Raw genomic sequence first — 55,722 nt, forward strand, 5'->3', positions numbered from 1 at the left:
TAATACTTTACCAGCTAAAATGTTATTTCTTTGTGCATCTCTACCGACAGACCTGTTAGTACCTTCAGGTAAAATAAAAATTGGTTGTCCTTGTGCCATTAATAATCACCTTTTTTTAATTTATAAATAATTAGATCAGTTTATATAATCAACATGAAAAATAAATTAGTTATAGTGTTGACTAAACCTTTCTACATAATACATGAGTTTAAGGTTATATAAATACTTTATGGTATAAAGTAAATAAAAGTAAGAAAAAGATATCCTGGCAAAAACTGCTAATTTTTGAAAGGCCGAAATATTGAAAAAGCAATCCATTATATTAACATAGACTCAGCAACTACCCAAATAATAAATCATCAAAGTAAATAAATTAAATGTTAATGTAAAAAAATAAGTTAATTATCACAACAGATAGATGGAACTAAAGAAAAAGTAAAATTTTAAAAAAAAAGTAGAAAAAAGAGTTAAAAAACTCCTAAATTAGAAATCCAACCCCAATAAAAGGAATTCTAATTACCTACGTTGTTGTTTTTTCTCTAATCTGAAAGGAGGTGTCCTTTCGATAGTATCATAAGCTTCTTGTTCTTCCTGAAGTTCATTGAAGAAAGTATTGATTTCTTCCAATCTTTTGATTTTATCATTTTTTCTGTTAAGTTCATTTTTAAGATTGAGGAAATCTTCACGAGGAACAGTCTGCTGTTTTAGATATTTGAGCTCATTATCCCTTGAGTTAATATCAGTCTGATACTGAGTTTGAAGAGAAATGAATTCTTCACGAGGAACAGTCTGTTCTTTAAGATACTTAAGCTCATTGTTCTTGTTGGCAAGTTCATTTTCGAATTTGCTTTGAACAGAAATAAATTCTTCACGAGGAACGGTTTTTTCTTTAAGATACTCAATCTGATTATCTTTTGATGCCAATTCATTTTCCAATTTGGTCTGAACGGAAACGAACTCTTCACGAGGAACAGTTTTTTCTTTAAGATACTCAATCTGATTATCTTTTGATGCCAATTCATTTTCCAATTTGGTCTGAACGGAAATAAACTCTTCACGAGGAATAGTCTGCTCTTTTAGATATTCAATCTGATTATCTTTTGAAACCAGTTCATTTTCAAATTTATTTTGAAGATTGACATACTCTTCTTTAGGAACTGTGCTCTCTTTAAGGACATTGATTTGATTATCCAGATTATTGATTTCAGTTTCGAAATGAGACTGGAGATCAGTATAGTCTTTTTTAGGGATAGTATTTTCTTTTAAGTTATTAATCTCATCAGTCATTTCACCAATCTTGGAATCAAACTGGTTTTGTAAATCAATATATTCTTGTTTAGGAATGGTCTGCTCTTTCAAGATGCCTAACTGATCATCTTTTTTAGACAGTTCATCTTCTTTATGAAGAATTTCACTGTTTTTAAGCTCAAGCTCTTTTTCAAGTTCCATAATCTGAGTTTTGGACTCAACATTATTTTCCAGTTTGATGACTTTAATCTTATATTCATCAATGGTTCTGGAAAGAGAATTAATCTGAGCTTCTTTTTCAGCTACACTTTTAAAAGATTCATTTAATCTTTCATTAACGTCAGCTAATTCTTTTTTCTTGTATTCTCTTAACTGTTCAGCGAAATATTCTTTGATTTCATCAAGAGAATTATTTACATAATCAAGCTCATATATTCTGTCCTCCTGATTTTTAATTAAAGAATCTTTTTCTTCAAGTTGTTTTTTCAAGAGGTTAATTTCGTCTTCAGCTTTAAATTTAATTACAGAAACTTCTTTTTCTTTTTCTACAATATCTTTTTCGAGTTCTTTTATCCTTTGAGGAGTAGTATCGTTTGCTTTCTCCACTTCAAGTTTAGTTAAGTCTAATTTTAACTTATTAAGCTCCAATAGGCAAGACCGAATTAAAGATTGTAGTGTATCTTTTTCAGCATCAATTCCTATTTCCATTCTATCCCTTAGTTTAAATTTTATCCCAATATCGATTTCAAATTAGTGTATATTAATGAATTTGAAAATTCCGATATTTCATACAATATAATTCCTTGCTATAAAATATTTATTTTATACTATTTAAATTAAACCCTTACAATAACTTAAAATTGAAAATAAAAACAATTAGAAAAATAATAGAAAAAACAAAAAATATTAAAAAAAATAGAAAAAATAAATTGATAAAATTAGAGTATTTTATCATTAATTAACTCAGCATTCAATATTGATGCACCAGCTGCACCACGAATAGTATTATGTCCAACAAGAACATATTTAAAACTATTATCAAATACTGCATCTTTTCTTAATCTACCAACAGTTACAGCCATACCATTGCCGGCATTTCTGTCCATTCTTGGTTGCGGTCTGTTTTCTTCTTCTTTGACAACAACAGGATTTTCCGGAGCGGAGAATAAATTAAGTTCTTGTGGCAATGCTTTGAAGTTTGCCATTTTACTTTTTACATCAGCAATGTCAAAGTCATCTTCCAACTCAATGAATACCGCTTCAGTATGACCATCAATAACAGGCACCCTATGACAAGATGCACTTAATTTGAAATCTGCATTGATTACATCCTTACCATCATAAGAACCCAACAGATAGAGGGATTCGCTTTCCATTTTTTCTTCTTCCCCACCAATGAAAGGAACGAGATTATCGACAATAGCCATTGATGGAACCCCATTATAACCTGCACCAGATACAGCCTGCATGGTTGATACCCTAACAGCTTTAACGTTGAAATTATCAACAATAGGTTTTAGGGATAATGCTAAAGCAATAGTGGAACAGTTTGGATTGGTAACAATGAATCCGTCCCAGTCATTTTCCTTTTGCTGAGCATCTATCATGTCTAAGCATTCAGGATTGACTTCAGGAATTACTAATGGAATATTTTTCTTCATCCTGTGTGCACTTGCATTACTTGCAACAACATAGTCTTTTGCAAAATCCTTTTCAACTTTTGCTGCAAATTCAGTTGGCAAAGATGAAAATACAATATCCACATCATTATCCATTTGAGCAGGATCAGTTTCAACAACTTTAATGTCTTTAACAGAATCAGGCATTTCATTATCTAAATACCATGTAGTAGCATCCTCATATCTTTTACCTGCAGAACGTGAAGATGCAGCTAAAGCTGTTACTTCAAAATCAGGGTGATTTTCCAATAATTGAATAAATCTTTGGCCAACCATCCCGGTTGCACCCAATACACCAACATTAACCATATTTTCACCTAGTCTAAACCTAAAACATCATTCATGCTGCTGATAATTCCTTTTTCAGCTTCAGGAATGTATCTGATAGCTCTTATTACACCGGCAATGAATACTTCTCTTGTATGAGCCTGATGTTTAACTTCAATTCTTTCACCTTCACCGACAAACATTACAGTGTGGTCTCCTACAATGTCTCCACCACGGATTGCATGAACACCGATTTCTTCTGGAGTTCTTTTGCCGACAAGACCTTTTCTACCAAATACTCCAACTTCTTCAGTGTCACGTCCAAGCTCTTCAGCTATAACTTCAAATGCGGTCATAGCTGTTCCTGATGGAGCATCCTGTTTTTGATTGTGGTGTGCTTCTATAATTTCAATGTCATAATCATATAAAAGTGGTGCCAGTTTCTTTAATGTATTGAAAAATACGTTAACTCCAATGGACATGTTTGTTGAAATTACAGCAGGAACATTGTTCTTTTTGATGTTTTCAGCATTATTCTGCATTTGCTCATCTGTAAAACCAGTTGTTCCAACAACAACACCAACTCCACATGCGGAAGCTGTTTCGATTGCTTTTTCAGCTGCAGGAGCAATAGTGAAGTCAACCAATACATCAGCGCCTGAAGATTTTAATGCTTCTTCAAGATTTTCAGCTCCAACTATTTCAACGCCAAGTTCATCAATACCTGCCTGAATACCTATATCTTTACCTGCAAGAGGAGAGTTTGGTATTTCAATAGCTGCAACTACTTCCATGTCTTCTTGTTCAGTTATTTTTCTTACAATACCGGAGCCCATTCTACCTGCAGCTCCAGTAACTGCTACTTTAATCATAATAATACCTGCTTAAATTAAATCTGATTCTTTTAATGCTTTTTTAAGAATTTCTAAATTATCTTCTTTCATTTCACATAACGGCTGTCTGAAAGGTCCTGCAGGAAGTCCCATCAAATTCATTGCAGTTTTGACAGGAACAGGATTGCTTTCAATGAAAAGAGCCCTTATTAAATCCACCATTTCATAGTGAAGTTCCATTGCTCTTGTATAATCATCATTCAGGATACTGTTGACCATCAGCACCATTCTTCTGGCATCAATATTTGCAGACGCACTGATAACACCTGTTGCACCCACTGCCATGAGAGGCAATGTGAGGGAATCTTCACCTGAAAGAATGTTAAAGTCATCTTCAAGTCCTTCACGGGAAAGTGCTCTGTAGATATCTGAAACTTTATCCACACTACCGCTTGCTTCTTTAATAGCTTCAATACCCTCAACTTTAGCCAGTTCCACTGCAGTTTCTACAGCAATGTCACTTCCAGTACGTGACGGAACATTATATGCGATGATTGGAATGTCACAAGCCGCCGCAATAGTGGAGTAATGGTCTACAAGTGCATGCTGCTGCGGTTTGTTATAGTATGGAGTAATTAACAATGCCCCGTCTGCACCTGCATCAGCTGCAAACTTTGTTAATGACAATGCTTCTGATGTAGCATTACTTCCAGTTCCGGCAATTGCCTCAACTCTTCCGTCAACCTCATCAACCAGAATTTCAATAACTTTCTGATGTTCTTCATGGTTAAGTGTAGCTGATTCACCAGTAGTTCCTGCACCAACCAGACCGTCGACACCCTGATCAATCAGATAGTTGATGTTTGATCTAAAACCTTCTTCGTCAATTTGTTTATTTTCATCGAAAGGAGTTACCATTGCAACATATGTTCCTTCAAATTTCATCCTAAAACCTCGTTAACAAGTTTGTATGCTCTTTCACCATCGTTCCAATCAACAAACAATACTACTGCAGTTTGAGAGGAAGTGATTTCAACAATATTAATATGATTTTTCCTGAGCGGTTCTGTAATATTAGAAATAATACCAGGGGTTTCAATAATGTCCGGACTGACTAAAGTAATCATAGCAGTATCTCTTCCAAGTGAAAGAGAACTTAAGACATCATCTTCAACAACAAGATTGTGTAAAATATGATAAGCCTGCTCTGAATCTTTTTTACTTACAAAAGATGTGATTGAATTCTGACCTGCTGAAATTCCAAAAATATTTATTCCGCTATTAGCAAGACATGTTGTAATCTCTGCTAAAAGTCCCACTTTTCTAAGCATAGCCTCACCTACGAGAACTATGAGTGAAATAGGTTCATGATAAAGTGATACGGATTTTAAAATATCTCCTTCAAAAGGTCCTGTAATACGAGTACCTTTCGCATTCAAATCACCTTCATCAAAATTGATAATCTTTGCACTTATTAATGGATCTTTATATTTTAATGCATGAGGATGCAATACTTGCGCACCATGAGTTGCCAAGTCCCTCATTTCTTCTACGCTGATTTCTTCAAGAAGTTCAGCTTCTTCAATTTTATTTGGGTCTGTTGACATTACTCCGTCTACATCAGTGACAATTACAACTTCATTTGCATTCAAGCAGTGGCCGATTAAAAATGCTGAAATGTCACTTCCACCTCTTCCGAGGGTGGTGATTTCACCGCTAGGCCCTTTGCCTAAAAATCCACAAATGACAGGAATAATACCTTGATTGATAAGATTTTCAATACCTACTATTTTTTTATTTGTGGTACCGAAATCTATTTTAGCTTCAAGAGAATTGGAATCTGTCATTATTGGCCATAATTCATTATAAGGATCAATAAATTCAGACTTTACGCCTAAAGATTCAATAGTTGCAGAAAATACCCTAGCACTAGTTAATTCACCCATAGCCATAATTTCTGCCTTCTGTCTGTCAGTCAGACCTTCACCGATTGCTTCATTGGAAAGACCAATTAAATCATCAGTTGTCTTATTTACTGCAGAAACAACAACTACAACGTGATTACCTTTCATATACTCATTTACTACGGACTGAGCCGCTTTTTTAATTCTGGAACCGTTACCTACCGAAGTTCCTCCGAATTTTGCTACTATTAAATCCATTAAATTCACCTATTTCTTATAGATATTTCATTTTATATTTTTGACATTACAAAAATATTCATATATATTTTTATATAACCATATTAATAAACTTTTAATTAAAATTTTATTGAAAATTTAACAGTATTATGAGATTTAAAATTAAAAAAATTATACAAAATTCAAAAAAAATAGTTGAATAAAATAAAAAGTATTAAAAAAAGTGGTAAAAAAAATATGAAAAAAGCTTAGTCTCTGGTTTGTTCTAACCTTACAAGCCTTGTAACATATCCTGCGATTTTATTTCTTAAATGTTTAGTACTTACAGTAGAGTATTCCTGTACTAATTTTTTGTTTTCTTCAAAATCAGTAGTAAAAACTCCTTTGTGAGTTTCGATAAGTTCTTTTGCTAAACGTTTAACAAATGAAGTTCTAATATTGCCCATTAACATTCCTCCCTTAAAATTTTTTCCTGCTCATTTTTATTTAAAATAGTTAGCATGTCTACTATTTGATCGATTATTTCAACATCTAAATCAAATTCTTCACAAAGTTCATCAATTTTTTCATGAATTGCATCTTCCCTGCTTTTATCATATATTGGCATCCCAAGATAATTCTTGGAAAGTGCAATATCCTTTGCAATAGATGTCCTTTGAGAAATTAAACTAAATAACTCATTATCTATTTCATCAATGCGATTTCGTGACTTTTTGAGAAGGTTTTCTGCTTCTTCTTTACTTTTAAAAGATTTAATTTCGTATTCGCTTTTCAAAAAATCACCAAATTGATAATAATGATAATAATATAATTTATTATAATCCTACTATATAAACTATATGTTTAAATTTGAAAAATCTCTGAAAATTTTGTAAAATTACAATAATTGACAACCATCATTATCAACAAAAGTCTCTATGACTCTGCCGTCGTATTTCTCCCATGTGCTTTTAACATCATCAATTGAATCCTGTCTGACAACAGCTACAAAAGAAGAACCTGTACCAGACAGTCCGGATGCAATAGCTCCGGCTTCAAGAGCATCAATAGCAATTGAAGAGTTAAAACCCAATGTTGCAGAATAGATTAAACCGTTCAGATTCAAAGCCTTGAAATAATCCTTTTGTTTTGCAAAACCGAAAGCGGTTTCAACTAATGGCGCCAGCAGTTTCATCCTTTCAGGATTTGAATCTCCGGATTTTGAATAGAAATTCGGCATGTAAACCAGAATAGGCGATTCTGACATTTTTTCCCTGATGATAAATTCCCTATTTTTATTGTCTGTAACGACGACTCCGCCAAAATATGAAGCTGTTGCATCATCAAATGAACCTGTAATTGTAACGCCAGCATCAAGGGATGCGTCAATTGCCATATTGATAATTTCCAAATCATCTAAAGGTTTCAAATCAAATTCTTCACTGACAATAGCAGATATTACTTTAACGATTGCATTTGAAGAAGCACTGCTGCTTGAAAGACCTGATGCCATAGGAAGAGTTGATTTGGTTTTCAAATCTATACCGAATTCTTCATCATTAATGTTATAGTGGTCAAAAACCTTTTTTACGCACAACTCCATAAGAGTATTGTCTGCACCGACATCATTTGAACAAGTTATTGAGTTACTGGTTGATTTGGCTTCACACACAATATCCAATCCGATACCGAATGCTGAACCGAAACCTGTTGCTATTGCATTGATAATTGTTGCTGAACCTGGAGACCTTACTGTTTTTTTCATTATTTAACCTCATCATAAGGAATATCTATTTCGGAAAATTTCAAAGACCTGTTTCTTGCATTAGATGCTAGATTCAATCTGAATTCATCATCATTCACTACTTTATCAATTGCACCTGCAATGGATGATACCTTATTCGGATTGACAAGAAGTCCTACATCTTTGGTGATAATTTCAGTTATTCCACCAACGTTACTGCCGATAACGGGTTTGCCGCAGGCTAAAGCTTCAATTAAAACCAGACCGAAACTTTCAGAAAATGAAGGTAAAACTAAAACGTCACAGCTTGGAATAATGTTTTCCACATCATCCCTTGAGCCTGTAAAGATTACATCACGGATATTTTCATCCTCAACTTTCTTTTTAAGTTTTTTAAATAGCGGTCCGTTACCTACTATGACAAGATAATAATCGCTGTTTGCAATTTTTTTAGCTTCAATCAGGGATTCGACATTTTTCCTTTTAATGATATTTCCAACAAACATTACAACCGGCTTATCATCAAGGCCAAGTTCATTTCTAAATGACATGTTTACCTCGGATGAGAACTTGTCAATGTCGACAGAGTTCCAGGACAGTCTGGTTTTCTGGGAAATTCCGGCAACTCCTGTAGCGATAACTTCATGTCTTAAGGCATTGCTTACTGCAAGAACGCAATCTGCACGTTTCAATACATTTTTTATGGTTGAACGCATTAATGCCTGTTTTTTATAAACTTCAAACATGTCTGATCCGTGTGCGGTAACATAAGTTTTTATTCCATGAGCATTACCTACTTCAACAGCGGCAGCTCCTGCAGGAAAGAGATAATGGCCATGAATGATATCAATCTTTTCTTTTTTCAAAAGATTTTCCAATGCCTTTTTTGCATTCTTTTTAAACATCAATCCTCTAACGCCAGGAATATTGAGTCCTTTTGTTCCGATTACATGAATTCCATCAATATCCTTAATGTCTTTGTGAGGATATGTGATTACATAAACCTCATGACCCTGCCTGACCAGCTCTTTTGATAAAGTATGAATATGAACACCTACACCTCCCACATGAGGCGGAAATTGACCTACCATAGCTATTTTCATAAAAAATTAACTCCATAACTTATATTAATATATAATTAAGTTATTGTTTAAATAATTAAGTTAACTGTGTTAAAAACTAAAATCATTTATTCAAAAAAAAGTATGGAAAGATTATTTCCCATAGGATTCCATGTTATTATTTAAATAATTTCCTTCCATATCAACCAGAATCACATTCAAATCCAAATCAAAACGCTGCAGGCATCTTTCATGGATTGCAGAAGCAATGCTGTTTGAAACTTCAACTGAAAGATTAATTTCATTTAGAATATCCATCATGTCATCGGTTGTTTTTGATTCAAATAATTTTTGAAGAGAATCCCTGCCGGCTCCGCAGAGTGCGGCATGAGTAACCATTATTTCACGTCTTCCGTCGGCAACTGCATGTTTGGTGTCAAATATTCCTCCTGCAACTTTAATAAGCTTGCCCATGTGTCCGAAGTAAGTGAATTTCTTAATGCCTCTTTTTCGAGCTTCTTCAAACATGAAACCGACAAAATTACCTGTCTGGATAATCTGTTCTTTTGAAACGTTCAGCTGTTTTAAGGCAAGTTTTTCACCGATATTTCCCGGAACAAAAACCAAATCGTCAATGTGTGAGGCAATTGCAACATCTATTTGAGTTACAATGGAGTTTTTATAGGCATCACTGGACATTGACCTTGCAATACCGGTTGTTCCCAAAACAGATATTCCACCTACAATACCGAGCTTCGGATTCATAGTTTTGCGGGCAATTTCCACCCCTTCAGGAATGGAAATAGTGACTTTAGCCATTTTTCCTTCAGGAATCTTTTCTTCCAGATTTTTGACAATCATGCGTCGTGGAACAGGATTTATTGCATAATCACCGACAGGTATCTGAAGGCCGGGTTTTGTGACTTTACCGACACCGACACCACCTGTGATAATAACCTTGGAGTCTTCATCGGATTTATCCAATAGTTCGACTGTTGCAGTTATTTCCAGATTAACTGTAACGTCAGGATCATTATACGGATTTTTATGAGCGCTGGCCTGTGCCTTAAAAGAAGATAATTTTTTGCACTCATCAATTATAATATCCAAGGTCTTTTTAGGAGTTTCCACATTAACGCAGGCAATATCCGGTGAATCAATGATTGCATCCAGAGCTGCAAGAGAACATGCTGTTGCAATGGTTCCTGTTGTAACTCCAATATAATTGTCGTCAGTCATTTTAACTAAAAAAAGAATAAAAAAAAGAGAGAATCTATAATTTAGATTCTAATGCTGCAATAAGTTCGTTTTCGGTAGGTGCGCCAACAAATTCCACATTACCATCAATAACAATTGTAGGTACAGCCATAATCTGATAATTGATTGCTCTTTCTCTGTTTTCATTACTTTCATCTATTTTTAATACTTCAACATCGATAGAGTCGCCTAATTTATCTTTAGCTACTTGAGCAGCATCAATTGCTGCTGGACAATGAGGACATGAGTTGGTTGAAAATACTTCTACTTTAATTGCCATTGTATTAATCTCCTATATTTTGATTTAAAATTATTTTATAATTTGTTATATATAATTGTTACCCACATTACTAATCAAACGCTCTCTGGAAATATTTATTATATATTAGAAAAATAAAATTTAAATGATTAAAATGGAAACTTTACCAAAAGAAATTAAAACAATAATAAACAGCACATATCCATACATTAAGGACTTTAATCCTGCGCAGAAAGCTGTAATTAAATCTGGATATCTGGATGATACATCAAACTATATCATCTGCATACCTACAGCCAGTGGGAAAACAGTACTGGGAGTTTTGCCTGCCTTAAAAACAATACTCAACGGAGGCAAAGCCATCTATGCCGCACCTCTTCTTTCAATTCAAAATGAAAAGGTGAAAGAGTTTAAGGCATTTGAAGAACACGGAATCAGTGTGGGCAAACACCCGTCCAGTGCAGACCTGTCAGTTATGGTTTTTGAATCATTCGATGCACTTACACGCTTTTCATGGGACAATCTGCGTGACGTGGACACATTAATCATTGATGAATTTCACATGATCGGGGAATATTCAAGAGGTCCGACTCTTGAAGCGGCCATTACAAGAGCTAAAATCATCAATCCTTCAATGAGAATAATTGCACTGTCTGCAACTCTCAGAAACATCGAGGAGATTGAAGGATGGCTTGAAGGAAGGTGTGTGGAGCATGATTATCGTCCGGTGCCGTTAAATAAAGAAGTGCTGGATGCTGAAATGTTCAATACAAAAAATAAAAATGACGTTATCGTTAAAGTAATTGAAAAGGCAATGAAAGATAAATCACAGGCTCTTGCATTTGTATCCACCAGACGATTTACAGAAAGTCTGGCCACATACGTTTCCGGAAAAATCAAAAAGAAAATCAATGCGGAACAGAAGAAAAGATTCAAGGAAGTTGCCGAGAAACTGCTTGAAGTTCCAAAAAAGAAAGGATCTCTTCCAACAACAACCTGCGTCAAGCTGGCGGAAGCCGCTGAAAAAGGTGTTGCATTCCACCATGCAGGCCTCTTCAATGAGCAAAAAGAGATTATTGAAGATGAATTCAGAAAAGGAAATATTCTAATGATTACTGCAACTCCAAGTTTAATGTATGGAGTTAATTTACCTTCAAAAACCGTAGTTATCAGAGACCATACCCGCTGGACAAGCAACGGACCGCAGCCTATTCCTGTTTTTGATTACGAACAGATGTCCGGAAGAGCAGGAAGACCACAATATGATGATGTGGGATACTCCTATCTTATCGCAAAGACAATGGATGAAGCACAGAACCTTCAGGAGTATTATGTTGAAGGAGAAATAGAGCTGACCAATTCAAAACTTATTGACAATAAGGATGCTGTTTACAGACAAATCATTGCGCAGATTGCATCTACATTATCCAAAGACCTAGAAGACCTGACAGATTTCTTCTCAAAAACATTATACGGATATCAGATGAGCAACAATCCATCAATGTCACTATTTGCTACAGACAGCCTCAGATTTGAACTTGAAAGCGCATTGGAATTTTTACTGCACAATGGAATTATCAGAGCTACACCGGAAGGTCTTAAAACAACCGATTTCGGAAATCTCATTGCAAGATCAAATTATTCCGTTGAAACAGCAGTAAAGATTAAGGAATACATATCAACAATAGATGAAATCAATGTTGAGGAATTCATTTATGCATTGTCTGAAACTCCTGACCTGCCGTTGATCTCATTTAAAGGAAGAAAATCAAAAGATCCTGTTCGGGAAAAACTATCTGAAGTTGGCCTGTTTGCCGTAGATATCGGAAATCCTGAAGCGACAACCGTTTCTCTTATAGAATGGGTCAATGAAAGAAATGAATACGAAATTGAAAACAGATATAATGTTTATTCAGCATCAACAAGACGTTCAGCTTATGAAGCATCAAGACTTGTCAGATTTGCCAAAAATACTTCAGAGGTACTGGGAAATTATTCCAATCTCAAGGACTTTGATATATTGTCTGCAAGACTTTATTACGGTGTTAAAGATGACATTATACCATTAGTCGTAGGAGTTAAAAGATTAGGTAGAAAAAGAGCTAGAAATATCGTTAAAATTTTCGGCAATGATTTAAGTGGAGTTTCTGAAAAAGAGCTTCAACAAATTGAAGGAATAGGTCCTAAACTTGCTGAAAAAATTAGATTGTTTGTGGAAAATTAAAAAAAATGAAGGTAGGATTAACCTCCTCCTTCAGCAACACTAGAATCCATTTGCATGTTTTCTAATCTAGATGCTTTTTCTTTTAATGCTTCAACATCTATTTCATCGTCACCATCATCAGAAGACCTTTTCTTCAGGTCTTTCTCATCAAGCAATTCGAGTAGATTTGAACGATACCACAATCCGGATTTGTCGACTTTTACCCAATCGACACCATCTTTGGTTTTGATATCCAAGACTTTGCCTATTGTGCCTGTATCGACATATCGGACATGTGAATCAAGAGTAATCTCTTTATCTCTTGCATCAAAAGTCATAAAAATTACCTGTCTATTCTTCGTCGTCTTCAACTTCAATAGTAGCTTCTACAGTTTCTTCTTCGGTTTCTTGAGGAATTTCTTTGTTTAAGATAACGTATGCACCGATTGTTGCTACATCTTCGAATTTGATTTCGATTTCATCTTTGGAGAAGATATTTTTTTGTAAAGTTAAAGTGATTGTTTCGATAGCACCGGTTGCAGGGTCAAAATCGATGTCACCAATTTTTCCAACTTCGTATGCGTTTTTATCTAAAACAGTAGAACCTAAAAATTCTCTAATTTTCATTATTTCACCTTTTAAATTTTAATATTATATTATATTATAAATCATTAACTATTTAAATAATACTCATATATAACATTAACTATTAAATAATTGGTGAAGAAAATGGAAGAAGCATGTCGAATCATTATTGAAAATATTTTAAGCGGAAAAATATCCAGTCGACGTGAACTTGAAGTTGAAAAAAGACAGCTTTGCCGTGATTTAAAACTGTCAAAATTCATGAGCAATGCAGATATCCTAAGATATGCAAAGCCTGAAGAAAAAGAACTTGTTTCAGGAATTTTAAAGAAAAAACCTACAAGGACAATGTCTGGAGTAGCGATTGTTGCCGTAATGTGCCATCCCCACAAATGTCCTCATGGAAGATGCATGTACTGCCCTGAAAGTGATATAGCACCACCAAGCTATACAGGTGAGGAACCTGCAGCGCTCAGGGGAAGAATGTATGAATTTCATCCGTATGTTCAATGTTTTAACAGATTAAAGCAGTTAAAACAAATCGGCCATCCTATCGACAAAGTTGAACTTATCATCATGGGAGGGACATTCCCTTCAAGAGATCTCTGCTATCAGGAATGGTTCACTTCACAATGCCTGAAGGCAATGACTGATTTCGGACTGATAATGGAAAACAAACCTGATAATTTTGAATATAATCTTGATAAAGATGAAATCAGAGGTTTTGAACAAGGCGTTTTAAAGACATATCCTCCAAGTGATTATGTACTTATAAGTGATGTTCAAAAGGCAAATGAAAGCTCCAAGGTGAGATGTGTGGGAATGACATTTGAAACACGTCCCAATTACTGTAAAACAGAACATATCAACAGAATGCTTGATTTTGGAGTGACAAGGGTTGAACTTGGAGTTCAGACATTATCCGATGATTTGTACAAAAGAATTAAACGTGGACACAAAATTGCAGATGTCATTGAAGCAAACCAGCTTTTAAGGGATTCCGCCATAAAAGTGGCCATGCACATGATGCCCGGGCTCTTTGTAGATGAAAAAGAAGATTTGAAAATGTTTAAAAAACTTTTCTCAGACGATAACTTCAAACCGGACATGCTTAAAATCTATCCGTGTCTTGTTACACAGGGAAGCGAACTGTATGATTTGTGGGAAGCCGGAAAATATACCCCGTATCGTGACGAGGATGCTGTTGAGCTGATTGTCAAAGTCAAAGCGATCCTTCCGAAATGGGTGAGAACCATGAGAATCCAGAGGGATATCCCTTCAACGCTGATTGTGGATGGAGTTAAAAAATCCAACCTGGGAGAGCTTGTCTACAATAAGCTGGAAGAAAATCACATTAACTGCCAGTGCATCAGATGTCGTGAAATAGGTCATAAAAAGACTTCACAGGAATATAAATTAGATGATTTCAGATTATTCAATGAGAAATACAGCGCATGTAACGGTGAGGAAAACTTCCTGTCAATCGAAGACGTTAATGAAGAAAGTATTGCCGGATTTTTAAGATTGCGTTTTCCTTCAAAAGATCATTTCCGTCCGGAAATTACTGATAAAACTTCACTTGTACGGGAACTGCATGTTTATGGAAACATGATAAAAATAGGTGATAAAAATCCTAAAATCGGCCAGCATACCGGATTTGGTGAAAAACTGCTTAAGGAAGCTGAAGGACTATCCGTTGACAAAGGATATGACCAGGTTGCAATCATAAGCGGAATAGGTTCCAGAAATTATTATCGCAAGTTCGGATATGAAAAGGTCGGACCTTACATGATTAAAAAAATAGCATAACTTTAAATAGTTTATTCGTATATATACTAACTAATTGAGAGAGTGGTAATATGGTAATATATAATATAAAAAATTCAAAAGAATTGGCTAGTTACATTAACTACACCAATTTAAACAACATGATAACTGAAAAAGAAATGACTGAATTTCTTGAAAAAGCAAAGGAATTGAATTTCAATTCTGTAGTTATCGCTCCAACATATGTTCCATTAGCAAAAGAGATTCTAAAAGATACCGACATTAAAGTTGGAAGTGTAGTCGGATTTCCTTTAGGCTTTGAAAATACAGAAAGCAAAGTTTGTGATGCAAAATCATTAATCGATGCAGGAGCAGACGAAATAGAAGTAGTCTTAAATTTAAGCTACCTTAAAGATGAAAAATACGATTTGCTTGAAAAGGAACTTGCAGCAATAAGAGAAGCTGTTGGAGACAAAATATTAAAAGTAATCATCGAAACCAAAGCACTTGAAGACTATCAAAAAGCAAATGCTGCAAAATTAGCGGAAAACTGCAATGCAGACTATGTTAAAACCGCAACAGGATTTGTATCACCAAACCACATTTATGAAAACGTCAATGACATCAACATTTTCCTAAAACATGCTCCAAAAATCAAAATTGAAATATACGGCGGAGTAAATGAATATAAATTTGCAAACCAGATTTTAACCGCAGGAGCAGATAAAATAGGAAGCGACATGGGTTATGAAATTGTTAAAAGATACAAAGACTTAAGAGAAAACACCCAAGTAACACCAAAACCGATTACATTAACCAAAAAAGATTAGATGGATCTTCCATTTAATCCAAATTTATTTTTAAAAAAAACACCACATTAACACAAAATAATTTTTTAAAAAAAATAGATACTCTTTTTGAAAAAATAACAATAAAAATAGTAAAAAGGGATGCCATGTGCCGGACTTGAACCAGCGACATCTAGATCTTCAGTCTAGCGTTCTCCCATCTGAACTAACATGGCATATGGACCGAACGAGATTCGAACTCGTGATCTCCTCCACGTCAAAGAGGAATCATACCCCTAGACCACCGGTCCTATACAACATTATAATATATGCAGAAAGTAGTATATAAACTTTACTCCACATCATATAGAACAAGTGAGGGCAATGAGAAAAATTTTAAAAATAAAAAAAATTGACCACCAAAGAAATGGCCAATAGATTTTATTTAAAAGCTTTTTTTAAAAATAACGAACTAACAAATCTATTTGATTGCTAATTTGATATCTTCAGCTTTTACGGTTTTTCTACCAGCGTGGCGTGCGAAATTAACAGCTTTTTGTGCGATTTCGTCACCTTTTTCTTCTAATGCTTCAGCTAATGCAATTTTAGCGTCGTCACTAATTCTTTGTGCGCCAGCATTTTTTAAGATACGACCGACTGGTGCGATTGGTAATTCACTCATTATTTCACCTCCAATTAAAAGATAGTATAAAATGATATATAAAGGTATCGGTAAAAATGAATAAAAATCGCTTATATTATAGCATATCAACTAATCATATATGCTTTTGTAATCCAATAAAAAATAGTAACATTATATAAAATTAAAGGTTAAAAATTAGCTGAAAATATGAAAATAAGAAAAAATATATAATAAAAAATTAATCTTTCAATAACTCGCTTAAAAGATAAGTTGCTGTTGCATCAGTTATTTTGACATCAACAAAAGATCCTAACTCAACATCATCAACAATTACAGGAATATATGAATCAGTTTTAGCTATAAATCCGCCTTTTGAACCTTTTTCAACAACAAGAACATTTTGAGTTGTTCCAACTAAATGTTCATTTTCTTCAGCAGTTATTTCAGATTTGATTTCAGATAAAAATTTTGATCTTTTCTTCATGACATCCCTAGGAATTTCTTCAAGGGAAGATGAAATTGCACCTTTCCGGTGCTGGTATTTTGACAGATGTATCAGACTTGGCTTGATTTCTTCAAGCAGTTTGACTGTCATGTCAAAGTCCTCATCAGTTTCGGTCGGATAGCCTACAATAATATCTACAGCAAGAGTAATATCCGGAATTTCCTTTTTGAATTTTGATAAAATATCTCTGTACTGGTCAATTGTATGGCCTCTCCTCATATCTGATAAAACCTTGTCACTTCCAGTTTGCACAGGTAAATGAATGAAATTATATACCTTCGGATGTTTAACTGCATCGATTATTTCATCAACATCGTTTAAAATGTTTTTAGGGTGCATCATTCCAACACGTACACGGAAATCTCCTTCTAAATTGGCCACTTCTTTGATTAAATCAGATAGTTTTTCACCGCTGTCCCAGCCGAATGCTGCAGTATCCTGTGCAGTAAGCTGAATTTCACATGCTCCGTTTTCAATAGCCTGACGAGCTTCCTCAACAATATCTGCAATCGGATAGCTGTTCAATGGCCCACGTGCAAAACGAGTACAGCAGAATGTACATGCACCTAAACAGCCTTCACAGATTTGAATAATGTGAATCAGACTGTCATCAGATGATTTAGGAACACCGACTTTGCTTTCCTTTGAAAAACCGGATGCCCTCATAATTTCACCGCAGTAACTTGCACTGACAACTTCAGCAGCCTTGTTGAGCTGATGAGGTCCAATCCAGGAACAGTTCGGACCAATCTTTTCCAGTTTTTCCGGATCTATTTCTACCATACATCCGCCGACAATAATCTTTTTGTCGGGAAATTCCTCCTGGAGCTTTTGGATTTTGTATACCACTTTATTTTCAGTCGGCAATTTTACATAGCAGGTATTTATAATAATTACATCGGCTTCCTCGATACTGTCAACCATATCGATTTCATTTTCCTCTAAAACCCCTGCAATGATTTGTGAATCAGCCTGATTGAATGTGCATCCGTAAGTTTCAATATATACTTTCATGGTCTTTCCTTTTGTGTTTTTTGAATATGTCTTTAGTTAAATCGTAGTCATAGTTATTGAACTTTACAGGTTTGGAATAAACCCTTTTAATTACGTTTGCTTTTGCAAATCCGGAAGTCAGCTTTCTTTCCTGAGTCTTGATAACGTGAACTTTAACAATGTGCTTGTCGATTTTGACAATATCTCCCGGAGCTATTTCAAAATCCCTTTCAAGATCCACTTTATATGAGTCAACTTCACCATGCAAATCCACTGAAAAACCTATACGTGCAGGAATTTCAATTGAAGATGCCCAGATGGTATCTACCTCTTCAAGATTTGCCCTTTCAACACGCTTATCCTTAATTTCAATGCTTGTCACTTCAACCTGACCTAATTCAGAAAGCAGTACATCGCCTGTTTCAAGCTCATCGCTTGGTGAAAGGTCAATTGTAGTTTTGTGAGATTTGTCCTGCTCTGAAATAATCAGTCTGTAAGGTCTAGGTTTTTTATAGGAAACGATATCCTTAAAAACATGACCGCAATCTTCACATTTCAATAAATACTCTTCTGTAACCTTTTTCTTTGATGATTTCTGTTTCGAGTTTAAAATTTCTATTTCATCACTACCGCAAATCGGACAATCCATTTCAATACCTCAATTATTTGTCGTTCAAGTAATGGTTTACTAAACCACCATCTTCCAAAATGTTCAACATGAATTCTTTAAATGGCTCGAAAGTAGTGGATTCGCCATTTGTTTCATTTACCAAAGTTCCTTTTGACAAATCAATACTTATAACGTCACCGTCTTCAGCCTTAATATCAGATACGATAACAGGCAATCCTATATTGATTGCATTTCTATAGAAAATCCTTGCAAAGGACTTGGCTATAATTGCATCTACTCCAGCAGTCTTAATAGCTACAGGAGCCTGTTCTCTTGATGAACCGCAGCCGAAATTCTCATCAGCTACAATGATATCACCTTTTTTTACGTTTTTTGTAAAGTCAGGACGTTCACCTTCAAGAACATGGTCTGCCAAATCCTGAGGATTGAATGTTCTTAAATATCTTCCGGGAATAATGACATCAGTATCTATATTCTCCCCGAAAGTCCATGTTTTTCCTTTAATAATATCCATTAATATCACTGTAAATTGAATTGATTAAAAAAACGAAGTGTCGGGAATTTGATTCCCCACACACAAAATTAAGTTAGGTGATTTGATTTGTTTTAAGTTATTTCTTTTGTTTTAAAGGTTTTGCGAATTTCTGTTCTACACTTTCACGGTACATTGAGTTCATTGTACAGAACGGAATGATTCTGCCGTCAGGTGTTGCATAATGAATAACACATTTTTTAACCCTGTCTTCGTCAAAGTTGAACGGATCCATGAAGTGCATACATGAAATAAGCATTGCATCTTTAGAGAAGTCTCCTAAAGCGGAGTAATCCCTTTTTGCAAAAACGTTGAGTAAAATTTTAACAATATCGAGATTTTTAGGGGTTCTGCTGGTGTGAACCATTTTAGTAAGATTTTTTGTAATACCTGCAAGTACCCTTTTACGGGACCCGAATTTGCCCTCTTTAAGTTTTTCATTATATTCTTTTAACTTTTCAAACAAATCATCGACATCAATAAAGTCAGTAATCGGAATCAGTTTGTCTTTTCCAGACCCTTCAGTTTTGTCCCTGAATACATATGTAGCAATTCCACAGTGCTGGTGGCAGTTTAAAGTAACTTTAGCTGAATCTTCACCGTCAAGCAATGAAATAAACTCTGCAATCGGTTCAACACTTGATGGAGGATAGAACGCACTGGTTGGAACCTCACCGTCAGTTTCATCTTCAATAATCTTAACAAAGTCAGGAATGGTTATCCTTTGCTCCTCTACATGGTCAGCAGGTGTTCTTCCTGCAAATGAAACAGGCTGGAAGTTGACTCCGTAAATGTTTTCATTGTGGTCAAAGGCAAATTTGATAATTTCGCCGACCTGATGGTCATTGATTCCTTTAACTAATGTAGGAACAAGTACAACACCTAATCCGACTTTTCTACAGTTTTCGATAGCCTGGATTTTATCCTCAAGCAAGTCCCTTCCTCTGTTGTAAATGTAAGGTTCTGGAGTTACACCATCAAAAGCAAGATAAACAGTATTTAATCCAGCTTCTTTCAGTTCTTTAGCCAAGTTTTCCCTTTTAGCTAATCTGATACCATTAGTAGCAATTTGAACGTGAGTGAACCCTTCTTCTTTTGCCATTTTAACAAGCTCTACAATATCTTTTCTGACTGTAGGCTCTCCTCCTGCATACTGGATTGCAGGGCATGGATGAGGTTTTAGGTTTCTCAGATTTCTGAGCATCTGTCTGATTTCATCCTGAGTAGGTTCATAAATATATCCTGCAGCGGCTGCATTAGCAAAGCACACCGGGCATTTTAAATTACATCTGTTGGTTACGTCAATCAATCCTAAAACGGTTGAAGTTTCATGTTTTGAGCATAACCCGCAGTTACTTGGGCAAGCACTTTCATCTGGAACGCAAGGGTTTTCAACTGAAGTAATTGTTGGAGTGTAATCGTCTACACGGTTGTATAATTCATCATCACTCCAGTAAGTATTTATGAATTCCCCATGTTCATCACAGGTTTTTTTGATAAAGATTTTACCGCCTTCATCATATACTTCTGCGTCAAGAGGTTTGCCACATTCCGGACATAAACTTTTAGTATTTTTTATTTTCAAACAAATCACCTTTTACCAATAACAAATCATTATTAGTATTACTACATAATGTAATATATAATATTTAAATTATATCACACTTCTTATTTATACTTAATTGGAAATAATATAATGTCACTTTAAAAACTAGTGTGATTTGAAATTTTGATGAATATTATTTTTTGACATAATGCGGGAAATATTTTTTAATCGGGTTTCTGTTTTTGACTTAATTAAGTATATTATATAGAATATACATAATATTATATTAATTGGAGAAATTATATATGGCATTTGATATTTACATATTCCTTATTGCTTGTCTTACAAGTTTGTATTTCATACTTCCGGCATACTTTTCAAACGGAGGAGCACTTGCTTTCGGAGGAGGTACGCCTGTTGATTTTGGAAAATGTGACAAAAATGGTGTCCGCTGGATTGGAGACGGCGTTACCTGGAGAGGAATAATAGCTGGGACAATTATAGGAATAATAACCGGTGCAGTACAGGGATATCTTGCACCTCTAATTTTAGCAGAAATAGGCCAGTATATCATAACTCCAATAATTACTGATGTCAACAGCGGAATTTTAATCGGATTTATGCTTGGTTTCGGTGCTCTTTTAGGTGATGCTTTAGGCAGTTTCTTAAAAAGAAGACTCGGAATTGGAAGAGGTAAACCTGCACCAATTCTCGATCAGTTAGATTTTTTAATAGTCGCATTGATTATGGTTGCTCCGTTCGTTCATCTTAACTTGCTGTTTATGGTAATTGCAATAGTATTGACATTAGCTATTCATTTGATAGCTAACGGTGGAGCTTATCTGCTTGGATTAAAAGATGTATGGTATTAGTTTAGATATTTATCCATCATCACAGCAGTTCCTACTGCAGGCGCTACAACACACTGTTCATCTGTTAATATATCGCCCATTGATTTTACTTCAAGTCCTAAAAGTTCTGCGGCAGGTCTGTCAAGAATATCTTTTCCAAGACCAGTTGTAACGATTAAATCCAGATTTTGTGTTTCAACTACCTGTTTTAGACCGTCTGCAATCTGTTCAATCTGTTTTTGATGAATGAACTCTGACATTTCAACTATATCATCTTCACGCAGCATTTCCAAATCAGCACATACAACACGGGCAATTCTTTTTGCACAGTCGGTTTTTGATTTTCCTTCACCGTCAAAGGTGTCGCAGACATAATCTTCTGCTTTGATTAAATCAAGAACTGTGTAAACGTCAGCAGTTTGGGCAAACAGTTCACTGGCTACCCTGTATTCTTTTCCGTTCAGTTCAACCTTATCCAGAAAGCTTGCAAGATTTGTTCTTAATGTTCCGGTGTAGACCAGTTCACCTGTAGCTGACCTGTCGAAATCGGATTTGCCTATTGCACATTCTTTTCCATCCTTAATCGGAATAATGTCTGTTGTGGTACTTCCCGTATCTATGAATATGCAATTGTCAGAAATTAAAGTTGCAATCTGCGCTGTTGCAATCCAGTTTGCGGCAGCTGCATTAAGTGGAGTCTGGCGGATTTCTTCAAGAGACATCATTCCGTCAACGCCGACATAAGCTGTAGGACATGAAAATGTATCCTCACATTTTTCAACTACATCAAGAACACCATCCTTTTTAGTGTCATATGCATCAACAAGCTCAGCTGTCATTGAAATGCCCACTGCATCGATTTCATCCAAAGGACAAATTTTTTCAATCAGCTCAACCAATACTCTTGATAAATCATCATTATTGCTCCACATCGGAAGATATGCAAAATCAACTTCAATGTTTTTTATTTCACCGTCTTCAAAGTCAATGACGGCCAAATCGGTGTTTGCACCACCAATATCAAAACCTGCTACTTTCATTATTAAATTCTCCTAATTACCAAATCATCTTCAGATTTTTTAAATTCAACTTTCCCGTCCAGAGAAATATCAATATCATCAATGTTAATTTCACCGTCAATCACATCAATGATGCTTTTTCCAATATTTAAATCACTAATCCTATTTAAACCGACATAAGGAGTTGTGAATCTGGAATTAATTTCCAGAAGATAAACTGAATAAACATCTTTTTCATCGCAATTGATTAACAAGTCAACGCCGACAAAACCTTTAATGCCGTCAATAGCTTCAACAGCTTTTCTTGCAATTTCAAATGCTTCTTTTTCGTATTTGCTTTCAAAAGGCAATTGTCCGCCCAAATAAACTCCTTCATCATTTTCAAGTTGGACATACTGTTCATTTAAGCTTATAGGAACAGCCTTTTTGCCATCACTAATCAGGCTTACGCTAATGTCAGTTCCTTCAATATATTCCTGAACGATTATTCTTGAGCCCGGAGTAAAAATCTTATCCAAATCCAGTGTCAAATCTTCAATGTTTTCTATCAGGACAATATTTTCACAGTCAACTCCAACCAATGGCTTGATGATTAATTTCAAAGGAGTTAACGGGTCTTCAGCCTGCCATTTTTCATGGAGATTTTCTATAGCTCTTTTCCAGTATCCTTTCGGATCTATCTTGAATCTGAATGTTCTTGGTTGAGGAACTATGTTTGAAAGTTCTTCATAGGTTGTGAACTTGTCTGATGTTTTAAGGCATGCTTCAGATGATGATGTGTAAGTTTTAACACCGTTTTCCTCAAGTATTTTAGTAATATTGTAGAGGTTGTTGTTGTTCTCGGCGGCTATGAAAATTGCTTTTTTAAAATTTGCCGCATTGTCCTTAAGCCAGTCAATCACATCCCCTTCAATCAGTATTGGATTGACATTTTTCATATTACTTAACATTGCCTCATATGACCTGTTTATAACAAGGTCAATGGAGAAATCATGCAAATCTCCCAATAAGGCAAATATCAGTTCTTCAGCTTCGGAAATTATGCTTTTATCCTTAATGCCTGAAGCTGTGAAATACTCAAATACCAGTATTGAATCATTCTCGTTTGTCATAAGTAATCATCATCCCGTTTAAATTAAGTTCATCTCTCGGAAATACCATGTTCCGGCCGTCATAAACCATGTGAATCAGTGCGTTTTCATTTTCTTCAAATTCGCTGACAGTGACATCTTCATTTACAGCGGCCATTTTTCGTGTGAATGAATCCATTATATCTTCTGGAGCTTCAATGTTTAGAAGACCTTCACTGTAAAATTTTTCTATTGCATCAACTGTTTTTGAAGCTGCATCCCCCTGTCCGTACGGATTTGGAGCTTTTTTCATTTTTTCGGCAAAATCATTATCATTTAATATTTTATTGGCATTTTCTAAAATTGCATCTTTATCGGAGCCTACAAGAATATTTCCTCCGGCAGCTACTGTTTCAGGCCTTTCAGTATTGTACCTTAATGTCAGTGCAGGCACATCAAGTGTAATCGCCTCTTCCTGAAGACCTCCTGAATCGGTTAAAATCAAAGTGGATTTTGAAGTTAAAAGCAGGAAATCAAGGTATCCTATCGGCTTTACAATGTGAATATGTTCCATACTGTTGAGCTCATCAAACAGGCCAAAGTTTTCAAGAGTGTTTTTTGTTCTTGGATGAATCGGGAAAATAATGTTCATGTCCTTTAACTGCTTTAAGGCTTCTATAATGCTTGTAACCCTTTGTTTAACATCAACATTTTCCGCCCTGTGCATTGTCAGTGTCAGGATGTTTTCCATATTTTCAATATCCAAATCCGCAAGTGATTCTTCTTCAAATCCTCTTTTTTTGGCTATTTCAAGGTGTCTGAAACAGGCATCTACAACAGTGTTTCCGGTAATTATCAGATTTTTTCTTGAGATTCCTTCGCTTAAAAGATTGACGGCAGACTGTTCAGTCGGGATAAAATACATTGCTGAGCAGATATCTGCAACTCTTCTGTTTACCTCTTCAGGCATTGTCATATCAAATGATCTGAGACCGGCTTCAACATGACCCACCGCAATATGCAGTTTAGCACAGACCAGAGCTCCTGAAAGCACCGCATTTGTATCTCCCTGAACAAGTACGATGTCCGGCTTTTCATCAAGCAATATCTCTTCAATGCCCTTCATCATAAGTCCAGTCTGTTTTGCATGAGTTCCTGATCCTACATGAATATTGTAATCCGGAGTAGGTATTTCCAAATCCCTGAAGAAATTATCTGACATTTCCTTATCGTAATGCTGACCAGTATGGATGATAAAATGGTCGATACCCCTTTGGTTAATCTCGGCTATAATCGGAGCCATCTTAATTATCTCCGGCCGAGTTCCTAAAATAGTTGCAATTTTCATTATAAATACCTCATTATTATATTTATATGGATTGTTTAAAAAAATTTTGTAAAAAAAATTAGTGGATTGAAAAATGACCAATATAGAATGAACCTAAAACAATGCCAAAAGCAGTACAAACTATAAGAATAGCAATATTGAGTAAAAATGCTTCAATCAAAGCTCTGGTTGGAAATACATTGTCATGCTTATCCTTAGATAATACTGCATCAATTAAAACAGGAATAGTAATTATAACGGCAATTAAAATTATAAAAGGTATGGCAATAAACCATAAATTGGAACTGTTATAGTTAATTGCAAGATATCCTCCCAAAAGCAATCCCACAATTATTGTTAAAATTGATAACTTATCAAAGACCTGATATACTCTTCCCATAATATACCTCACATATAATTTTATAATTACTTATATATATCATTTAAACTTTTTATCATTGATTCGCGAATTGCATATCTTTTTTGCAAATCGCCCAGTGAACTGACCAGGTCTCTTCTGAAGCGTTCACAGGCATAATCATCATATCTGAATTTGATTCCATCATATTGAATATCCATCAAAATGAGGTATTCAGCTTCCATGACCTTAATATATGCTCTTGGCTCATCTTCAGACGGATTGAGGAGTCTTTCAACTTCATCAAGATCCATTTTACCTGTTGCAACATCAACAAATACTCTCATCATCTTGCGAACCATGTTCCATAAAAATGATTCACCGTAAATGTCAACAAATATAGGAGATAGTGTGTCATGGAGATTCGGGAACTGTCTTTTGTGGTAGTCATCCAAATCCACCTTTGTGATTTTAATATCATCTATTGTTCTTGTTGTGGTCTTTTGAAAACGTTTGGTGAAATTTGTAAAGTTATGGGTTCCTTTAAATATTTCAGCGCATTCTTTAAGCTTATCGATGTCGAGATCATCGAACAATAAATAACGGTACTGCCTCATTTGAGCATATCTCGGTTTGAATGCATATCGAACAGGAGCTGAAGCTAAAATCTGGATATCATCAGGCAGTGAATTGTTGATTTCATTTACTCTGACTTCCTTTTCTGACTGGAAACTGATTACATTTCCCAGGCTGTGAACACCTGCATCGGTTCTGCCTGCAATTCTGAATCTGGACTTTTTCAAATCATCAATGTAGTCAAGCTTACGCAAATGATAGATAAGTTCCTCTTCAACTGTTCTTAAATCAGGCTGTCTTTGAAAGCCATGAAAGTTAGTTCCAATATATCCGATTTTAAGTGCTGTTCGTTTCATCAATATAATATTAATCAGTATATAAAATAAATGTTAGGAAAAACACTTGAAAACTAAAATTCGAGAAGGAAGTAAATAGCTATTGAATAGCTATTTACATAGTCATATGGCTTTACTATTGCTAATTACATATTATGAAAATTAAATTAAGATAATTAAAATTTTAAAAGATAGAGTAGTTATATTGCTTAAATTTTAATTATCTGAAATTACCTTAAAAGCAAGGTAATCTAATTTATAATTAATAGTAATAACCATATAAATCTTATTAAAGTATTATTCCCCAATTTCAATTCCAAATTCAAAAATAAGAATAATAAACCAGTTAAACAGATTATATGACCCTAAAATCAAAGCATTGTAAAAACAAAGATTAAATAATAATTTTTAATAAATTTGTATTACTATAAAATTTACAGCATATCAATTTAAACAATAAACAACCAGTAGAGATGGATAATCATAAAAAAATAATAACTTAAATAGCAAATTTAATAAAAAGAAAAACAATATAAAAATATTGAAAGAAAAGAATAAAAATTATAACTTAAAAAAATAGTAATACTTTTTTAAAAAATAATACTACAATTAAGTAATTTCTTTAATCATATGGGTTGTTTCATCGTAGTCATCTTCTTCAATGGTTACTTTATAGCCCATAGATTTCCAGAATGGCAAAGCAGCATCGAGATACCTATGAGTATGTAAGTAAATTCTGCTATAACCTGCATCTTTTGCAAACTCTTCCATCTTATTTACAAGCCTGCGGGCAAGACCATGACGCCGGTAGTTTTCATCGACCATAAGCCTCCAGATACTTGCAGTATCTTTTTTTGTGTATTTGCCTTTAAACAACTCATAATCCTTATCATATGCCCTTATCGCTGCAGTGGCAATTATTTTTTCACCATCAAAAACCATAAAAAAATTGTTACACTTTGGCAAAATATAATATTCCCTAATCCCCTCAATATCATAATGAAATTCAGGAGTAGGGCCAATTCCATATTCCTTTTTAATCTGATCATATAAAAAATCTTTTACATCACAAATCTCACGATTATTATCTCTAACTTCTTTTATAACATATCCCATAATATCACTGAAAAAAATTAAAAAAAAATAATAGGAAAATATGAATTTTCATTATTCATGAGCAGTTTCAGGATTGAGCAATTTTTCGACATTCTCCCCTATCAAATCAAATAATAGCACAACAATCAGTAATGACAATCCAGGGTAAAACGCCAACCACCAATAACCTGATGATAAGTAGTGCATTGATTCAGCTAAAATGACTCCGATTGCAGGTTCATGAGGAGGCAAACCAAATCCTAAAAATGTTATTGCTGCTTCATGCATAATTGCATGAGGGAACATCAAGATAACACCTACAATAATTTGGGAAACAACCAACGGTAAAATGTGTTTTGTAGCAATCCAAACTTTAGATTTTCCAAGGTTTTCTGCCAGATGCACATATTCTTTGGTTCTGATTTCTTTAACTTCTGACCTTAAAACTCTTGCTAGAGGAGTCCAATGAGTTAAACCGACACCCATTACAACACCCAATACTCCACCACCAAACATTATAGATACAAGAATGATTAAAAGAATATGAGGTATTGATCCAAATAAATCGATGATTCCTGCAACGGTTTCATCTGCAAATCTGTTGAAACTTGAAAACAATCCAAGAACTATAGAAATAAATGTACTTACAACAGATGCAATAAAACCTACCATTAAACTTAATCCAAGACCTGCAACCGTTCGCTGAAACATATCTCTTCCCATCCAGTCAGTACCAAAAAGATGCTCTAGTGAAGGCATTTGGTTTGCATTTACAAAACTTGTAGGAATATCACGAATGAAATAACCTGACACAAATACCGATACAATAATCAGCGCAGAAAGAACAATGATTACGAGAGTTTTTGTTCTGAGATTTGCAGGATATAAAAACCACTGCCTTTTATCATCAGTTTTTTTATTTTTTCTAATCACTGAACTCACTCTCCTTTATTCTTGGGTCAATCAAGTAATATGAAAGATCCGCAAGCAAGTTACCTACAAATACAAATACCGCACTGAAAAGAACAATTCCTAAAAATAACGGCACATCACTTTGAAGACCTGCTGCAACAGCTGTCTGACCTATTCCAGGATAAGAAAATACCTGTTCTACCAAAACAGCCCCGCCAAACAATTCACTGAATGATAAAAATTGCAATGTTATTGCTGGAAGCAAAATATTTCTTATTCCATGATTTTTTATCAAATTCCATCCTTTTTCACCTCTTGATTTTGCAAATAAAACATAATCAGAAGATAAAACTTGAATTAATTCATTTCGGGTATACATAGCAATCGGTGCTAGACCGACCAGACTTAATGTTAATGTCGGAAGAACCAGCCGGGATGCCCATTCAGTAAATGTGGCATCAGTACTGCTGACACCGATAGGTACACCAAAACCAATTGGGAACCATCCTAAATAAACAGCAAACACCATTAAAATAAGCATTCCTACCCAAAAGGATGGGGCTGATTGAATTGCATAACAGTATACCTTAACTGCTTTGTCAATCCAGGACCCTTTATTTTTTCCAGCAACTACTCCTAATGCAAAACCAAATATTCCACTTAAAATCCAGGAAATTGCCATAAGCACAATAGAAGCAGTGAATTTATCAATAATAACATCAATAACCGGAGCACGATAAATCAAGGAAGTTCCTAAATTCCCCTGAACTAAATCCATCAGCCAATGAAATATTTTAGTAGGCAATGGAACATTCATACCAAAATAACTTTCCAATATTGCTCTTTGAGCTTCTGAAACAGCTGCTCCTCTTAAATAAGTGTTAACCGAATTAATAGGGGATAAATCTAATAATATAAAACTAAAAATAGCTACTACAACCATCAATATTATGAATCTTATTAATTTATAACCAAAAAATTTTAATATCTGATTCTTATTCAAAAATAAACCCCCAAAAAATTCTTAAAAAAATAAAAAAAAGGAAAAATGGGTTAATTAAGCTGTGGAGTTGGTTCTAGTCCAATCACAGATATTAATTAAAACATCATTTCCTAAACCATCAGGTTGATTGCCGATATCGATACCATCCTTAATGAAATAGTTGTAGTCGTAGTTGACTAACCATACAAATGGTGCATCACCAGCAGGACCCCAACCTCCACCGTTTACAAGTGCAGATTGTGCCCATAAGGAATCAGCTTGGCTTAAATCACTAGTATGCATAGCTTCTTCCATCAATCTATCGGAATCAGTGTTATTATATAAACCAGGGTTCATATAGAAGTCATCTGCTTCTTTACTGTGATATTGTTGATAAATTGATTTGTATGGGTCAGGGGAAGTCTGTTGCATTAATGCAGCTGAGCTGTACATATTCTGATAAATTTTATCCCAGTCTGCACCAACAAGTTTTACTTCAATTCCAATTTCTTTAGCCTGTTCAGCGAATACGGTGGATAAAGACTGTCTGTCAAGGTAATCTGGAGGATAATATAAATCGAATGATGCTTTTACACCATCTTTTTCTACAATTCCATCACCATCAGTATCATTCCAACCGCCTTCAGCTAATATTCTTTTTGCTTCACTTATATTTCCGTCCTGAACTTTGGAATCGTTATTTGCATAATCTCTTGTATCTACACTAGTGTATTCAGGAGTAGCATGGCCTGAAAATATTTCATCACACATAGCCTGACGGTTTACACCGACATTCAATGCTTGTCTGATAGCTTTATCAGCAGTTACGTTGTTTCCTATTTTGGAACTTGCATTACTTACATCACCAGTATCGTTAAGATAAGGGAAGGACACACCTTGTGCCCTACCAGCAGAAACTTCATAGAATTGATATCCGTCAACAGTTTGGTTCAATGCGGAAGTTGCTACAGGAACTACATCCACATCACCGGATTTTGCAAGTTCTAACCAGGTTGACTCTTCAGGGAACAATAATGTTACCTGTGTAAAGTATGGTTTATCACCATAATAATTATCATTTATTTTGAATATTGCTTGTTGACCTTTATCCCAATGGTCCAATACATAAGGTCCGGTACCGATTGGGTGTTCGCCATAAGTATTATTGTCATATGAATCAGAAGGAACAATACCTAAATACCTTAAATCATAAATGAATGTTGATCTTGGTTCAACTAGATTAAATTCAACAGTAGTTGCATTTACTGCTGTTGCATTTTCAAGATTGGTTAAATCCAAATCTGATTCTGTTTCTTTTGCAGTGTTGAATGTGAATGCTACATCTTCAGCATCAAAAGTGGAATTATCTGAAAATTTAACATCATTTCTTACATTTACAGTCCAAGTTTTACCATCACTGCTGATAGAATAACCAGTAGCTAGGTCCGGCTCCATAGTGCCGTTTTCACCTGTCTTAAATAGACAGCTTTGTACTAAAGGATTATAGTTTTGGTGTCCACATCCCCAGCCTGTAAGAGGATTGAATCCCGCTTCAGGTTCTTTGATATTACTGTGTGCCGCTACAGTCAAATGAGTTGGATCACTGTCATGAGAACCACCCATTAAAGCAAATGCAGCAACAACAATTACAATAACTGCAATGATTGCACCAATAATTATCATTTTCTTATCCATATTTTTTCTCCATAAATTAATAATTATATTAAAATAAAAAGTAATACTTTTTTTAAAAAAAGTACCCAATTAGTAATACTAATTTTGATTATTTTAATAATATTTAATATTTACTAATAATACCTATAAAAACATATTTATTACTTTTAAAGTTTAATTTAAAGACTAAACATTGCCCATGAAAAAATTTGAAATTGTTAAATGAGTAACAAAAATAATTGACATCATCTGCCGTTTTTAAACAAACTGAAAATTAAAGTTAAACAAAAAATCTAAAAAATATTTTTTTAAAGTAATACAAATAGCACATTTAAATAAAATGACCGTTAAATATTGGCTTATGAATTTATCTCTTGAACTAAGAAATTATTTAATATCCGAAGGGGCAACAGAAGCCGGTTTTGCAGATATAACCGATTTCACACCAAAAAAAGGACTTAACACAGGAGTAATATTTTACATTACTTACCCCAAAGAGATAATACGAAATATGCAGAATGCACCTACACAAGAATATGTAGACGAATTAGTCAGTTTGAACACAAGATTAGACGAATTAGGAATAAAATGTGAAGAATATCTAATATCAAAGGGCTATAATGCATATGCACAAACAAAAAAAAGATTAGGAACAGATTTTGGTGAATTTAATTCATTTGAATTACCTCACAAGACCATTGCAACACGTGCAGGCCTTGGCTGGATTGGCAAATCCGCATTATTCACAACAAAAAAATACGGATCAGCTTTAAGATTATCATCAGTTTTAACAGATGCTCCTTTAAAGATTGGAACCCCTGTAATTAAATCCAAATGCGGAAAATGTAGGGAATGTAGGGACGCATGTCTCGGAGGAGCCATAAGCGGAAAAGAATGGAATTACAAACTTAAACGCAATGAATTTTATGACGATAAGAAATGTGAAAAATATGCATTGAAAGTTTCTGAGAAAAATTTAGGAAAAGCAGATACGGTATGCGGAAAATGCATCTATGCATGTCCACATACACAAAAATATATCAAAAAATTATAATTTTACAGCATAGCGAAAATCATTCGCTAACGGATTAATTTCTAATCCCTGAATAGTTTTATCCATATGAACTGTTTCTAACTCATCATTTGCATCCAAAACAACAACAAAACCCATTTTTGTCCAGAATTTCAAAGCACCATTTAAGGTTTTATGAGTATGCAGATAAATATTTTCATAATCAGATTCATTGGCAAAATTTTCTGCAATACTGAATAATTTTGATGCTAAACCACATCTGCGATATTTTTCATCGACAAACAATCTCCAAATGCTTGATGTTGCATGTCTAGAGTACAAATGTCTAAACTCTGGAAAATCTTTATCATAAGACCTAATACCAATTGTCCCGATTATTTCACCGGATTCATAATAGGCGACATAAAAATTATTCCTTTCAGGATTGATGTAATAATCATCCATTTTTATAATGTCTTCATGCCATTCAGGAACATAATCATATCCAAATTCTTTTTTAATCATTTTAAACAAAAATTCTTGAACATCCCTAATCTGTTTTGAATCGTTGCTTAAAGGTTTAATAATAACATTCATAGACAACACCTAAAAAAAAGTATTACATTTATTATAAAATATATGTCATTAGTAATACTTTTTTATAAATTTTGATTAACTTTAATATTGATAAAGTACAAATTAGTATATAAAGATTATCATTTAATGGTGAAAGGTGAATATATGGAAAAATTATTAGAAGTTAAAAACGTTTCGATTTCATTTATACAATACACACAAGGTTTAAATCAAAGAGACCTGAAAGTTATCACTGATTTAACATTAGACATCTCCGAAGGTGAAATTTTAGCAGTATTAGGTTCAAGCGGATCTGGAAAAAGTCTACTTGCACATGCAATATTCGGAATTTTACCAGAAAATGCAAATTTAAACGGAAAAATAAAATTCAAAGGAAAAGAATTATCTCAAAAAGATAAAGAAGAAATCAGAGGAAAAGATATGGTGCTGGTGCCCCAATCCGTAAATTTCCTTGATCCACTAATGAAAATATCCGACCAAGCAATCGGACAAACAGAAAACGATGCTGAAAAAAAAGAGAAAAAACAAAAACAAAGAGAAATCTTTGAACATTATAATCTTGGACCAGAAGTAGATGAAATGTACCCTTTCCAACTTTCAGGAGGAATGGCTAGAAGAGTACTGGTATCAACAGCACTACTATCAAATCCGAAACTGGTAGTTGCAGACGAACCAACCCCTGGACTCGATGAAAAAACAGTCCAAGAAACCCTAAACCATTTCAAACACATGAAAGACGACAATATTGGTGTTTTATTAATCACACACGACATTCATGCAGCACTGGAAGTAGCGGATAGAATCGGAATCTTTTACTCAGGATATGTAATCGAAATTGCAGAAAACAAAGACTTTTCAGGAAATGGGGAAAATCTGCTACACCCTTACACAAAAGCACTGTACAAAGCACTTCCTGCAAACGGATTTGAACTAACAAAAGGCCATCAACCACTACACGGAGAAATACCTGACGGATGCCCGTACTATGACAGATGTGAAATGCGATTTGACAGATGCAAACAGGAAAGACCTGAATTAATAGATTTAGGAAATAAAAAAGTCAGATGTTTTAAATATGAAGAAGGTGAATAAAATGGAACTTAAAGCAACAAACATCTCATTCAAATACCCATCTGCTAAAAATTACTTATTGAAAGACATCAATCTCGAGTTGAATAATAAAAAAATCATGGGTTTGATTGGAGATAGCGGAAGCGGAAAATCAACATTATGCAAAATTCTTTCAGGATATGTTACAAAATATGAAGGAAACGTGACTTTTGACGGAAACCCTCTTCCAAAAAAGGGATTTAAACCAGTGCAATTAATTTATCAGCACCCTGAAAAAGTAATGAATCCGAAATGGAAAATGGAGCAAGTATTAAAAGAATCCTGGGATGTACCGGATGAGTTTTTAGAAGAATTCGGTATTCAAAAAACATGGTTAACAAGATTTCCACAGGAATTGTCCGGTGGAGAACTTCAAAGATTTTCTGTTCTGAGATCTCTTAATCCAGATACTAAATTTTTAATAGCTGATGAAATGACAACAATGCTTGATGCAATCACACAAGTACAAATTTTAGAGTCCGTTTTAAAGATTGTAAAAGAAAGAAAAATGGGATTTTTACTTGTAAGTCACGATATGGATTTAGTAGAAACTATCTGCGATGACAAAATTTACTTAAAAGATATTAATCGAAATTAGCAACATTCATTCAAAATAACATTAAAACTTCATTATACCAGTAATAATCATTATATGATAAAAAACAAATTACAAAGTTGATAACATGAGCTGTTATAAATATTGGGGAAAATTAGAAGAAATTTCAAATAAATTATCTTCTTATGGTGATTTAGACAAATACGGAAATTCAAAATTAGATGAAATAAATATTGATGAAATAATTGATATTTTAGACGAAGTTGAAATTATTGCACACGATAAAGAAATTGACTTTGATTCTGCTAAACACATCTTAGATGATGAAAAAATGAATAAAGCATTGAAGTTAATTAGAAAATTCTATGTATACATAGGCGCTAGATTAGAAACTGAAAATGCATTGAAAATTCTGGAATCAGATAATCCTAATGAAACTCTTGATTCATTTCATTTTTATGAAAGGTATATTGGACTAATTGAAAATGAAAGCCAACTTGCTAAATTCAATGATGAAAAAACATTTGTATTTTTAGGATCCGGACCATTGCCATTGACACTAATCATGTTTAATAAAGTATTCAAATGCAAATGCATTGGAATTGAGCAGGACGCAAATGTAGCAGAATTATCAAAGAAAGTTTTAAGGAAATTAGATCTTGAAGATGAAATTGAAATTGTCGTTGGTAATGAAACAGTTATAAAAGATTTGAAATATGATATTTTAATGGTTGCAGCATTAGCCGAACCGAAAGAAAGAGTCTTTTCAAATATCTGGACATATGTCGATGAAAAAACACCTGTCATATACAGAACTTACACTGGAATGAGAGCTATATTGTATTCACCAGTGCTTGAAAAAGATATACGAGGTTTTCACAAAGAAGTTATGATGTTGCCTTCAGGAAAAACCAACAACACATCTGTTTTAATCAGAAAAATAGTATAACCCAAAAAATATTCTGAAAACAATTATTTAATTTTTAAATTAATTTAATAATCTCCATGTTAAAATTTAAATAAATTATTACTTTTTTACACTGTAAAGTAATAATTTAATACTTTTTTTAAAAAATATTAAGCAAAGTAATACTTTTTTTAGAAACTTTTAAATAACTAATCGTAATAATATTTAAATAATTGTTATTAATTAGAATAATACTTTTTTATAAATAATTATGACAATTACTTTTTATCAAAAATGGAGAAAAGATAATGGATAGCAAATACATTATTGGAATAGTAGCTGTAATTTTAATAGCTGTAATTGCTGGAGCGGTCCTCATGGGAGGATCATCCACACACAGAGCTGACGACGAACTCGTAGTTGCTGCTTATAGTCACGGGGGAGAACCTGAAGCTGGTTTTGACCCTATACTTGGGTGGAACTACTTAGCAGAACCTTTAATTCAATCAACATTATTGAAAATGACACCAAACATGACTTATACAAATGATTTGGCCTCAAGTTGGGAAGCAAATGACAACTTTACAGAATATACTGTAAAAATCAAAGATGGAATTAAATTCACAGACAATACCACATTAGATGCGGAAGACGTAGCATTTACATATAACACCGCTGCAACAACTGGAGCAAGTGAATTAGATTTCACCAGTTTAGAAAATGCTACAGTAACCGAAAATAATACTGTAGTATTCAAATTAAACAGACCAGACTCTACTTTTGTAGATAAGTTCGCATACTTAGGTATTGTACCATCAGATTCCTACAATAACGAAACCTATGGATCAAATCCTGTAGGTTCAGGACCATATAAATTTGTACAATGGGATAAAGGTCAACAAGTAATTCTTGAGAAAAACCCTGATTACTATGGAAAACAACCAGAATTTAATAAATTAACCATTCTTTTCGAAATGAATGATGCTGCATTTAATTCTGCTAAAAATCATGAAGTAGATGTTGCTGCAGTACCATTAGCATATGCTAATGAAACCATTGAAGGTTACAATATGAGCTTACTCGACACTATTGATGTAAGAGGATTATCCTTACCAGTAGTTAACAATACTGGAAATACCACTGAAGAAGGTAATCCTATTGGTAACAATGTAACTGCAGATAAAGCAATAAGAGAAGCATTAAACTATGGTATTAACAGAACTGCTATTGCTCAAGGAGCATTAAACGGATTCGGATACCCTAACTTCGACGGTATTGCTCATCAATTACCTTGGGCAAATGATGAAGTAAACAATATTTCCGACGGTGATGTTGAAAGAGCTAAACAAATCTTAAAAGACGGAGGATGGGAAGACACTAACGGTGATGGAATCGTAGAGAAAAACGGTACCAAAGCATCCATACAAGTATTTTACTCCTCTGATGCAACAGAAAGACAAGCTATTGCTGTGACTATTGCTGAACAAGCAAAAGAATTTGGTATTGAAGTTAATGCAACTGGTTCCAACTGGGATGAAATGGGATCACATGTTAACAGCGACCCTATAGTATGGGGTTGGGGTTCAACTGATCCATCTACCATGTACAACCAATACTACAGCGAACTCATAGGCCAAGGTTACAGTAACCCTGCTTCCATAAACAACAGTGCTGTTGATGCACACATTGATAATGCTATGTCCATGGACCGTGAATCATCTTACAGCGAATGGTCTGCTGTATCATGGGACGGAAGTAATGGTATTTCACCATTAGGCGACGCATCATGGTTATGGGTAGGTGAAATCAAATACGGTTACTTCGTAGATCAAAGCTTAGATATCTCTGAAGAGACTGCTCTCCTACAGCCTCACGGTGGAGACATCTTCTCTAACATTTACGACTGGCATCGTGTTTCTTCAATAGAACAATAGACGTGAGAATTTTTGAGTTAAATTTTTCAATTTAACTCTCTTTTTTTCCCTTTTTTAGGAGTTTAAAAATGAATAAACAAAGATTACTGAAATTTTTAGGTAAAAAAATTGTCCGATTTGTAATCTTGCTTATTTTTGTCATATTATTAAGTTTCTTACTGCTCGACTTATCACCTATCAATCCCGTGAAAACATATATCAGTAATGTCGTAATATCTCAAGACCAAATTGCTGCTCTGGAAGCTTATTGGGGAGTAAACGAACCAATAACAAACAAAATGGCAAATTGGTTAGGAAATGTTTTGCAGGGAAATATGGGAAATTCATTAATTTTTAGAGTACCTGTAATGGACGTGATTATAGAACGTTTTACTGCATCACTTGTATTGATGTTATCCTCATGGGCATTTTCAGGAATTTTAGGATTTTTATTAGGAGTAGTGGCAGGATTTAAGAAAGACACAATAATTGACAAAGCAATAAAAGTTTACTGTTATGTTTTACAATCAGCACCGACATTTTGGATTGCATTAATTATACTCATGGTGTTCAGTATTTATCTCGGATGGTTCCCAACAGGACTGGGAGTTCCAATCGGTACATTAAGTGAAAATGTATCATTTTGGGATTGGTTGAATCGTTTAATATTGCCGATGCTTACTTTAAGTATCGTTGGAGTCGCTTCAATTGCATTATATACCCGAGACAAACTAATTGATGAAATGAATAGTGATTATTTTTTATTTGCAAAAGCAAGAGGTGAAAGTGGTTGGAATTTAATTAAAAGACACGGAATAAGAAATATTTTGCTCCCTGCAATCACATTACAATTTTTAGGATTTTCCGAATTATTCGGTGGTGCAGTTTTAGTGGAACAAATATTTACATATCCTGGAATTGGACAAGCTGCAGTTTCAGCAGGTCTTAGAAGTGATGTTCCTCTGCTTTTAGGAATTGTAATTTTCAGTGCAATATTCGTTTATTGCGGAAATTTAATAGCAGACATTTTATACAATTTCGTTGACCCAAGAATTAAGGAAGGTGAAGATGATGGCTAATTCAAATAATGGACCTAGTATATATAATCCCTTTGCAAAAATGAATTTGAGAACCAAAACATTATTGACCATAGGATTATCCGTTTTTATTTTAGTTATAGTGGTCATATCCAGTTTCTTTATTAATTCTGCAGATATAACAACCAATTTTCAAGCTATGAACAAACCTCCTTCATTTGAGCATTTATTCGGTACTGATTGGATGGGAAGAGACATGTTTACCCGTACATTAAAAGGATTAGGACTAAGTGTTCAGATTGGTGCAGGAGCATCAATATTAAGCAGCATCATTGCAATTGCTTTAGCATTCTTAGGAAGTATGAATAAACATCTGGATAGCTTTATGTCTTGGTTAATTGACCTATTCCTATCAATTCCACATATATTATTAATAATATTAATATCAATAGCACTGGGCGGAGGAGCATTCGGTGTAACTATGGGTGTTGCTATTACACACTGGACCTCACTAGCAAGAGTGTTAAGAGCTGAAATAAAACAAATCCAAACATCAGATTATGTAAAATTGTCTGAAAGATTTGGAAAATCTAAATTATGGATTGCGAGAAAACAAATTTTACCATTGGTTACAACACAAATCATTGTAGGAACAATATTGATTTTCCCACATGCAATTATGCACGAAGCAAGCGTGACATTTTTAGGATTCGGCCTATCACCTCATGAACCTGCAATCGGGATAATCCTGTCTGAATCTATGAAATATCTTGCAACAGGTAACTGGTGGTTAGCACTGTTCCCAGGATTGGCATTATTAATATTAGTATTATTATTCGATATTGCCGGAGAAAACATTAAAAAGATACTCGATCCAACCAGTGCTAATGAATAGGGTGATAACATGGAGAAATTATTAGATGTTGAAAACGTTTCAATTTCATTTATACAATACACTCAAGGTTTAAATCAAAGAGACCTAAAAGTTATCACTGATTTAACATTAGACATATCCGAAGGTGAAATTTTAGCAGTATTAGGTTCAAGCGGATCTGGAAAAAGTCTACTTGCACATGCAATATTCGGAATATTGCCTGAAAATGCTAACCTGAATGGAAAAATAAAATACAATGGAAAAGAGTTATCTCAAAAAGACAAGGAAGAAATCAGAGGAAAAGAAATTGCATTAATTCCTCAATCAGTAAATTTCCTTGACCCATTAATGAAAATTTCAGATCAGGCAATTGGACAGACAGAAAATGATGAAGAGAAAAAATCAAAAAAGATTAAACAAAGAGAAATCTTCGAACATTACAATCTTGGCCCAGAAGTCGACGAAATGTATCCGTTCCAACTTTCAGGAGGAATGGCCAGAAGAGTGCTGGTATCAACAGCACTACTATCAAACCCAAAACTAGTTGTAGCAGACGAACCAACCCCCGGACTCGATGAAAAAACAGTCCAGGAAACACTTAACCATTTCAAACACATGAAGGAAGACGGAGTAGGCGTGCTTTTAATCACTCACGACATCCATGCTGCATTGGAAATCGCAGACAGGATAGGAATATTCTACTCAGGATATGTAATAGAAATAGCGGAAAACAAAGACTTCTCAGGTGAAGGAGAAAATTTACTGCACCCATACACAAAAGCACTATACAAAGCACTTCCTGCAAACGGATTTGAACTAACAAAAGGCCATCAGCCACTGCATGGAGAAATTCCACAAGGTTGTCCATACTATGACAGATGCGAAATGCACTTTGACAGATGCAAACAGGAAAGGCCTCAACTAATCGACCTAGGAAACAAAAAAGTAAGATGTTTTAAATATGAAGAAGGTGTTGAAAATGGAACTTAAAGGATCGAATATTTCATATAAATACCCATCAGCTAAAGAATACATCTTAAAGGATATTGACATACATATGTCCAATGACAAAATCATAGGTTTTATTGGAGACAGCGGTAGCGGAAAGTCGACATTATGCAAAATATTGGCAGGTCATATCAATAATTTTGAAGGCAGAGTAACACTTGATGGAAACGAACTGCCCAAAAAAGAATTCTGTCCCGTCCAACTAATTTTCCAGCACCCTGAAAAAGTGATGAATCCTAAATGGAAAATGAAAAATGTCCTGGAAGAATCCTGGAATGTGGATGATGAATTACTCTCTGAGTTTGGTATTCAAAAATCATGGATGACAAGATTTCCCCAAGAGCTTTCAGGAGGAGAATTACAAAGATTCTCAGTACTTAGGGCATTAAATCCAAAAACAAAATTTTTAATAGCTGACGAAATGACAACAATGCTCGATGCAATCACACAAGTGCAAATCATAGATTCAGTATTGAAAATAGTTAAACAAAGAAAAATGGGATTTTTACTTGTAAGTCATGACCGAGACCTTGTAAATACAATCTGTGATGATATAATCTATTTGAAAGATATTAATGGTGTTTAATCATTAATATCTATTAATTTTTTAATCTGCCAGTCGGCCCAGACCATAGTAATATTATTTGATACAACTTCACCTAGAACGATACCCATCCAGGCTCCCCAAACACCATAACCTAAAACAACACCTAAGAGCACTGCAAAAAATATTGTAAAACCTGTTTCTCTTAAAATTGTCTGAAACATTGCCGTTATTCCCTTACCTATACCCTGGAAAACATAGGTTGACGCCACACCTACAGCCATTGTAGGATAATAAATCACAATCCACGCCAAAAAGCTTGTCAATTCAGGCAGAATTCTGGTACTGCTTCCGGATGAAGCGAAAATGCCTGCAATATCTCCTGCAAAGACATTTGTCAAAACCATTACACCAACAGAGATAACTATTGAAACTTTCATTGCATACCTGTGAGCAATCTGAATGTTTTTGTAGTTTTTTGCCCCGTAATTGGCTGCAATTACACTTATTAAAGCTGTTCCAATAGCTAAAAGGGGAGTTGTTCCGATTGTCACTATTCTCCAGCCGGTCGAGTAAACCGCAACAGAATCTGTTGAACCGACATATGTTAAAAGCGCTGAGAAAACTGCAGCAAAAAATGCGTTGTTTAAAAGCTGAACGCTTGCAGGAATTCCCACTTTAACAATATCTGTTGAAATATCTCTTTTAAAGTTGAAATTGGCTAATGTGGGATGTAAAAATGTGTCCTTTTTAATATAAAACCAGTAAATCAATATTGCAATTACAAATACTGCAGATATCAGTGTTGCATATGCTGCCCCTTTTACGCCCAGATTGAATGTGTAGATAAAAATAGGGTCCAGAATCATGTTTAATACAGCAGATGCAATCATTGCATACATGGGCCTTGTTGTATCACCTTCCCCTCTGAAAATGCCGTAAAGAGCATTTGACAATATAATGAGTATTGACCCCAGAATGATTATTACTCCATAATCAGTTGCATAATTAATGGTTTGGCCAGCACCCATTGCATTCAATATGGGATTTAGAAAAACAAGCAAAATTACTGTAATTATAATAGAAATGATAATGTCAATTAAAATAGAGTGAATTGAAGCATTGTCCGCCTTGATTTTGTTTTCCTCACCAACATATTTTGATATTGCAAAAGCTGCTCCTGAGCCCAGACCATTTCCGAATCCTACCAGAATCATGAATATCGGCGTGAAAAATCCAACTCCCGCTAGAGCATCTGCACCGAGTCCTGATACCCATGCCGCATCAATGAGATTATAAAAACTAGTGATAAGCAATGAAACGATTAATGGGATTGACATTTTTATTAATGCTTTTTTAGGATTTCCAAGCATTACATCCACATTATCCAAACTATCATTACCCAACATCAACTAATAGTTAAAATTTATTCAGATATAAAGTTAATTGTTTAAAAAAAGTTAAAAAGAGAATAGTTGAAACTATTCTTTTTTCTCTACATAGATTTCCTGTTTGTTATCAAAGTTTGCATCATAAACAATGTCTTCAGCGTTTTCTTTCATGTCCTGGAATGTTTCTTCTGCATCTTTTTTAGCAGAGATTACTCCAGCCATGCCTTTTGTAGCTAAGTCTTTTGTGGTTTTGGATTTTAATACGTAAGCACCGATAAGACCTGCTGCAATACCGCCTGCAAAGAGCAGTGCATGTTTATGTTGTTTTACAAAAGGTCTGATTTGATCATCAATAGCCATAATAACACTCCCGTTGATTAAAATCTATTTTTTGGATTTTTTGGATTTTTTAGAAGCTTTAGGTTTTTCTTCTTCCTCTTCTTCTACATCTTCAGCTTCTATTTCAATTTCAACTTTGTCTTCATCTTCAAGTTGTGCTTCTGCATCTGCTTTAATTTCATCAAGCCTGTCTTCAGCATCCTGTTTTACAGCCATAACTCCTGCAACAGCATTGGTAGTTGCTTCTTTAACAGTTTTTGATTCCAATATTTTTTTACCTACTACTGCAGTTGCTACTCCAGCTGCGAAAATTAAAAGTTCTTTATTTTGTACTGCTTGATCTAATATTTTTCTGTATGTCATGTAATCACCCATATAATTATTTAGGTATTCCTAAATATTTATACTTAACTTTTAAGCTCAGCACGAAAAGATATCAAATATTTTTTAATCTAACCTAAATTTTTAAATTGAAATTAAGTAATATTACTTAATATAACCTTAAATAAAATCTAGTATATAAATTAATCGGTTTAAAAAGCTTTTTTAGGCTTATCAAAGAATAAATATTTAGTTACACCAAATTTAAGCATGTCTAAATTCTTTTAAAATTTAGCAATGCAAAAAAAAATAAAATAGTATTAGAACAGTGGGTCTTTCACCATTCCAATTCTAAATGAATTCAATATAACCAGTAAAGTTAAACCCAAGTCTCCAAAACCTACAGACATCATCAGTGTGATAATACCGAGAATCGCAAGTACCACACATAATAATTTAACTGCAATAGCTACAGAAATATTCTGTTTGATGATTCCCATTGTTTTATGAGACAATGAGAAGAGATATGGAAGTTTGGAGATATCATCCTGCATCAGTGCAACATCAGCAGTTTCAATAGCTACATCAGAACCTGCAGCACCCATTGCAATACCTATATTTGCACGTGCCAGAGCAGGAGCATCGTTGATCCCGTCACCGACCATAGCAACATCACCGAATTTGTTTCTGATAGTATCCAGAATATTCAATTTGTCTTCAGGCATCAGATCAGAGTAAACATAATCCATTCCAATTTCATTCGCTACGCTTTTTGCGGCTATCTTATTATCTCCGGTGAGCATTACAGTTTTAACGCCTTGCTGTTTCAAGTCTTTAATTACTTCATGAGCATTTGATCTGATTTTATCAGATACTGTAATGATTGCCAGCACTTTTTCAGCATTACCTACAAATACAATGGTTTTACCTTCAGCAGAGTATTTATTGATTTCATCCCTTGAAATATCAAAGCTTGACCCTTCAATTAAAGACTCATTAGCCGCATAGTATTCATTGCCGTTAATGTTTGCAACAATACCTTTACCCGGAACATTTCTGAACTCTTCGATTTCAGCAAACGGAATGTCATTCATTGTTGCATAGTTTACAATTGCCTGTGCAATAGGATGTGAAGAGTTATGTTCCAGTGATGCTGCAATTTCAATGATGTCCTCTTTGGAGTAGCTTTCATCCAATACTTCAACATCACTTAAAACCAGTTTTCCTTCTGTTAATGTACCGGTCTTATCAAATATTACAGCTTTAACGCCACGCATTTCTTCAACATATGTACTTCCCTTAATCAGTACCCCATTTTTGGTAGCTGAGGTAATAGCGGAAACCATTCCCACAGGAGTTGAAATCAGGAATGCACAAGGACATGAAATTACCAAGAGTGAAAGAGCCTTATAAACCCAGTCAGTTAAAGGCTGAGCGAATAGGACAGGAGGAATCAGTGCAACGCATAATGCTGCAACCATCATGACCGGAGTGTAATATTTTGCAACCTTTTCAACAAGTGATTCAGTTTCAGACCTGTTGAGCTGAGATCTTTTAACCAAAGTAACGATTTTGGAGATAACTGAATCTTTTGCCTTTTTAGTTACAACAATTTCCAGATAACCATCAACGTTAACTGTTCCTGAAAATACCTCATCACCTACTTCTTTTAAGACAGGAACACTTTCACCAGTGATTGAAGCCTGGTTAATACTTGATGAGCCTGAAATAACATGACCGTCAAGAGGAACTTTATCTCCCGGCCTTACAATAACAATATCACCAATATTTACATCATCAACTTTTCTTTCAACTTCAGAATCCCCTACTTTAACTTTAGCGGTTTCAGGAGCAATTTCAACAAGGGATTTAATTGAACGTTTTGCCCTGTGTTCTGCATAGTCTTCAAGGAATTCCGCAATATAATACAAGAATGTTACAGCCGCACCTTCTTCAGGATGTCCGATTATAAATGAAGCAACACATGCAATACACATCAGCATTGCAGGACCGACAGTGTGCCTTTTGACTAATGATTTATATGCCATGATAGCTATTTCATAACCTGCAATCAAAGCACCAATCATGAAAATTACAGTCACTAATGTTGGATTGAATGATAAGAATTCCAGAATATGACCTGCTGCAAAACAAATACCGCTTGCAACGATGATTTGAATAGGCCTGTTGGAGATTAATGGTTTTCCTTCAGCCAATAGTTCTTCTTCCTCATCGTCGTCATCGTCATCACCTGCACAGTCAGGACAGCCACAAATACTTATATTAACGTCATCATCATCGTGGTCGTGGCAGCTGCAATCCGGGTCTGAACAGGTGTCTTTTTCCTCATGATGATGTTCATGGTCATGACAACCACAATCAGGATCACTACAAGAATCTTCTTCCTCATGCTCATGATGATGCTCATGCTCATCATGCTCATGGTCATGACAACCACAATCAGGATCAGAACAAGAATCTTCTTCCTCATGCTCATGATGATGCTCATGCTCATCATGCTCATGGTCATGACAACCACAATCAGGATCACTACAAGAATCTTTTTCTTCATGTTCGTGGTGATGATGCTCATGGTCGTGGTCGTGGTCATCAGCACAATCAGGACAGCCGCAAATGCTTATGTCAACATCTTCATCATAGTCAATTTCTTCTCTGTGGTCGTATACGCTTAAATCAGTTTTTTCCTGATATTCCCTTAATATCTGCTTATCATAATGATTAGAATTTGTACAGTGAATTTCATCACAATTTGGATCGAAACAGATGTAATTGTAATGTTCGGGATTGTGGCAGTTTTCATCTGCACAATCTGCATCATAACATCTATTTTCAGCCATATTATCACCAATTAAAAATTATTCTAATATATGTTCCAAACCTACTTTGTAAATCATTTCAATATGAAGGTCTGCAAGGGAATATCTTGCCATTTTACCTTCTTTCTGGTATTTTACAACATTGTTTGCACGAAGTATTCTTAACTGATTTGAAACAGTGGTCTGATTTAAATCAAGTGCTTCACAAATATCGCAAACACATAAATCTTCCAGACAAAGCAGGGAAATAATTTTTAATCTTGTTGGATTTCCAAATATTTTGAAAAACTCTGAAAGCTCAGCAAATTCAGTTTCATCAGGTATGCGTTCTTTTACACGTTCAACAACATCTTCATGAGAGTTGAAGACTTCACACATATCTTCATTGTTGTTTTCAAGATTATTATTTTCCATATTCATCACATATATTATATATTTACATATTATGATATGTTTATGTATTTAAATGTTTTCATATCATGATATTGTGATATGTTAATGAAAAAAAATAAAAAAGTAATTGATTATTCTTTTACAACACCGATCAATGTACCATCAATAATCTTATCGAAATTAACCTTTTCGGGCCAACCTGCCTTGCAGAACATGTCCATATAGCACACACCAATTATCCGGCCATCTTCTTTTAAGATATCATCAATCAGTGCATTCAGCTCATCTGTGTCGACATCATATTTAGGCATTGCCAATCCTCCCAAAAGAACTACAACATCTGAATCCTTCGGATTTGATACTTCATCATTTAAAACCATAGCATATGATTTCAGTTCAAACTGATGGCAGTCATCAATATTAAGCAAAGGAATGAAATGTGTTTGCTTATCCCTAACAGCATAAGCCATGAATTCTGCAAATGGCGTACAGACACCAGGAGAGCCAATGAATGTAATCTTTTCAACATCACCAACTTCCTTTTTGAATGTGGCCAGCTGGCCGTTCAAACCTTTCCATTCATATATGTCTTCCATGAAAATCACCTCAATAATAATATTTATTTTTAAATCTAATATAGATTAATCGCAGAAAAACATCGATTTGTAAAAATATTTATATGTATAAAATATCAAACTAAATTTATACTAAGTTATTTAGAATAAATTAATACTAATTTATGAGACATTATTAACTTAAGGTATGTGAGTTAAATGAAAAGAACTAAAAAACTGATCATAGCTATATTACTGGTTGTTCTTATTGGATTGTTAACTATGATTGCAGGAGCATTGTTCCTGAGCGGTCCTGATTTAACACAAGAAAGTAAGAATATATTGGTATTAGCATCAGATAAGACTGAACAGCCTAATGGTGCAGTAGATATGGGATTTATGGTTCGTTTAGAAAACGGGTCTCTTAAAAACTACACCCCAGTTTATCCTGGAGGAATGTCCCACCCATCACAGCCGGCACCCGGAGGAATAGGTGGTCGGATGATGCTTCACGATTGTCTATGGGACGGAACACAACAAGGTATGGAGTATGCAAAAGAAATTGTTGAAGCAAACACAGGAATGCATGCTGATGCAGTAGTTGTTGTTTACGATGAAGGTTTAGATAACATTATCGATTCAATCAGACCACTTTACGTTGATGGTGAAGTAAGCAACCTAAGTGCAACCGACCTTGTTCGTTCAAATGATGCATATAACGGTTATGCAGGTAATGAAAATGTTCAAGGAAACATGTCAAGAGGAGATTCAGTAATGGTACTCGTTAAAGCTCTTGTAAATGTTACAAAAGACCCTGAAAAGAAAAATACCATGATTAATCAGGCTTTAAAAGAATATTCCAACGGAAACATTTTAATGGAACCTCAAGGTTCATTTGCTAGATTACTTGCAACCAAAGGTATTGAACGACTATCTTAAAATTATTCATCTTTAAAGAATAACCTATTCTTTAAAGAACTTTTTTTATTTATCTTAATTTAATCAACATCCTTTAATGCTTCGACCATATCCAAATCACTTATTTTATCTGAAAAGAGAAGATTAACACCAATTGATATTGCAAATGTTATCACTGCAGTAAGTATCAGGTTTCCTAAAGTCAGAGACGGCACATAATAAAGAGAATCACCTGCAGCATTAAGCATAAGAGTCATGAAATAGAATCCCAACGGTATTCCTAAAAGATATCCTATAGCCGTAAATATTAGATTTTGGGTTAAAAGCAGTTTTCTTAATACGTTTGTTTTAAATCCAAGTACTTTCAGTGTTGCAATTTCCCTTTCCATTTCTGTAAATGACAGGATACCTAAATTATAGATGACAAGAACTGCCAATATTACTGCAACAACTGTTACGACATATACCATCATCATTACAGATGCAGTCATCACATCCCAGCTTTCGACCATTTTATCCTTGCTGGTTACTGATTTGATGGAATCATATTTCTCCCTGAACATATCAGGTGTGATGATATTGGTCGGAGTGAAGTCAATTCCCTGGTCTTCAAGAGTATCCGGAGACATGATTAAACCCTGAGATATAGGTTCTGCATGAATCTGACCTATTTTTGAGCTGACCCATGTATCATTTCCAACAATATGCCAGCGGATTGTATCACCAATAGATAAATCAAACTTATCTGCAAGTTTTTGGGATATCGATACATCACCTTCCCTGATTTCAATCGGATTTCTGTTGCTGTCAGTATATGATATCAGATCGCTATCGTTTGTGGCCAGAAGCGTTACCGTATCTTCCAAATCATTTGCTTTCATCTCAATCGATTGCTGCATGATAAAACTGCCGTTAGTGTCATTTAAAATATAGTACAACTCCAAGGGATTTGCATTGTTGGAAAGCTGTAGTTTTGCTGCATAATGAACTATATCGTCATATTCCCATGACTCCAGTTCTTCCAGACTGTCGTTCATTCCAAATGCCGCAATTAAAAGTGCAACACACCCCATAACACCAACAATTGCCATCAGTGCACGAAATTTATTTCTTCTTGCATCTCTCCAGTTCCAGCGAAGATTGAAATTGAGATGATTCCATATTCTTGATTTTTCTATAAGAGATTTTGAAGAAACATTCGGAGGCTTTGGCCTCATAGTATTTGCAGGATTTTCCTTTGATATTCTCCTGCATGAAACATAGGTAACCAGAACTGACAATATCACCAGCGCCGCTGCAATATAGATAAAACTCATATCAAAACCGGGCTGCCAGACAGGCAAACTGAAACGGTTTGTCATTGTCGGATAAAACATCTGCGGAATTATCATAGGCCCTGTTATTAAACCTAAAACAGAACCTGCCAGGACAGGCCAGAACGCATAGGATATGAAATGCAGAATTATAGTGCTGTCCTTAAAGCCCACCGCTTTTAAAATACCTATTTGAGTACGCTGATGGGCAACAATCCTGGTCATAGTTGTCAGAAGTGTCAGGAATGTAACCAAAACAAATACAATCGGAAAAACATCCCCTATCATTTTGTGCTGTGCCATTTCATTTGCGAAATTGGATATGCTCAGATGATCTTCCTGTCTGGTAAATGAGAGATAATCAACAGAGCCGTCAAGTTTGTCCTGAAATTCCTTATCTGAAATGTCATATTTAACCAGAATAGTATCATATTCTAGATTGCCCGGAAAAGCATCACTGGAAAGATATGCAAAACCGATCTGTGAGAAATCAGGTATAAGAGAACTTGGAGAAACTTCATAGATATATTCCGGAGAATAGCCTATACCTTTAATCTCCTTTTCGATTTTTTCACCATCAAATTCAAAAGAGATTTTATCTCCAACATGCAAGTCTCTCGCATCGGCAAATCTCTTATCCATCCATACTCCCGAATCATCTGATGCATCGAAGTCTTTACCTTCTGTAGAATAAAACTTTGAAATCGTTCCGTTTTCTATAAAATGCAGCGTAATATCAGGACTGTTTTCCATATCTGCAACAGATTGAACGACCTGCTGTCGGTCAGTCTGTGTTGAAAATTCACTTATCTCATCAATTGATGCTTTATCAAAATCAGTACCTTGAATCCAGCCGTCAGCCAGATTGGTTTGGGCATAATAATCAGAGGAAGCCTGTTCAAGACCATAATATTCGGCATAGATTCCACTGTATGCGAAGATGCCTATAAATGCCATTAGGAATATGGCAATAAACTGTGTTTTGTTGATTTTTATATCCCTCAGCATTTTCTTAGACAGCGACATATTAATATATAAGAAAATGAAAATTTAAAAAGTTAACTAGATAGCCTAAACACTGAATTAAATTAATGTTAAATAGAAACAGTTGAAAATAATTGCATGACTTTTACTTTAACATCAATGATTTGGAAAATTTAATCTGAATGAACCTGGGGATATATATGCACGACTTGAATTTAAAGTGAAAATTGAAATATCAGATGTTAAAGTTAAAAAAATAAAAAAAGAGAATGTGAAATCAAATTATTTTCACACCCCATTTACCTAAATATAAACCGGATACCCATAATAATAGAAACATATAATATTGGTATAACTTAATTTAAGTTTGCCAGTATAAGTTTTCTTGTAATACTGGCTATCCCCATTGTATTTAACAGTATATTTTATTGTTGTATCCTTAAGAGGAATTGTAACTGTAAAACTCACATAACCCGAAGAATCCGTTTTGGCAGTGTAGGTTTTCTTATTAAAAGTTAAAGTAACCTTTTTATTTTTCAAAGCATTGTTGTAATTATCTTTCAGGTAAATTGAGAAACTTTTTTTAGTTACAGCATGATAAATTATTGTTTTACTAGGATCTGTAAATTTAACCTTGAATTTATCTACAACAAGTTTGCCTGAATATGTTTTTGCACTGTTTGCATTATCCCCTGCAAATTTAACCTTATAGTTATATTTATTCTTCTTGTTTGGAAGTTTAATCTTAAATGTTGCAATACCCTTGGAGTCTGTCTTGGCATTATAGTTTTTACCGTTGATTGACAATGTAACATATTTTGATTTTAAAACCTTATTGTTAGAAGTTTTTAAAGCAATCTTGAAGGTTCTTTTGGATGATGAATAGCTAACCTGTTTGGTTGGACTTGCAAACTTCACAGCATTTTTACCAACAGCAATTGTCTTGGTAAATGAGCTTGCATTGTTATATTTATCCCCTAAGAACTTTCCAGTAATTTTATATGAACCGGATTTTGCAGGAGATATTGTAAATGATACTGCACCGTCTGAATCTGTTTTTGTATTGACAGTTTTCCCATCACATGTATAGCTGACATCCGCATTGGATACAGGATTACCGTCTGAATTTTTAAGAACAAATGTAAATGTAGCTGAATTCGGATATGCTTTTACATTAGGATTGTTTGTTGTAAAATATGTATTCCTGTAGATGCCGTCAGACTCTATGTTATCCTCCTGAACGTTGATTGTCGCCTCATTGGCTATTTCAGACCCATAACTTGCTACATTGTTTAATAGCTGATTTCCAGAAAATACATAAATTACAGCATAATCAATATTGTTTATTACAGCTCCATCCTCAGCACTATTGTCCTCAAAATAGTTGTTTGTAATTTTGGATATTGAACCGTCATCCCAATTATCTATTACTCCACCATATTCGGCACTATTGGATATGAACCTGTTTTTAGTAATTGTTCCAATATTACCGCTGTTTTCAATCACTCCACCCCAATATGCATAATTGTCCGTAAAGTTACTGTTTGAAATTTCATTTATATCTCTATAATTTACGATGGCTCCGCCGGAAGTTTCCTCACTACCATCCTCAGCAGTATTTCCAATGAAATTGCTGTTGGTAATTTTAGTTATGGTACCATAGTTATAGATTGCACCACCGCAGGCCTCATCAGTATTTCTTATGAAACTGCATGCTGAAATCTCATATATGTGGCTGCATGATGATAAAACATCTATAGCCCTACAGTCATTATCAACAAAATTACAGTTGATTATACGACTATGACCCTCATAACTGTCCTCTTCTTCAACATCCCATGCGATACATCCTCCATCACCATAACATTTGTTGAAATTACATCCATTTATATATCCCAGACCTCCGGTCCAGTATATTGCACTGCCTTCATCAGAATAACATTTTTCAAAAATACAATTTTTTAAATTACCGGAGTCACCATTCCAATGAATAGCTCCACCATTATCACTATCTCCGTTTAAAAACTTGACATTACTGATTACAACATTATCTGCATTAACAGTAAATACATGTGAAAGTCCTTTTGCATCTAAAGTATGACCATTACCGTCAATGGTTAATGACTTATCAACAGTGATTGCATCTCCAGACCCAACATAATCCTTTGAAAGCAGTATTTTATCACCACTTTCAGCATTGTCTATTTCCTCCTGAATATAATAGAAATCATCATCGTCAGGCATCATGCTTAAAGCATCACTCTGATTTTGAGAAACTATATCCTGAGAGGTTTCGTTTATATCCTGAGCCGAAATGCAAGATAATCCTGCGAAAACCATTAACATTAAAAAAAGCAATGCTAATAATTTGAATTTGCTAAATTTCATTTAAACACCTCTTTATGATAATATAAGGTTTATTATCATCACATTATAAAGATATGCATAAAGAATTTTCTTTATACAATAAATGAAATCAGATAACACATCATAATCATAATTGGCTTTTTTAATTATCATAAACTGATATTGTGCAAATTCCACATTTAACTGAAAAAAAGAAATAAAAGAAGAAAATTGAGTTATAATATAAATACTTATGATTAAATCATAAGCAAATCTCAATTTTCAAATCATCAAGAAATTAATAGGAATCAATCAATTCCTGAAAAAGCAAAACAGTATCATCAACGCTCATTTCAGCCTTTTTGCTTACCTCTTCAAGATTTGATTCCCATAGAGAAATTTTGCCCATTGGAGTGACTAAAAACTTGAATTTATGGTTTTTCTTCACAAGATCTGTTTTAAGCAAAGGATATGCATTGAGCAAATCCATATATTTTGACTCCGCTGTAACTTCCACCATGACATCACCTTAAATAATAATTTAAATTAAATGTTTTTAAAGATTTTGTCACTTAATGAGTGTTAAAAAGGGAAAATAGAAATTATTCCCCACTTTTTAATGACTCAACCATGTCCAGCTTTTTGATTTTGCGTGAAAACATCAGATTCACAAGTATTGACAATGCAAATGTTATTACGGCAGTCAATATGAAGTTTGAAAGAGATATTGACGGCAGGATATAGAATGAATCTCCGGATGACTCCCACATTATCGCCAGAATAACATAACCTACAGGCAGACCCAATATGAATCCGGCAGCTGTAAACCATAAGTTCTGTGTCAGTAGCAAGCGTCTGAGAAAACCACTTTTAAATCCTAAAACCTTAAGTGTTGCAATTTCCCTTTCGATTTCTGTAAATGACAGCAGTCCCAAGTTGTAAAGAACAATAATCGCCAGAAGACTTGCAAAGAATATCAGAATGTATATCAAAAGCCACATTGATTCAGTAAGCTCATCCCAGCTGGAAGTCATATCTTTCAGTGAACTGGCGGCTTTAACACCATCATAGCTTTGATTTACATGTTCGGCTGTTACTATGCTTGTTGGAGTATAGTTAAGGTCCAGGTCTTCCAGCTTATCTGCTGACATTATGAATCCCTGAGATATAGGATCTGCATGGATTTTATCTATTTTTGTTTTGACCCATTTGTCCGAACCCATTATATGCCATTTTACAGTATCTCCCACTTTAACGTCCAGCATATCAGCCATTTTTTGCGATATTGACACTTCCTCATCTTTAATGTCAACCTTATTCCAGTCGTAATCAGTCGGAGTTACAAGATCTGTGTTGTTAAGCACTGTCAGCGAACCTGATTTCTTTGCATCATCCGACTCTATTTCAATAGCTGACTCCATCAGCTTGTCACCGTTGACCGCTTTTGCCACGTCATCTATTTGAGCATCAGTTGCATTCTCTTCGACAACAAGTTTTGAGTCATAATGATTAATCTGATTGTATTCCCACTCCTTTAAATCGTTCATTCCATCATACATTCCGAATGCACATACAAGAAGTGCACTGCATCCTATTACCCCAATAATTGTCATCAGTGCCCTGAACTTATTTCTTTTTGCATCACACCAGTTCCAGCGAACATTAAATGACAGGCGTTTCCAGATTGGCAGTTTCTCTAAAAACCCTGATGTGGATACTTTAGGCACTTTCGGTCTTATTGTATCTGCCGGTTTTTCATCAGAAATGCTTTTGACTGAATAGTATGAAACGGCAAGTGACATCAGAACCATGAGAACTGCAACATATACAAAGTTCATGCTCCATGCAGGATTCCATGACGGCAGCTTATAGGTTGCGCTCATTGACGGATAGAACAGCTGAGGCAATGTCATAGGACCCAGAATTAAACCTAAAATGGAGCCTATCAACACCAGCCAGAAACCGTAGGAAATGTAATGCAGGATAATTGAACTGTTTTTAAATCCGCTGGCCTTTAAAATACCTATTTGTGTTCTCTGATGAGTAATTATTCTTGTCATTGTTGTTAAAAGAATCAGCATTGCAATAAGAATAAATACAACAGGGAAAATATCTCCCATCATCTTGTGCTGGTCCATCTCTTCTGAAAACTGGCTGACGCTTGAATGTTGTGACCTTTCAACAAATGAACTGTAATAGCCGTCGAGCTTATATGACAGAATATCATTGAAGTTTTCAGGTGTTCCGTCAAATTTAACCTCTAAAACGTTATATAAAATGTTATCGCCAGGATATGCATTATGTGAAAGATATGCAAAACCAATCTTGTTAAAGTCCGGAATTACAGAATATGATGATGCGTGATAGACATATTCCGGTGAATATCCAAGTCCCTTAATTTCCTTTTCGATTTTGTGGCCTTCGAATTAAAAGGTAATGTTGTCTCCTACTTTAAGGCCCTTTGCATCTGCAAAACTTTTATCAAGCCATACGCCATCTTCATCATTAATGTCCAGCTTTTCACCTTCAATCAGATAGAATTTTGATATGGTGTTGTTTTCTACAAAATGCAGTGTAATTTCCGGGTCATTGTCAAAGTCCCCCACCGATTCTACCACATACTGTCGCTCCATCTGTGTGGTCGGCCCTAATAAATCAACCTGCTCCATATAAATATCGTTAATTCCATAAGAATAAATCCATCCGTCGGCAAGGTTGGTTTCATTGTAAAAATCATTGACATTAACTTCAAGGCCTACTGATTCTCCTCCGACACCTGCAAAGACAAATACTCCTAAAAATGCCATTAAAAAAATAGATATAAATTGAGCTTTGTGCTTTGCGATGTCTCTCAACATCTTTTTGAAAAGCATACGCTCACCAGTCTAAATCAGTGACCTTCTGAGGATTTTCATTGATGACAATATTTTCTACCTGACCGTTTTTAATCCTGATTACCTTATCTGCAGCTTCAGCCAGGATTGCATTGTGAGTTACAATAACAACTGTAGTATTCTGGTTGTTGCTCATGTCCTGAAGCAGATTCAAGATTAAAACACCTGTTTTTGAATCGAGAGCACCGGTCGGTTCATCGCATAAAAGCATTGTAGGCTGTTTGGCAACTGCTCTTGCAATTGAAACTCTTTGCTGTTCTCCACCGGACAGCTGTGCCGGAAACTGATTTGCATGGTCTTTTAGGCCAACTGAATCCAATACATTCAAACCGTTGATATTGACATCTACAATATCCTTCATCAGCTCAACGTTTTCTAAAGCGGTCAGGTTAGGAATCAGATTGTAGAACTGGAAAATGAAACCAACATTCTTTGCCCTGTATGTAGTCAGCTGATTATCATTGAATGATTCAATATGATTGCCATTGACGATAATCTGACCAGAGGTAACAGAGTCCAAACCTCCTAAAAGGTTTAGAAGTGTTGATTTACCTGCACCTGACGGTCCAAGGATTACAACAAATTCTCCTTCATCAATTGTGAAGTTTACGTTATCCATAGCTTTTAAGATGTGATCACCGGATTTATATTCCTTGTTCACATCCTTAAATTCGATAATTGTACTCATTAATATTGCCTTCTTATTTTATTATTTTAATTGTTAGAATATATATTTTATTAAGTATTTGAACCACCCCATCCTATAGAGGATAGGGATTCCTGAATTATTTTCACTTAATAAGGTTAATTTAAGTATATTAGTCGAATAAGAAGAGATGATTACTCATCTCCCCTCTTCTAGGAACCGTACGTGTCCCTTTCAAGACATACGGCTCGAGCATAGTTTATAAGAAAAAAAACTATTATTATTGTTAGTTAACCATACAAACATTCAAATGGAGTTCTATTCCGATGATTTATAATATAATCTTCGTACTCCTCATCATACGGAGT

54 protein-coding genes and 2 tRNA genes are annotated in these 55,722 nt (G+C 34.7%); 14 read left to right on the top strand and 42 right to left on the bottom strand.

What is annotated here, in order from left to right; genetic code table 11:
• Nucleotides 1-516: 516 nt before the first annotated feature.
• The 11 genes from QZN33_RS05445 to QZN33_RS05495 form a co-directional block, all read right to left on the bottom strand.
• Nucleotides 517-1,956 (bottom strand): hypothetical protein, encoded by a 1,440-nt coding sequence (locus tag QZN33_RS05445; protein WP_296789942.1) that lies wholly within the window; start codon nucleotides 1,954-1,956, stop codon nucleotides 517-519.
• A gap of 230 nt (nucleotides 1,957-2,186) precedes the next feature.
• Nucleotides 2,187-3,236 (bottom strand): aspartate-semialdehyde dehydrogenase, encoded by a 1,050-nt coding sequence (gene asd / locus QZN33_RS05450; RefSeq protein WP_296789943.1) that lies wholly within the window; start codon nucleotides 3,234-3,236, stop codon nucleotides 2,187-2,189.
• A gap of 8 nt (nucleotides 3,237-3,244) precedes the next feature.
• Nucleotides 3,245-4,066 carry a 4-hydroxy-tetrahydrodipicolinate reductase gene (gene dapB / locus QZN33_RS05455; protein WP_296789944.1) on the bottom strand — a complete coding sequence of 274 codons (822 nt, stop codon included), beginning with the start codon at nucleotides 4,064-4,066 and terminating at the stop codon, nucleotides 3,245-3,247.
• A 12-nt stretch (nucleotides 4,067-4,078) separates the two neighbouring features.
• Nucleotides 4,079-4,972, bottom strand: a complete 894-nt coding sequence (gene dapA / locus QZN33_RS05460) for a 4-hydroxy-tetrahydrodipicolinate synthase (protein WP_296789945.1) — start codon at nucleotides 4,970-4,972, stop codon at nucleotides 4,079-4,081.
• A complete protein-coding gene (locus tag QZN33_RS05465; protein ID WP_296789946.1) occupies nucleotides 4,969-6,189 on the bottom strand; it encodes an aspartate kinase in 1,221 nt (406 codons plus the stop codon). The genes dapA and QZN33_RS05465 overlap by 4 nt, the downstream gene beginning before the upstream one ends.
• A 227-nt stretch (nucleotides 6,190-6,416) precedes the next feature.
• Nucleotides 6,417-6,614: a 30S ribosomal protein S17e gene (locus QZN33_RS05470; RefSeq protein WP_292825300.1), complete on the bottom strand. Its 198-nt coding sequence runs from the start codon at nucleotides 6,612-6,614 to the stop codon at nucleotides 6,417-6,419.
• Nucleotides 6,614-6,943: a chorismate mutase gene (locus QZN33_RS05475; protein ID WP_296789947.1), complete on the bottom strand. Its 330-nt coding sequence runs from the start codon at nucleotides 6,941-6,943 to the stop codon at nucleotides 6,614-6,616. The genes QZN33_RS05470 and QZN33_RS05475 overlap by 1 nt, the downstream gene beginning before the upstream one ends.
• 102 nt (nucleotides 6,944-7,045) lie before the next feature.
• Nucleotides 7,046-7,912 (bottom strand): shikimate kinase, encoded by an 867-nt coding sequence (locus tag QZN33_RS05480; protein ID WP_296789948.1) that lies wholly within the window; start codon nucleotides 7,910-7,912, stop codon nucleotides 7,046-7,048.
• Nucleotides 7,912-8,994 (bottom strand): glycosyltransferase family 4 protein, encoded by a 1,083-nt coding sequence (locus tag QZN33_RS05485; protein ID WP_296789949.1) that lies wholly within the window; start codon nucleotides 8,992-8,994, stop codon nucleotides 7,912-7,914. Before QZN33_RS05485 ends, QZN33_RS05480 begins: the two co-directional genes overlap by 1 nt.
• Nucleotides 8,995-9,105: 111 nt before the next feature.
• Nucleotides 9,106-10,191 carry a cobalt-precorrin-5B (C(1))-methyltransferase CbiD gene (gene cbiD, locus QZN33_RS05490; RefSeq protein ID WP_296789950.1) on the bottom strand — a complete coding sequence of 362 codons (1,086 nt, stop codon included), beginning with the start codon at nucleotides 10,189-10,191 and terminating at the stop codon, nucleotides 9,106-9,108.
• A 34-nt stretch (nucleotides 10,192-10,225) separates the two neighbouring features.
• Nucleotides 10,226-10,489, bottom strand: a complete 264-nt coding sequence (locus tag QZN33_RS05495; protein WP_296789951.1) for a thioredoxin family protein — start codon at nucleotides 10,487-10,489, stop codon at nucleotides 10,226-10,228.
• Nucleotides 10,490-10,613: 124 nt separating this feature from the next.
• On the opposite strand from QZN33_RS05495, the gene QZN33_RS05500 reads away from it, so the two are divergent.
• Entirely contained in the window at nucleotides 10,614-12,692 is a 2,079-nt protein-coding gene (locus QZN33_RS05500; RefSeq protein ID WP_296789952.1) for a DEAD/DEAH box helicase, read from the top strand.
• 17 nt (nucleotides 12,693-12,709) lie between these two features.
• Here the strand turns inward: QZN33_RS05500 and QZN33_RS05505 are convergent, their stop codons facing one another.
• On the bottom strand, nucleotides 12,710-13,009 hold the full coding sequence (locus QZN33_RS05505; RefSeq protein ID WP_296789953.1) for a DUF2098 domain-containing protein: 300 nt from the start codon (nucleotides 13,007-13,009) through the stop codon (nucleotides 12,710-12,712).
• Between the two features lie 13 nt (nucleotides 13,010-13,022).
• Complete coding sequence (locus QZN33_RS05510; protein WP_296789954.1) at nucleotides 13,023-13,298, bottom strand: PRC-barrel domain-containing protein; 276 nt, start codon at nucleotides 13,296-13,298, stop codon at nucleotides 13,023-13,025.
• A 102-nt stretch (nucleotides 13,299-13,400) separates the two neighbouring features.
• On the opposite strand from QZN33_RS05510, the gene QZN33_RS05515 reads away from it, so the two are divergent.
• Nucleotides 13,401-15,065, top strand: coding sequence for a tRNA uridine(34) 5-carboxymethylaminomethyl modification radical SAM/GNAT enzyme Elp3 (locus QZN33_RS05515; protein WP_296789955.1), 1,665 nt, complete (start codon nucleotides 13,401-13,403; stop codon nucleotides 15,063-15,065).
• Nucleotides 15,066-15,115: 50 nt separating this feature from the next.
• The gene (gene deoC / locus QZN33_RS05520; protein WP_296789956.1) at nucleotides 15,116-15,853 is read left to right on the top strand and encodes a deoxyribose-phosphate aldolase; all 738 of its coding nucleotides are present in this window, start codon (nucleotides 15,116-15,118) and stop codon (nucleotides 15,851-15,853) included.
• A 121-nt stretch (nucleotides 15,854-15,974) separates the two neighbouring features.
• Here deoC and QZN33_RS05525 read toward each other — a convergent pair.
• The 7 genes from QZN33_RS05525 to tes form a co-directional block, all read right to left on the bottom strand.
• A tRNA-Phe gene (locus tag QZN33_RS05525) sits at nucleotides 15,975-16,047 on the bottom strand.
• Nucleotides 16,048-16,050: 3 nt separating this feature from the next.
• A tRNA-Val gene (locus QZN33_RS05530) sits at nucleotides 16,051-16,122 on the bottom strand.
• Between the two features lie 170 nt (nucleotides 16,123-16,292).
• The gene (locus tag QZN33_RS05535) at nucleotides 16,293-16,493 is read right to left on the bottom strand and encodes a histone family protein (protein ID WP_042691314.1); all 201 of its coding nucleotides are present in this window, start codon (nucleotides 16,491-16,493) and stop codon (nucleotides 16,293-16,295) included.
• Nucleotides 16,494-16,692: 199 nt separating this feature from the next.
• Nucleotides 16,693-17,973, bottom strand: coding sequence for a tRNA (N(6)-L-threonylcarbamoyladenosine(37)-C(2))-methylthiotransferase (locus tag QZN33_RS05540; RefSeq protein ID WP_296789957.1), 1,281 nt, complete (start codon nucleotides 17,971-17,973; stop codon nucleotides 16,693-16,695).
• A complete protein-coding gene (locus tag QZN33_RS05545) occupies nucleotides 17,957-18,601 on the bottom strand; it encodes an HVO_0476 family zinc finger protein (RefSeq protein ID WP_296789958.1) in 645 nt (214 codons plus the stop codon). The genes QZN33_RS05540 and QZN33_RS05545 overlap by 17 nt, the downstream gene beginning before the upstream one ends.
• Nucleotides 18,602-18,614: 13 nt before the next feature.
• Nucleotides 18,615-19,097, bottom strand: coding sequence for a homoaconitase small subunit (gene hacB / locus QZN33_RS05550; RefSeq protein ID WP_296789959.1), 483 nt, complete (start codon nucleotides 19,095-19,097; stop codon nucleotides 18,615-18,617).
• Nucleotides 19,098-19,194: 97 nt separating this feature from the next.
• Complete coding sequence (gene tes / locus QZN33_RS05555) at nucleotides 19,195-20,700, bottom strand: tetraether lipid synthase Tes (RefSeq protein WP_296789960.1); 1,506 nt, start codon at nucleotides 20,698-20,700, stop codon at nucleotides 19,195-19,197.
• Nucleotides 20,701-20,966: 266 nt separating this feature from the next.
• Between tes and QZN33_RS05560 the strand changes: the two genes are divergently transcribed.
• Nucleotides 20,967-21,533, top strand: a complete 567-nt coding sequence (locus QZN33_RS05560) for a CDP-2,3-bis-(O-geranylgeranyl)-sn-glycerol synthase (RefSeq protein WP_296789961.1) — start codon at nucleotides 20,967-20,969, stop codon at nucleotides 21,531-21,533.
• Here QZN33_RS05560 and QZN33_RS05565 read toward each other — a convergent pair.
• The 9 genes from QZN33_RS05565 to QZN33_RS05605 form a co-directional block, all read right to left on the bottom strand.
• Entirely contained in the window at nucleotides 21,530-22,552 is a 1,023-nt protein-coding gene (locus QZN33_RS05565) for a hydantoinase/oxoprolinase family protein (protein ID WP_296789962.1), read from the bottom strand. The genes QZN33_RS05560 and QZN33_RS05565 overlap by 4 nt on opposite strands.
• A gap of 2 nt (nucleotides 22,553-22,554) precedes the next feature.
• Nucleotides 22,555-23,643: an ATP-grasp domain-containing protein gene (locus QZN33_RS05570; RefSeq protein ID WP_296789963.1), complete on the bottom strand. Its 1,089-nt coding sequence runs from the start codon at nucleotides 23,641-23,643 to the stop codon at nucleotides 22,555-22,557.
• On the bottom strand, nucleotides 23,627-24,949 hold the full coding sequence (wecB, locus tag QZN33_RS05575; RefSeq protein WP_296789964.1) for a non-hydrolyzing UDP-N-acetylglucosamine 2-epimerase: 1,323 nt from the start codon (nucleotides 24,947-24,949) through the stop codon (nucleotides 23,627-23,629). Before wecB ends, QZN33_RS05570 begins: the two co-directional genes overlap by 17 nt.
• A gap of 58 nt (nucleotides 24,950-25,007) precedes the next feature.
• On the bottom strand, nucleotides 25,008-25,328 hold the full coding sequence (locus QZN33_RS05580) for a hypothetical protein (protein WP_296789965.1): 321 nt from the start codon (nucleotides 25,326-25,328) through the stop codon (nucleotides 25,008-25,010).
• Nucleotides 25,329-25,354: 26 nt separating this feature from the next.
• Entirely contained in the window at nucleotides 25,355-26,218 is an 864-nt protein-coding gene (truA, locus tag QZN33_RS05585; RefSeq protein ID WP_296789966.1) for a tRNA pseudouridine(38-40) synthase TruA, read from the bottom strand.
• 588 nt (nucleotides 26,219-26,806) lie between these two features.
• On the bottom strand, nucleotides 26,807-27,313 hold the full coding sequence (locus QZN33_RS05590) for a GNAT family N-acetyltransferase (RefSeq protein ID WP_296789967.1): 507 nt from the start codon (nucleotides 27,311-27,313) through the stop codon (nucleotides 26,807-26,809).
• A 51-nt stretch (nucleotides 27,314-27,364) separates the two neighbouring features.
• Complete coding sequence (locus QZN33_RS05595; protein ID WP_394347048.1) at nucleotides 27,365-28,225, bottom strand: ABC transporter permease; 861 nt, start codon at nucleotides 28,223-28,225, stop codon at nucleotides 27,365-27,367.
• Entirely contained in the window at nucleotides 28,218-29,147 is a 930-nt protein-coding gene (locus QZN33_RS05600) for an ABC transporter permease (protein WP_296789993.1), read from the bottom strand. Before QZN33_RS05600 ends, QZN33_RS05595 begins: the two co-directional genes overlap by 8 nt.
• 114 nt (nucleotides 29,148-29,261) lie before the next feature.
• Nucleotides 29,262-30,881: an ABC transporter substrate-binding protein gene (locus QZN33_RS05605; RefSeq protein ID WP_296789968.1), complete on the bottom strand. Its 1,620-nt coding sequence runs from the start codon at nucleotides 30,879-30,881 to the stop codon at nucleotides 29,262-29,264.
• 319 nt (nucleotides 30,882-31,200) lie between these two features.
• Between QZN33_RS05605 and QZN33_RS05610 the strand changes: the two genes are divergently transcribed.
• On the top strand, nucleotides 31,201-31,914 hold the full coding sequence (locus tag QZN33_RS05610; protein WP_296789969.1) for a 4Fe-4S double cluster binding domain-containing protein: 714 nt from the start codon (nucleotides 31,201-31,203) through the stop codon (nucleotides 31,912-31,914).
• Here QZN33_RS05610 and QZN33_RS05615 read toward each other — a convergent pair.
• The gene (locus QZN33_RS05615) at nucleotides 31,909-32,469 is read right to left on the bottom strand and encodes a GNAT family N-acetyltransferase (protein WP_296789970.1); all 561 of its coding nucleotides are present in this window, start codon (nucleotides 32,467-32,469) and stop codon (nucleotides 31,909-31,911) included. The two genes, QZN33_RS05610 and QZN33_RS05615, sit on opposite strands and share 6 nt — an antisense overlap.
• Before the next feature lie 144 nt (nucleotides 32,470-32,613).
• On the opposite strand from QZN33_RS05615, the gene QZN33_RS05620 reads away from it, so the two are divergent.
• The 8 genes from QZN33_RS05620 to QZN33_RS05655 all read left to right on the top strand — a co-directional run bounded on the left by QZN33_RS05620 (nucleotide 32,614) and on the right by QZN33_RS05655 (nucleotide 40,460).
• Nucleotides 32,614-33,561, top strand: a complete 948-nt coding sequence (locus QZN33_RS05620) for an ABC transporter ATP-binding protein (RefSeq protein WP_296789971.1) — start codon at nucleotides 32,614-32,616, stop codon at nucleotides 33,559-33,561.
• A 1-nt stretch (nucleotide 33,562) separates the two neighbouring features.
• Nucleotides 33,563-34,177 carry an ABC transporter ATP-binding protein gene (locus QZN33_RS05625; RefSeq protein WP_296789972.1) on the top strand — a complete coding sequence of 205 codons (615 nt, stop codon included), beginning with the start codon at nucleotides 33,563-33,565 and terminating at the stop codon, nucleotides 34,175-34,177.
• Nucleotides 34,178-34,262: 85 nt separating this feature from the next.
• Nucleotides 34,263-35,084, top strand: a complete 822-nt coding sequence (locus QZN33_RS05630) for a nicotianamine synthase family protein (RefSeq protein ID WP_296789973.1) — start codon at nucleotides 34,263-34,265, stop codon at nucleotides 35,082-35,084.
• Between the two features lie 266 nt (nucleotides 35,085-35,350).
• A complete protein-coding gene (locus QZN33_RS05635; protein WP_296789974.1) occupies nucleotides 35,351-36,976 on the top strand; it encodes an ABC transporter substrate-binding protein in 1,626 nt (541 codons plus the stop codon).
• A 68-nt stretch (nucleotides 36,977-37,044) separates the two neighbouring features.
• Nucleotides 37,045-38,034 (top strand): ABC transporter permease, encoded by a 990-nt coding sequence (locus tag QZN33_RS05640; protein WP_296789975.1) that lies wholly within the window; start codon nucleotides 37,045-37,047, stop codon nucleotides 38,032-38,034.
• Nucleotides 38,024-38,887, top strand: a complete 864-nt coding sequence (locus tag QZN33_RS05645) for an ABC transporter permease (protein ID WP_296789976.1) — start codon at nucleotides 38,024-38,026, stop codon at nucleotides 38,885-38,887. The genes QZN33_RS05640 and QZN33_RS05645 overlap by 11 nt, the downstream gene beginning before the upstream one ends.
• Before the next feature lie 9 nt (nucleotides 38,888-38,896).
• Nucleotides 38,897-39,856, top strand: coding sequence for an ABC transporter ATP-binding protein (locus tag QZN33_RS05650; protein WP_296789977.1), 960 nt, complete (start codon nucleotides 38,897-38,899; stop codon nucleotides 39,854-39,856).
• Complete coding sequence (locus QZN33_RS05655) at nucleotides 39,846-40,460, top strand: ABC transporter ATP-binding protein (RefSeq protein ID WP_296789978.1); 615 nt, start codon at nucleotides 39,846-39,848, stop codon at nucleotides 40,458-40,460. The genes QZN33_RS05650 and QZN33_RS05655 overlap by 11 nt, the downstream gene beginning before the upstream one ends.
• Here the strand turns inward: QZN33_RS05655 and QZN33_RS05660 are convergent.
• The 6 genes from QZN33_RS05660 to QZN33_RS05685 form a co-directional block, all read right to left on the bottom strand.
• The gene (locus QZN33_RS05660) at nucleotides 40,457-41,827 is read right to left on the bottom strand and encodes an MATE family efflux transporter (RefSeq protein WP_296789979.1); all 1,371 of its coding nucleotides are present in this window, start codon (nucleotides 41,825-41,827) and stop codon (nucleotides 40,457-40,459) included. The two genes, QZN33_RS05655 and QZN33_RS05660, sit on opposite strands and share 4 nt — an antisense overlap.
• 72 nt (nucleotides 41,828-41,899) lie before the next feature.
• Nucleotides 41,900-42,169, bottom strand: a complete 270-nt coding sequence (locus QZN33_RS05665) for a DUF6110 family protein (RefSeq protein WP_296789980.1) — start codon at nucleotides 42,167-42,169, stop codon at nucleotides 41,900-41,902.
• 24 nt (nucleotides 42,170-42,193) lie between these two features.
• Nucleotides 42,194-42,511, bottom strand: coding sequence for a hypothetical protein (locus QZN33_RS05670; RefSeq protein ID WP_296789981.1), 318 nt, complete (start codon nucleotides 42,509-42,511; stop codon nucleotides 42,194-42,196).
• A 278-nt stretch (nucleotides 42,512-42,789) separates the two neighbouring features.
• Nucleotides 42,790-45,327 (bottom strand): cation-translocating P-type ATPase, encoded by a 2,538-nt coding sequence (locus tag QZN33_RS05675; protein WP_296789982.1) that lies wholly within the window; start codon nucleotides 45,325-45,327, stop codon nucleotides 42,790-42,792.
• 18 nt (nucleotides 45,328-45,345) lie between these two features.
• Nucleotides 45,346-45,720 carry a helix-turn-helix transcriptional regulator gene (locus tag QZN33_RS05680; protein ID WP_296789983.1) on the bottom strand — a complete coding sequence of 125 codons (375 nt, stop codon included), beginning with the start codon at nucleotides 45,718-45,720 and terminating at the stop codon, nucleotides 45,346-45,348.
• A gap of 110 nt (nucleotides 45,721-45,830) precedes the next feature.
• Entirely contained in the window at nucleotides 45,831-46,295 is a 465-nt protein-coding gene (locus tag QZN33_RS05685) for a DUF2124 family protein (RefSeq protein WP_296789984.1), read from the bottom strand.
• Between the two features lie 177 nt (nucleotides 46,296-46,472).
• Here QZN33_RS05685 and QZN33_RS05690 point away from each other — a divergent pair, with 177 nt between their 5' ends.
• Nucleotides 46,473-47,192 (top strand): DUF4012 domain-containing protein, encoded by a 720-nt coding sequence (locus QZN33_RS05690; RefSeq protein ID WP_296789985.1) that lies wholly within the window; start codon nucleotides 46,473-46,475, stop codon nucleotides 47,190-47,192.
• Nucleotides 47,193-47,251: 59 nt separating this feature from the next.
• Here QZN33_RS05690 and QZN33_RS05695 read toward each other — a convergent pair whose 3' ends face one another.
• The 6 genes from QZN33_RS05695 to QZN33_RS05720 all read right to left on the bottom strand — a co-directional run bounded on the left by QZN33_RS05695 (nucleotide 47,252) and on the right by QZN33_RS05720 (nucleotide 55,396).
• Nucleotides 47,252-49,510 carry an ABC transporter permease gene (locus QZN33_RS05695; RefSeq protein WP_296789986.1) on the bottom strand — a complete coding sequence of 753 codons (2,259 nt, stop codon included), beginning with the start codon at nucleotides 49,508-49,510 and terminating at the stop codon, nucleotides 47,252-47,254.
• A 261-nt stretch (nucleotides 49,511-49,771) separates the two neighbouring features.
• Entirely contained in the window at nucleotides 49,772-51,856 is a 2,085-nt protein-coding gene (locus tag QZN33_RS05700) for an Ig-like domain-containing protein (protein WP_296789987.1), read from the bottom strand.
• 256 nt (nucleotides 51,857-52,112) lie between these two features.
• A complete protein-coding gene (locus tag QZN33_RS05705; protein ID WP_296789988.1) occupies nucleotides 52,113-52,334 on the bottom strand; it encodes a hypothetical protein in 222 nt (73 codons plus the stop codon).
• An 82-nt stretch (nucleotides 52,335-52,416) separates the two neighbouring features.
• Nucleotides 52,417-53,952, bottom strand: a complete 1,536-nt coding sequence (locus tag QZN33_RS05710; protein ID WP_296789989.1) for an ABC transporter permease — start codon at nucleotides 53,950-53,952, stop codon at nucleotides 52,417-52,419.
• Nucleotides 53,953-54,240: 288 nt separating this feature from the next.
• Nucleotides 54,241-54,687 carry a hypothetical protein gene (locus tag QZN33_RS05715; RefSeq protein WP_296789990.1) on the bottom strand — a complete coding sequence of 149 codons (447 nt, stop codon included), beginning with the start codon at nucleotides 54,685-54,687 and terminating at the stop codon, nucleotides 54,241-54,243.
• Between the two features lie 4 nt (nucleotides 54,688-54,691).
• On the bottom strand, nucleotides 54,692-55,396 hold the full coding sequence (locus QZN33_RS05720) for an ABC transporter ATP-binding protein (protein WP_296789991.1): 705 nt from the start codon (nucleotides 55,394-55,396) through the stop codon (nucleotides 54,692-54,694).
• Between the last annotated feature and the right edge of the window lie 326 nt (nucleotides 55,397-55,722).

Source organism: uncultured Methanobrevibacter sp. (assembly GCF_900314615.1).
Lineage (GTDB): Archaea > Methanobacteriota > Methanobacteria > Methanobacteriales > Methanobacteriaceae > Methanocatella.

Excerpts from the sequence above, each read along its gene's own strand:
- QZN33_RS05445 (WP_296789942.1), bottom strand. The coding sequence starts at position 1,956 with ATGGAAATAGGAATTGATGCTGAAAAAGATACACTACAATCTTTAATT.
- asd (WP_296789943.1), bottom strand. The coding sequence starts at position 3,236 with ATGGTTAATGTTGGTGTATTGGGTGCAACCGGGATGGTTGGCCAAAGA.
- dapB (WP_296789944.1), bottom strand. The coding sequence starts at position 4,066 with ATGATTAAAGTAGCAGTTACTGGAGCTGCAGGTAGAATGGGCTCCGGT.
- dapA (WP_296789945.1), bottom strand. The coding sequence starts at position 4,972 with ATGAAATTTGAAGGAACATATGTTGCAATGGTAACTCCTTTCGATGAA.
- QZN33_RS05465 (WP_296789946.1), bottom strand. The coding sequence starts at position 6,189 with ATGGATTTAATAGTAGCAAAATTCGGAGGAACTTCGGTAGGTAACGGT.
- QZN33_RS05470 (WP_292825300.1), bottom strand. The coding sequence starts at position 6,614 with ATGGGCAATATTAGAACTTCATTTGTTAAACGTTTAGCAAAAGAACTT.
- QZN33_RS05480 (WP_296789948.1), bottom strand. The coding sequence starts at position 7,912 with ATGAAAAAAACAGTAAGGTCTCCAGGTTCAGCAACAATTATCAATGCA.
- QZN33_RS05485 (WP_296789949.1), bottom strand. The coding sequence starts at position 8,994 with ATGAAAATAGCTATGGTAGGTCAATTTCCGCCTCATGTGGGAGGTGTA.
- cbiD (WP_296789950.1), bottom strand. The coding sequence starts at position 10,191 with ATGACTGACGACAATTATATTGGAGTTACAACAGGAACCATTGCAACA.
- QZN33_RS05495 (WP_296789951.1), bottom strand. The coding sequence starts at position 10,489 with ATGGCAATTAAAGTAGAAGTATTTTCAACCAACTCATGTCCTCATTGT.
- QZN33_RS05500 (WP_296789952.1), top strand. The coding sequence starts at position 10,614 with ATGATTAAAATGGAAACTTTACCAAAAGAAATTAAAACAATAATAAAC.
- QZN33_RS05505 (WP_296789953.1), bottom strand. The coding sequence starts at position 13,009 with ATGACTTTTGATGCAAGAGATAAAGAGATTACTCTTGATTCACATGTC.
- QZN33_RS05510 (WP_296789954.1), bottom strand. The coding sequence starts at position 13,298 with ATGAAAATTAGAGAATTTTTAGGTTCTACTGTTTTAGATAAAAACGCA.
- QZN33_RS05515 (WP_296789955.1), top strand. The coding sequence starts at position 13,401 with ATGGAAGAAGCATGTCGAATCATTATTGAAAATATTTTAAGCGGAAAA.
- deoC (WP_296789956.1), top strand. The coding sequence starts at position 15,116 with ATGGTAATATATAATATAAAAAATTCAAAAGAATTGGCTAGTTACATT.
- QZN33_RS05535 (WP_042691314.1), bottom strand. The coding sequence starts at position 16,493 with ATGAGTGAATTACCAATCGCACCAGTCGGTCGTATCTTAAAAAATGCT.
- QZN33_RS05540 (WP_296789957.1), bottom strand. The coding sequence starts at position 17,973 with ATGAAAGTATATATTGAAACTTACGGATGCACATTCAATCAGGCTGAT.
- QZN33_RS05545 (WP_296789958.1), bottom strand. The coding sequence starts at position 18,601 with ATGGATTGTCCGATTTGCGGTAGTGATGAAATAGAAATTTTAAACTCG.
- hacB (WP_296789959.1), bottom strand. The coding sequence starts at position 19,097 with ATGGATATTATTAAAGGAAAAACATGGACTTTCGGGGAGAATATAGAT.
- QZN33_RS05560 (WP_296789961.1), top strand. The coding sequence starts at position 20,967 with ATGGCATTTGATATTTACATATTCCTTATTGCTTGTCTTACAAGTTTG.
- QZN33_RS05565 (WP_296789962.1), bottom strand. The coding sequence starts at position 22,552 with ATGAAAGTAGCAGGTTTTGATATTGGTGGTGCAAACACCGATTTGGCC.
- QZN33_RS05570 (WP_296789963.1), bottom strand. The coding sequence starts at position 23,643 with ATGACAAACGAGAATGATTCAATACTGGTATTTGAGTATTTCACAGCT.
- wecB (WP_296789964.1), bottom strand. The coding sequence starts at position 24,949 with ATGAAAATTGCAACTATTTTAGGAACTCGGCCGGAGATAATTAAGATG.
- QZN33_RS05580 (WP_296789965.1), bottom strand. The coding sequence starts at position 25,328 with ATGGGAAGAGTATATCAGGTCTTTGATAAGTTATCAATTTTAACAATA.
- truA (WP_296789966.1), bottom strand. The coding sequence starts at position 26,218 with ATGAAACGAACAGCACTTAAAATCGGATATATTGGAACTAACTTTCAT.
- QZN33_RS05590 (WP_296789967.1), bottom strand. The coding sequence starts at position 27,313 with ATGGGATATGTTATAAAAGAAGTTAGAGATAATAATCGTGAGATTTGT.
- QZN33_RS05600 (WP_296789993.1), bottom strand. The coding sequence starts at position 29,147 with ATGGTTGTAGTAGCTATTTTTAGTTTTATATTATTAGATTTATCCCCT.
- QZN33_RS05605 (WP_296789968.1), bottom strand. The coding sequence starts at position 30,881 with ATGGATAAGAAAATGATAATTATTGGTGCAATCATTGCAGTTATTGTA.
- QZN33_RS05610 (WP_296789969.1), top strand. The coding sequence starts at position 31,201 with ATGACCGTTAAATATTGGCTTATGAATTTATCTCTTGAACTAAGAAAT.
- QZN33_RS05615 (WP_296789970.1), bottom strand. The coding sequence starts at position 32,469 with ATGAATGTTATTATTAAACCTTTAAGCAACGATTCAAAACAGATTAGG.
- QZN33_RS05620 (WP_296789971.1), top strand. The coding sequence starts at position 32,614 with ATGGAAAAATTATTAGAAGTTAAAAACGTTTCGATTTCATTTATACAA.
- QZN33_RS05625 (WP_296789972.1), top strand. The coding sequence starts at position 33,563 with ATGGAACTTAAAGCAACAAACATCTCATTCAAATACCCATCTGCTAAA.
- QZN33_RS05630 (WP_296789973.1), top strand. The coding sequence starts at position 34,263 with ATGAGCTGTTATAAATATTGGGGAAAATTAGAAGAAATTTCAAATAAA.
- QZN33_RS05635 (WP_296789974.1), top strand. The coding sequence starts at position 35,351 with ATGGATAGCAAATACATTATTGGAATAGTAGCTGTAATTTTAATAGCT.
- QZN33_RS05640 (WP_296789975.1), top strand. The coding sequence starts at position 37,045 with ATGAATAAACAAAGATTACTGAAATTTTTAGGTAAAAAAATTGTCCGA.
- QZN33_RS05645 (WP_296789976.1), top strand. The coding sequence starts at position 38,024 with ATGATGGCTAATTCAAATAATGGACCTAGTATATATAATCCCTTTGCA.
- QZN33_RS05650 (WP_296789977.1), top strand. The coding sequence starts at position 38,897 with ATGGAGAAATTATTAGATGTTGAAAACGTTTCAATTTCATTTATACAA.
- QZN33_RS05655 (WP_296789978.1), top strand. The coding sequence starts at position 39,846 with ATGGAACTTAAAGGATCGAATATTTCATATAAATACCCATCAGCTAAA.
- QZN33_RS05660 (WP_296789979.1), bottom strand. The coding sequence starts at position 41,827 with ATGTTGGGTAATGATAGTTTGGATAATGTGGATGTAATGCTTGGAAAT.
- QZN33_RS05665 (WP_296789980.1), bottom strand. The coding sequence starts at position 42,169 with ATGGCTATTGATGATCAAATCAGACCTTTTGTAAAACAACATAAACAT.
- QZN33_RS05670 (WP_296789981.1), bottom strand. The coding sequence starts at position 42,511 with ATGACATACAGAAAAATATTAGATCAAGCAGTACAAAATAAAGAACTT.
- QZN33_RS05675 (WP_296789982.1), bottom strand. The coding sequence starts at position 45,327 with ATGGCTGAAAATAGATGTTATGATGCAGATTGTGCAGATGAAAACTGC.
- QZN33_RS05680 (WP_296789983.1), bottom strand. The coding sequence starts at position 45,720 with ATGGAAAATAATAATCTTGAAAACAACAATGAAGATATGTGTGAAGTC.
- QZN33_RS05685 (WP_296789984.1), bottom strand. The coding sequence starts at position 46,295 with ATGGAAGACATATATGAATGGAAAGGTTTGAACGGCCAGCTGGCCACA.
- QZN33_RS05690 (WP_296789985.1), top strand. The coding sequence starts at position 46,473 with ATGAAAAGAACTAAAAAACTGATCATAGCTATATTACTGGTTGTTCTT.
- QZN33_RS05695 (WP_296789986.1), bottom strand. The coding sequence starts at position 49,510 with ATGTCGCTGTCTAAGAAAATGCTGAGGGATATAAAAATCAACAAAACA.
- QZN33_RS05700 (WP_296789987.1), bottom strand. The coding sequence starts at position 51,856 with ATGAAATTTAGCAAATTCAAATTATTAGCATTGCTTTTTTTAATGTTA.
- QZN33_RS05705 (WP_296789988.1), bottom strand. The coding sequence starts at position 52,334 with ATGGTGGAAGTTACAGCGGAGTCAAAATATATGGATTTGCTCAATGCA.
- QZN33_RS05710 (WP_296789989.1), bottom strand. The coding sequence starts at position 53,952 with ATGGACCAGCACAAGATGATGGGAGATATTTTCCCTGTTGTATTTATT.
- QZN33_RS05715 (WP_296789990.1), bottom strand. The coding sequence starts at position 54,687 with ATGCTTTTCAAAAAGATGTTGAGAGACATCGCAAAGCACAAAGCTCAA.
- QZN33_RS05720 (WP_296789991.1), bottom strand. The coding sequence starts at position 55,396 with ATGAGTACAATTATCGAATTTAAGGATGTGAACAAGGAATATAAATCC.